Source organism: Photorhabdus sp. RW14-46 (assembly GCF_963887965.1).
Classification (GTDB): Bacteria; Pseudomonadota; Gammaproteobacteria; order Enterobacterales; family Enterobacteriaceae; genus Photorhabdus; species Photorhabdus laumondii.
Window position 1 is genome coordinate 1 of the sequence record NZ_CAWPHH010000037.1, and the last position, 45,962, is coordinate 45,962.

Annotated in this window: 10 protein-coding genes; 6 read left to right on the plus strand and 4 right to left on the minus strand. The window is 50.6% G+C overall.

Annotated features, from left to right (window positions below):
- Nucleotides 1–1,697: 1,697 nt before the first annotated feature.
- Nucleotides 1,698–18,071 (minus strand): non-ribosomal peptide synthetase, encoded by a 16,374-nt coding sequence (locus tag AACQ38_RS20475; RefSeq protein WP_165578962.1) that lies wholly within the window; start codon nucleotides 18,069–18,071, stop codon nucleotides 1,698–1,700.
- Between the two features lie 1,219 nt (nucleotides 18,072–19,290).
- Complete coding sequence (locus AACQ38_RS20480) at nucleotides 19,291–19,428, minus strand: hypothetical protein (protein WP_207631941.1); 138 nt, start codon at nucleotides 19,426–19,428, stop codon at nucleotides 19,291–19,293.
- A 378-nt stretch (nucleotides 19,429–19,806) separates the two neighbouring features.
- Here AACQ38_RS20480 and AACQ38_RS20485 point away from each other — a divergent pair, with 378 nt between their 5' ends.
- The 5 genes from AACQ38_RS20485 (at nucleotide 19,807) to AACQ38_RS20505 (ending at nucleotide 33,412) form a co-directional block, all read left to right on the plus strand.
- Nucleotides 19,807–21,927, plus strand: a complete 2,121-nt coding sequence (locus AACQ38_RS20485) for a type I secretion system permease/ATPase (protein ID WP_165578964.1) — start codon at nucleotides 19,807–19,809, stop codon at nucleotides 21,925–21,927.
- Nucleotides 21,927–23,315 carry an HlyD family type I secretion periplasmic adaptor subunit gene (locus tag AACQ38_RS20490; RefSeq protein WP_011147339.1) on the plus strand — a complete coding sequence of 463 codons (1,389 nt, stop codon included), beginning with the start codon at nucleotides 21,927–21,929 and terminating at the stop codon, nucleotides 23,313–23,315. The genes AACQ38_RS20485 and AACQ38_RS20490 overlap by 1 nt, the downstream gene beginning before the upstream one ends.
- A complete protein-coding gene (locus AACQ38_RS20495; protein ID WP_165578965.1) occupies nucleotides 23,315–25,474 on the plus strand; it encodes a type I secretion system permease/ATPase in 2,160 nt (719 codons plus the stop codon). The genes AACQ38_RS20490 and AACQ38_RS20495 overlap by 1 nt, the downstream gene beginning before the upstream one ends.
- A gap of 236 nt (nucleotides 25,475–25,710) precedes the next feature.
- Nucleotides 25,711–32,748 (plus strand): TcdA/TcdB pore-forming domain-containing protein, encoded by a 7,038-nt coding sequence (locus tag AACQ38_RS20500; RefSeq protein WP_242685635.1) that lies wholly within the window; start codon nucleotides 25,711–25,713, stop codon nucleotides 32,746–32,748.
- 388 nt (nucleotides 32,749–33,136) lie between these two features.
- Nucleotides 33,137–33,412, plus strand: coding sequence for a hypothetical protein (locus tag AACQ38_RS20505; RefSeq protein ID WP_165578966.1), 276 nt, complete (start codon nucleotides 33,137–33,139; stop codon nucleotides 33,410–33,412).
- 402 nt (nucleotides 33,413–33,814) lie between these two features.
- Here AACQ38_RS20505 and AACQ38_RS20510 read toward each other — a convergent pair whose 3' ends face one another.
- Together AACQ38_RS20510 and AACQ38_RS20515 are read right to left on the minus strand one after the other, a co-directional pair.
- Entirely contained in the window at nucleotides 33,815–33,970 is a 156-nt protein-coding gene (locus AACQ38_RS20510; RefSeq protein ID WP_158536420.1) for a hypothetical protein, read from the minus strand.
- A gap of 2 nt (nucleotides 33,971–33,972) precedes the next feature.
- A complete protein-coding gene (locus AACQ38_RS20515) occupies nucleotides 33,973–43,923 on the minus strand; it encodes a non-ribosomal peptide synthetase (protein ID WP_165578967.1) in 9,951 nt (3,316 codons plus the stop codon).
- A 1,285-nt stretch (nucleotides 43,924–45,208) separates the two neighbouring features.
- On the opposite strand from AACQ38_RS20515, the gene AACQ38_RS20520 reads away from it, so the two are divergent.
- A complete protein-coding gene (locus AACQ38_RS20520) occupies nucleotides 45,209–45,358 on the plus strand; it encodes a hypothetical protein (protein ID WP_165578968.1) in 150 nt (49 codons plus the stop codon).
- Nucleotides 45,359–45,962 lie beyond the last annotated feature (604 nt).

The following is a 45,962-nucleotide window of genomic DNA, read 5'->3' on the forward strand; positions in this document are numbered from 1 at the left end:
AATCAGTCATTTTATTTGTTTAATATCCACTCAGGAACATATAATAAAAAATTCCTGTTGTCCCGTCTGTTTGTGTGATGAGTATTTGATTAACTTAATAAATGTGACATAAATCCCAAATTTTTTTACTCCGCTACGTTCACCCAACATCCGAATTTTATTAGATGGAAGCAACAAACACCGCATTATGCTGTATCTGCTTTTAGCGCTTCGATTATCACTGTTGCGTTTTCATTAATCATAAAACGAAAAAATGTGGACTGACCGTTTTTATGGGCATTAAACTTTTTTTATCGCATTTTGCTACCACCGGCAGGGTTTTAACGCTGTTTTTACTGTCTTTAACATTTCGTTTTAATGCTTTTTATTGACTTCGTAACGTTAAGATTCGTTCAGATTAAATCATTGTGGGCTGTCATTTTTCATCTTGTTTGAAAACAAGGCGTGACAGAAATTTTCACTCATTCAGGTAAGGTGAGAGACGTTTTATCTGCATATGATAAAACCGTCGTTAAAAAACCGTTTATGGTCTATCAGTGTAGTTTTAAAATCTGGAAAAAATAGTCAGCGTATTATGAAAAAACAGGTGAAAACTTTAATCATTAAAGGTGAAAATAAGTGATTAAGGCTTTTTTAAAATGGGTAAAAAATTCGACGTTATACTGGCATTGTAAGAGAAAGCATCAGGCAAAACCGGTCCTGAGTTGATTAACCAAGTGACCGCGTTAATCCAATAATAAGAATAAAAATATTTAATAGGATTAACCAAATTAAGCTAATGTGCTTAAATAAGCGGTTTTGTATGGATTGTAAAGCGTTTATGAAAAACAGAGTCAATCATTAAAGAAAATCGATAAACCTTTAGGTTGACTAGATTAGCAGTCTTAAATATTGAGCTTAAATACTATTAGCATATCTGTTATCTTATCTGCTGGTTTTAAAGTTGAAGAGTTAAATACCGGAAAAAGAGAAAACCTATACCCTATGGATTTCGAGGTGCATCGCGACGGCAAGGGAGCGAATCCCCGGGAGCATAGATAACGATGTGACCGGGGTGAGTGCAGCCAACAAAGAGGCAACTTGAAAGATAACGGGTATAAACATCAGGTTAATGAAAATGGGAAAGTTAAATACGTATCAGGAAACGAAAAATCATTAGGTTTATAAAAACTGCTTAATCAAAACCATCCATTGGATGCATTTTTGCTTTAAAAAATAGGAAAACCCCAGGAATGATAATTGGTTTACAGATTCTATCTCTTTTAACATGGTTAACTTTCTCTTTTTACTTATATTTCCCGCTCTTAGCGATCGCAAGCGCTTTTTTATCGGTAATTAATTCACCTGAGGATTTAAAAAGTACAGAGTGAATAAAAAGGTTTATTCCCCGCTATGATTATTTAAAAGTGAGTATACAGAGAGATTAAAGATTTATATATACCCTATGGATTTCAAGTTGCATCGCGACGGCAAGGGAACGAATCCCCGGGAGCATAGATAACGATGTGACCGGGGTGAGTGAGTGCAGCCAACAAAGAGGCAGCTTGAAAGATGACGGGTATAAAATGAAAATCGTCTTTGTTAATGCTTATGCATCTTGGGAAAAAGGATAAACAAGAAAGATAATCCGGTATAAGAAACACACCGGATTATCATATCAAGGTTAAATTATTCAATAATCCTTAACTATATCAGTATTACATCTCCTCATTACCACTGATCGCCAGCGCTCTATTCAAAGCCTGTGCTAAAGCGATTTTATTCTCATTATCCTCCAATAAACTAAAATGGTTACCCGGAGTAGCAATCAACTTAAGTGAAGTATTGGGCATGACCCGTTCCCAACCTAACGACGGCTCTATATTTACGGATTCCGGCTTTTCATCCATCACAAAAGAATCAGCAGGAGAAGGTTCTACCGCATAGAACTGATGCAACGTTATTGCTAATGCTGACGGTTCATAATCCGCAACTATTTGCGTGTAACGTTCGATCTGCCGCCAATGCTTTGCGATCACATCAGCACGCAGATTTGCGGGATATAACGCCAATTCTTGTGCTGCTTCAATAAACTGCACCAAATTCAACTCATCAATTCGCCGGTACAACGCCGCAATCTCTTCTTTGCACGTCTTCCCCGACTGCCGAGCCAACTCAGTAAAGAAATGATGTTTAGACTGCATGGCCTCTTTGCCAAAATAATGCGGTGCAGGCGTATCAATTAACCCCAAGAAATTAACCATTTCACCGGCACTCAAAAGCCGCTGGACAATGGCATAAGCCAATATCCCGCCGGAAGAGTAGCCACTTATCCGATACGGACCAACCGGTTGTACCACTTTCATCAAGGTGATCATTCTGGCTGCCTGCTCTTCCATCGTTAACATCAGTTCTTCACTGATGGATGGCCAAGGCAGCGCATAAATCGGGTAGCCCGACGGGATATGTTGAGCCAGCCCGAAGACATAAGAATAGTCACCCATGCCACTGGGAACAAAGAACAATGGCAGCCCTGTTCCGCCAGGTCGCACCGATATAGCGCTGCTTCGCGGCTGAGACAATAAATCCGAGGTGATTTTAGAGGCCAATTCGGACAACACCGGGAATTGGAACAAAGCATTCAATGTAAAAATCAAACCCCGACCGGCGGCAAGATTCATCATTCGCATGGCAAGCAGTGAGTGGCCGCCCAACGCGAAGAAATTGTCATGCCGGCTAACCTGCTCAATCCCTAGCAATTCACACCAAATCGCGGCTAATACGATTTCCGTTTCGCCTTGTGGCGCTTCATAAGCCTGACGAGCAAACGCTTCATTGTCCGGCTCCGGTAACGCACGACGATCCAACTTACCGTTCGGTGTCAATGGAAAGGCATCCAGACGCACAAAGGCTGACGGCACCATATAGTCAGGTAAAATGGCACTCAGGTGGGTACGCAGGCTATTCGCCAACCTCTCATCCGCTTGCGCCACCACATAAGCCACCAAGCGTTTGTCCTGCCCTTCACCCAACGCCAGCACCACAGATTGACTTACCGCAGGATGTTCCACCAACTGGGCCTCAATTTCACCCGGTTCAACCCGGAAACCCCGAATTTTCACCTGATGATCATTACGTCCCAAGAATTCCAGATTGCCATCCGGCAAGTAGCGAACCAAATCCCCGGTTCGATACATCCGTGCATTTGGATTATCGCTAAACGGATCAGTCAGGAAGTATTCCGCAGTCAGTTCAGCACGATTGAAATAACCCCGTGCGACACCAACGCCCCCAATATACAATTCCCCCTCGACTCCTAACGGTACTGGCTGCCCCTGAACGTCGAGCAGGTAAACGCGTGTATTCGGTAGCGGACGGCCTATGATATTGGCCTGCCCCATCCCCTCGTTTAGGCAGGATGTCGTCGTGGTAATCGTGGCTTCTGTAGGACCGTAGCAATTCGCCAGAACAGGGTATTCACCGTGAGTCGCTAGCCAACGTTGTAATTCATGATCAGGTATCGCTTCCCCACCAATGCAAATAATCCTTAGGCCCTGATAGATATCGCCTTTATCAACATTTGATATTATCCGCCAGAATTGGGCCGGTATCGCAATGTAGGTAATTTTATAAGACTCGCACAGACGCCAAAACGCCTGCGCACTCAAGAGCCACTGATTTGTCCTTAAGACTAATTGTGCCCCCTGTGTTATTGCGCAAAATATTTCTGATGCACAAACGTCAAAAGAAGGGTTGCAAAATTGTAATAGACGGTCAGATGCGTTAAGCGACCACTTCGTGTTCAGCGAAGTAATTTGACTGACCAATTGTCTATGTTCAACCATTACGCCCTTTGGTGTGCCAGTCGAACCGGAGGTGTAAATCACATACGCCAGATGCCGTGAGGTCAGTTCAGGTATCTGAGGATTGCTGTCTGGCTGGTCAAGCAATGTATTCGGATCAAACACTGTCAGCCCGGTAAGTACATTCTCGCCCAACACTGTACGCCCGACAGCATCAGCCAATAAAATAACCGGTGAAACATCAGCCAAAATATGCGTTAGACGTTCGCCCGGATAATCCGGATCTAACGGCACATAAGCCGCGCCAGCTTTCAGCACCGCCAACAATCCCACCACCATCGCCGGTGAACGTGCCACGCAAATCGCCACCCGCTGGTCCGGTTCTACACCTAGCGCAATGAGCTGATGGGCCAGCCGGTTAGCGTGGGCATTTAATTCGGCATAACTAAAAGTTTGCTCCTCATACACTAACGCTGTTGCGTCCGGGGTTTGCTCCACCTGTTGTTCAAACAATTGATGAATACATAACGACGGTTCAAGATACGAGGTTTCCGTCGCATTCCACGTTTTCAGCATCAACGTACTTTCAATTTCAGGTAGGATGTTCAATGTCCGTACCGGCGTTTCCGGGGTCTGTTCCAATGCCTCCACCAAGCTCTCCAATGCCTGTTGCATATAGCCGCATACCCGTTCCGGCTCAAACGGTTGGATAACTTGAGCAGTTAGCCCCAGTGCGTCACTAAAATCCTCCACCGACAAGGCAAACGGATAGTTGGTAAACTCCTGCGCACCAAGGAATTCAATGCCGTCCATCGTTTCATCCAAAGGATCTGGCTGATCATTATGTCGGTAGTTCAACAGGGCACTAAACAGTGGAATGCCATCCTGCACACCACTACAACGTTGGGCCAGCGCCAGTGAGGCATGCTCATGTTCCAACAATCCCGCTAACTGACGATGTACTGCCTGTACACTATCTCGCACCGGCGTATCATCCATATCCAGCCGCAACGGCAAGGTATTGATAAACAGCCCCATGCCGCTGTCAACCCCTTTCCCTACCGCCATGCGCCCAAATATTACGGTACCGAACACCACCTGTTCCTGTCCGCTGGTACGCGACAACACCTGCGCCCAAGCCAAATGACATAAAGCCGCCAAACTGACCCCCAAACGCCGGGCTTGACTGCGTAGACGGTCATTCAACTCAGGTGCCAACATTCGCTGCGATTCCGTCACTTGGGAGCCATCACGATGCACCTCCGTCAATCCGAACGGCAATGTAGGTTCATCCACCTCCGCCAACATTTCGGTAAAGAAGCGGATATGTGCATCCTGACTCACCCCCAGCCGGGCCTGCGCGACCAAATTGCGGAAAGGTGTCGGTGTTGGCAGGCTCTCCTCCTGTCCGTCTAGATAAGCCTGTACTTCACGGTTCATCACGTCCAACGTGGTATGGTCGCCAATCAGATGATGCAACAATTGCAATACAATCCAACGGCCATCAGTCTCCTGTGCCACTATAAAGCGCAATAACGGTGCTTCGCCCAAGTCTAGACGATGGTGACGGGGATCAAAACGCTCAGCCAATTGTCCGCTAACCGGTCCATCGGCTGGGTTCAGTGTCAATTCAGTCACCGACAAGGATGCCTGACGCCAAACTACTTGGGCGGGCACTGACAGCCCTTGCCAGATAAAGGCAGTACGCAGGATATCGTGTCTATTTACCACCTGTTGCACCGCCGCCAGATAACGGTCCAGCAAAGTCCGCTCAGTGAAGATCATCTGACCGGTTAATAGATAGGGGTCCCCTTTGTTTGCCAATAGGTGATGGAACAAAATACCGTCCTGCAATGGCGACAAGGCATAGATATCCTGAATATTGGCAACACCGCCCAGCATTTGCCCAACGATGCGGTCAATCTCTGGCTGAGTTAGATCAATCAGCGGCAACATTTCCGGTGTCAATGCCGTGGTTGCCGGGGTGATGACGTTAGCCGGCACGATGACGGCCTGATGCTGCCCCAACGTTTGGGCCAAATCTGACAACACCGGCGACTGGAACAGATCACGCGCCGCCAATGTCAACCCCAAATGACGCAAGCGTTCAATCATGCGTACAGCGAGCAGTGAATGGCCGCCTAACGCAAAGAAGCTGTCATATCGACTAACCTGTTCAATCCCCAGTAATTCACGCCAAATCGCCGCTAGCGTCATTTCCGTTTCGCCTTGTGGCGCCACGTAAACCTGACGGGCAAACGCTTCACTGTCCGGAGCCGGTAGCGCCCGACGATCTAGCTTACCGTTCGGTGTCAACGGAAACGCATCCAGACGTACAAAGGCTGACGGCACCATATAATCAGGCAGAATTTTACTCAGGTAAGCACGCAAACTATTCACCAGCCCGTCATCCGCGAGTGCCACCACATAAGCCACCAGCCGTTTGTCTGGCCCATCACCTAACGCCAACACCGCCGCTTCACGCACCGCCGGGTGCTCTACCAGACGCGCCTCAATTTCCCCCGGTTCAATCCGGAAGCCCCGGATTTTAACCTGCTGGTCATTACGCCCCATGAACTCCAGATTACCGTCCGGCAAATAGCGAGCCAAATCCCCGGTTCGGTACATGCGGGCATCCGGGTCATCACTGAATGGATCGACGAGGAAACGTTCGGCGGTTAACTCAGGGCGATTAAGATAACCTTGGGCAACCCCATCACCACCGACATAAATCTCCCCGATCACCCCTGGCGGTACCGGCTGACCATAAACATCCAGCAGATAAACACGCGTATTCGCTATTGGCCGGCCAATAGGTATCCGGCTCACTCCTTGCGGTAACGCCTCGATAGGATACATGGTGGTAAAGGTGGTTCCTTCACTCGGACCATAGGCTTGCAAGAGTTGTTGTGGCGGACGATTATCCAGAACCTGAGCAATCACCTTTAAATCGGGTATATCTCCCCCGAAAATCAGAATCTTAATTTGCGGAAGAATGGGAGATAACTCTGCTGCCAGCCGGTTAAACAACCCGATCGTCAGCCACAGCACTGTGATGCGGTGCTCCTGTAAAGTCAGCACTAACTCCTGCGGTGTCAATAAGGTGGCGCGGTCGATAACGACTAAAGCACCACCATTAAGCAATGGTGCCCAAACTTCAAACGTGCTGGCATCGAAAGCCGGATTAGCGGTAAAGGCAACCCGATCCTCCGGTCCGATGTTGGCATAGCCATTATTGATGACCAGCCGGACCATCGCACGATGTTGTACCAAAACCCCTTTGGGTGTGCCGGTAGAGCCGGAGGTGTACATGATATACGCTAATTCGGCGCTGGAACGCGGCAAATTAGGGTTGACATGATCTTGCTCTCTGTTCGCACTTTTCTTATCCGAGAGACGCAACAGCGGAATAGTCAAGTTAGCCGGAATATCAGCCCGTGTATCAGTGAGCAGCAACCGAGCGGAACAATCACTTATCAGCCAATGTTTCCGCTCATCCGGCATACTGGGATCAACCGGCACGTAAACAGCGCCAGCTTTGAGAATAGCCAATTGGGCCACCACCAGTTCTATCGATCGTTCTAACAGGAGCGCAACATGGTCATCCGGACGAATCCCCTGTTCGATTAGCTGATAAGCCAACCGGTTAGCACACGTATTCAGTTCCATATAACTTAGGGTTTTATCGCCCGCTATCAACGCCGTCGCCTCTGGGGTTCTCTCCACTTGCTGCTCAAACAATTGATGAATACATAGCGCATCAGGATAGACGGTTTCCGTGGCGTTCCAGGTTTCCAGTAACAGCGTGCGTTCCGTTTCGGGTAGGATATTCAAGGCCCGTATCGGTGTCTCCGGCGTTTGCTCCAAAGCTTCTACCAGACTCTCCAGCGCCTGTTGCATATAAGCGCATAGGCTTTCCGGATCAAACGGTTGCACGACCTGAGCCGTCAGCCCCAGAGATTCGCCAAAATCCTCCACCGACAGCACGAATGGGTAGTTGGTTCGCTCCTGTCCACCAAGAAATTCAATACCGCTGATCAGTTCATCTGACGTTGCCGACAAAGTATTATGCCGATAATTCAACAGCGCACTAAAGAGTGGCGTACCGCTGGCAACCCTACTGCAACGCTGAGCCAGTGCCAATGACGCATGCTCATGCGCCAATAATCCGGCGAGTCGGGTATGGGCGGCCTGTACGCTGTCCCGTACCGGAGTCTCATCGATATCCAGCCGCAACGGCAAGGTATTGATAAACAACCCCATGCCATTGTCAACACCCTCCCCCGCCTGCATACGCCCAAACAGCACCGTCCCAAACACGACACTCTGCTGACCACTGGTACAAGACAATACCTGTGCCCAAGCCAGATGACACAGCGCCGCCAGACTGACACCCAAACGTCGGGCCTGACTTCGCAAACGGTCATTTAGCGAGCTCGTCAGCATCCGGTGGAACTCCGTCACCTGCGAACCGTCACGATGTACCTCCGTCAATCCAAACGGCAACGTGGGTTCATCCACCTCCGCCAACATCTCGGTAAAGAAGCGGGTATGCTCTTCCTGACTGATACCCAGCCGGGCCTGCGCCACCAAATTGCGGAAAGGAACCGGCACCGGCAAGCTCTCTTCCTCACCCATCAGATACGCCTGAACTTCGCGGTGCATCACTTCCATCGTTTCATGGTCACCGATCAAGTGATGATGCAGTTCCAGTAACAACCAACGACCATCCGTTTCCTGCGCGATAACAAAACGCAGTAACGGGGCTTGACTCAGGTCAAGACGATAATAACGCGGATCAAAACGCCGGGTTAACTGGTCACTGACTGAGCCATCAGCCGGGTTCAGTGTCAGTTCCGTCACTGACAATGGGGCCTGACGCCAGACCACCTGCGTCGGCACTGACAATCCTTGCCAAATAAAGGCGGTACGCAGAATATCGTGTCGATCAATTATCCGTTGAATCGCCGCCAAATAACGATCCAACAGCGCCCGGTCAGCAAAAACCATCTGGCTAATTAACAGATAGGTATCACCTTCATTCTCCAGCAGATGGTGGAACAAAATGCCATCCTGCAACGGCGACAGCGCGTAGATATCCTGAATATTCGCCATCCCGCCCGGGACTTGTCCGACGATACGATCAATGTCAGGCTGAATTAAATCGATCAGCGGCAACATCGCCGGTGTCAGTACCGTCGTATCCGGTGTAATACGGTTGTCAGGCACCCGGATTTCATCATGCTGAACCAGAGACTGCGCCAGAACACAGAGTGTTGGATGTTGGAACAGTGTTTGTACCGCTATCCCCAGACCGATACGCCGCAATCGTTCAATCATGCGCACGGCAAGCAGTGAATGGCCGCCCAACGCAAAGAAGCTGTCATATCGACTAATCTGCTCAACGCCCAGTAATTCACACCAGACAGCCGCTAACATCGTTTCTATCTTCCCTTGCGGGGCTTCATAAACCTGACGGGCAAACGCCGCTTCCCCCGGTGCCGGCAACGCTCGGCGATCTAGCTTGCCATTCGGCGTCTGCGGAAAGCTATCCAGACGTACAAAGGCCACCGGTATCATATAGTCAGGTAAAACTGCACTCAGGTATTCACGCAAACGGGCAGCCAAACCCTCATTCGCTTCCGCCACCACATAGGCGACCAGCCGTTTGTCCTGCCCGTCATCCAGCGCCAGTACCGCCGCCTCTTGTACTGCTGGATATTCCACCAGCCGGGTTTCAATTTCCCCTAGCTCAACCCGGAAGCCGCGAATTTTAACCTGTTGGTCGTTACGACCCAGGAATTCCAATTCACCGTCCAGCAGATAGCGAGCTAAATCTCCGGTGCGATACATCCGAGCGTCGGGCACCGGATTAAAGACGTCCGGTATAAAACGTTCCTCACTCAATGCCAGCCGGTTCAGATAACCCCGTGCCACCCCCACGCCACCAATATACATTTCACCAACGCAGCCCAATGGCACAGGTTGCCTGTTTCTATCCAGTAAGTAGACGCGAGTATTCCTAATCGGCCGACCGATAGAACGATCATCTGCCGGGGATAATATTTCTTTACAGGTCGCCGTCACGGTATTTTCCGTCGGGCCATACGCGTTCAATAGCCGGAGTTGGTAGGTTTCCTGCCTAAACCAATCCTGAATGGCGTTCTTTTTGACCGCCTCACTGCCAATGATGATCAACCTGAGACCATCCGGCAGCGGCAACCCGTTATCTCTGGCCGCCAGTTCAGACCAGAACAGAGTCGGCAAAAACATCACCGTGATACAATTTTGCCGGGCTAAGGCAATAAATTCCGCCATTGAAGCCAGCCAGCTATCGTCGCGAATAACTAGCGCGGCTCCGTTACATAATGACGAGAAGCACTCTTCCACTGAAACATCAAACGCAAAAGCGGCAAATTGCAACACCCGGTCTTGCTCGGTGACGGCATAACGTTCATTAACACCCAGATAACGTTGATAGACCGCCTGATGTTCTACCATCACCCCTTTCGGCTGCCCGGTTGAACCGGAGGTATAAATGACGTAAGCCAAGTGCTGTGGCGTCAACGCCGGGACCTGCGGGTTACTATCCGGCAGGTCAGTCTGGATATTCGGGTCGAGTACCGTCAACCCGACCAGCGCCTCGTCGCCCAGTGCAGCCTGTCCGGTCGCATCAGCCAATACCACTGATGGGGCAGTATCATTCAGGATATACGTCAGACGCTCCTCCGGGTAAGTTGGGTCCAGCGGCACATAGGCCCCACCGGCTTTCAGCACCGCCAACAATGCCACCACCATAGTCGGGGAGCGAGCCACGCAAATGGCTACCGGCTGATCCGGTGTTACGCCAAACGCAATCAGTTGATGAGCAAGGCGATTGGCGCAGGTATTTAATTCGGCATAACTCAGCGTCTGCTCTTGATACACTAGCGCCGTCGCATCAGGGGTTTTCTCCACCTGTTGCTCAAACAATTGATGAATACATAACGCCTCAGGATACGGGCTCTCCGTGGCATTCCATGTTTCCAGTAACAAGGTGCGTTCCGTTTCAGGCAAGATATTCAGTGTTCGTACCGGTGTCTCTGGAGCCTGCTCAAGGGCCTCTACCAAACTCTCCAGCGCCTGCTGCATATAACTGCACAAGCTTTCCGGATCAAACGGTTGCACCACATGAGCGATCAGCCCCAACGTGGCACCATCGTCCTCCACCGACATGCCAAAGGGATAGTTAGTGCTCTCCTGTTCGCCCAGGAATTCAATCCCGTCTATCGTTTCATCCAAAGGATCACGCTGATCATTATGTCGATAGTTCATTAAAGCACTAAAAAGTGGCGTACCGCTGGCAACTCCACTGCATCGCTGAGCCAACGCCAGTGAAGCATGCTCATGTTCCAACAATCCCGCCAGCCGGGTATGTACGGCCTGTACACTATCGCGTACCGGCGTATCATCCATATCCAACCGTAACGGCAAGGTATTGATAAACAGCCCCATACCATTGTCAGCCCCTTCTCCCGCCGCCATGCGCCCAAATAGTACTGTGCCAAACACCACTTTCTCCTGACCACTGGTACACGACAATACCTGTGCCCAAGCCAGATGACACAACGCCGCCAGACTGACTCCCAAACGCCGGGCCTGACTACGCAGACGGTGATTCAAGCTGGCCGTCAGCAGCCGATGGGATGCTATCTCCTGAGAACCATCACGATGCACATCCGTCAGCCCAAACGGCAGCGTTGGCTCATCCACTTCCGCCAACATCTCGGTAAAGAAACGGGTATGCGCTTCCTGATCCCCTCCTAACCGGGCCTGCGCCACCAGATTGCGGAACGGTACCGGATCAGGCAGGCTATTCCCTTGTCCGGCAAGGTATGCCTGTACTTCACGGTTCATCACTTTCATTGTGGTATGGTCACCAATCAGGTGATGTTGCAATTCCAGTAAGAACCAGCGGCCATCGGTCTCCTGCGCCACCACAAAACGTAACAGCGGTGCTTGACCCAAATCGAGACGATAATGGCGGGGATTAAAACGTTGAACGAGTTGATCACAAACCGGGCCATCAGCCGGGTTCAGCGCCAGCTCAGTCACCGACAAGGATGCCTGACGCCAGACTACCTGTGCCGGTACTGACAACCCTTGCCAGATAAAGGCAGTGCGCAGAATATCGTGGCGATCAATCACCTGTTGCACTGCCGCCAAATAACGATCTAGCAGAGACCGGTCAGCAAAAGCCATTTGACTGACCACCAGATACGGATCACCTTCGTTTGCCAATAAATGGTGGAACAAAATGCCGTCCTGCAACGGTGACAGGGCATAGATATCCTGAATATTAGTTATCCCACCCGGCACCTGCCCGACGATACGGTCAATCTCAGCCTGAGTCAGATCAATCAGCGGCAACATTTCTGGGGTGATTTTCGTCGTCGCTGACGTAATCACATTGGGTGGCACCACCATAACCGGGTGCTGCCCCAATGTTTGCGCCAATTCAAGTAACACTGGCGACTGGAACAAATCACGCACAGCCAGCGTCAACCCCAAGTGACGCAGATGTTCAACCATCCGCACAGCCAGCAACGAGTGGCCGCCCAACGCAAAAAAGCTGTCATACCGACTGACCTGTTCAATCCCCAGTAATTCACGCCAAATCGTCGCCAGCGCAATTTCCATCTCGCCTTGTGGCGCAACATAAACCTGACGGGCAAACGCCTCTTCGTCCGGTGCCGGTAACGCCCGGCGATCCAGCTTACCGTTCGGGGTTAACGGGAAAGCCTCCAGACGCACAAAAGCTGACGGCACCATATAATCAGGTAAAATGGCACTCAGGTGATCACGCAGAGTCATCGCCAACCCCTCATGGGCTTCCGCCGCCACATAGGCCACCAGCCGTTTGTCCGACCCATCACCCAGCGCCAACACAGCCGCCTCACGCACCGCCGGATGTTCCACCAGACGCGCCTCAATTTCCCCCGGTTCAATGCGGAAACCGCGAATTTTAACCTGTTGGTCATTACGGCCCAGAAATTCCAGATTGCCATCCGGCAGATAACGGGCCAAATCCCCGGTCCGGTACATACGCGCATCCGGTTGATCACTAAATGGATCTGTCAGGAAACGTTCAGCAGTCTGGTCAGGGCGATTAAGATAACCACAAGCCACCCCGTCTCCGCCCACATAAATCTCTCCGGTCACCCCCAACGGTACTGGCTGGCCGTAAGCATTCAACAGATAAATACGTGTATTGGCTATCGGTCGGCCAATGGGGATCCGCGTCACTCCCTGCGTTAATGCCACGATAGGATACATGGTGGTAAACGTGGTTCCCTCACTGGGGCCATAAGCCTGCAAGAGTTGTTGGGGCGGGCGATTATTTAGAACCTGAGCAATCACCTGTAAATCGGGTATATCTCCCCCGAAAATCAGGATCTTTATCTGCGGCAGAACCGGAGATAACTCTGGTGCCAGTCGGTTAAATAACCCGATAGTTAGCCACAGCACTGTGATGTGGTGAGCCTGTAAAACCGGTACTAACTCCTGTGGTGTTAATAACGTGGCGCGGTCAATAACCACTAACGCCCCACCGCTGAGCAACGGTGCCCACACTTCAAATGTACTGGCATCGAAAGCCGGATTAGCCGTAAAGGCCACCCGGTCATCCGGTCCGACTTCAGCATAATCATTATTGATGACCAGCCGGACCACCGCACGATGCGGTACCAAGACCCCTTTAGGTGTACCGGTAGAACCGGAGGTGTACATGATATATGCTAACTCGGCGCTGGAACGCGGCAAATCAGGGTTGAAGCACTCTTCCTCTCTTCCGTCTGTGTCTGATTGATCCGAGAGACGCAACAGCGGAACCGTCAGGTTAGCCGGAATATCAGCCTGTGTATCGGTGAGCAGCAACCGGGCGGAACAATCACTTATCAGCCAGTTTTTCCGCTCATCCGGCATACTGGGATCAACCGGCACGTAAACGGCACCGACTTTAAGAATGGCCAACTGAGCCACCACCAGTGCTATCGAGCGCTCTAACAGGAGCGCAATATGATCACCGGAACAAACTCCTTGTTCGATTAACTGATGAGCCAGCCGGTTAGCACGGGTATTCAGTTCCGTATAGCTTAACGTTTTATCGCCTGCTATCAGCGCCGTCGCCGCTGGAGTTTTCTCCACCTGTTGTTCAAACAACTGATGGAGACATAACTGATCAGGATAGACGGTTTCCGTCGCGTTCCAAGTTTCCAGCAACAAGGTACGCTCCGCTTCCGGCAGGATGTCCAATACCCGAACGGGCATTTCTGGGGCTTGCTCCAGCGCTTCCACCAGACTCTCCAGTGCCTGTTGCATATAACCGCAGAGGCTGTCCGGATCAAACGGCTGCACGACTTGAGCAGTCAGACCCAGCGTAGAACCACCGTCCTCCACCGACAGCACAAACGGATAGTTAGTTCGCTCCTGTTCGCCCAAGAATTCAATCCCGGCCATCGTTTCATCCAAAGAATCTGGCTGCTCATTATGGCGATAGTTCAACAGGGCACTAAAGAGTGGCGTACCGCTGTCAACCCCACTGCATCGTTGAGCCAGCGCCAACGGAGCATGCTCATGCTCCAGCAACTCAGCCAGTCGCAGATGCACCTCCCGCACACTGTCTCGTACTGGGGTCTCATCGATATCCAGCCGCAGCGGCAGGGTATTGATAAACAACCCCATCCCTTCCCCTACGGCCATGCGCCCAAACAGGACGGTACCAAACACCACTTTCTCCTGCCCGCTGGTGCGCGATAATACCTGCGCCCAAGCCAGATGACACAACGCCGCCAGACTGACGCCCAAACGCCGGGCCTGACTACGCAGACGGTTATTTAGCTCAGGAACCAACATCCGGTGAGATTCGGTCTTCTGAGATCCATCACGATGCACGCCCGTCAGCCCGAACGGCAACGTTGGCTCATCCACTGCCGCCAACATATCGGTGAAGAAACGGGTATGCGCTTCCTGGCTCACCCCAAGCCGAGCTTCAGCCACCAGATGACGGAACGGCACTGGCGCAGGCAGGCGATCCCCTTGCCCGGAAAAATAGGCCTGCACTTCACGGTGCATCACTTCCATCGTTTCATGGTCGCCAATCAAGTGATGCTGCAATTCCAGTAAAAACCAGCGGCCATCGGTTTCCTGAGCAATAACAAAATGCAATAGCGGCGCCTGACTCAAGTCAAGACGATACTGAGCGGGATCAAAACGCCGGGTTAATTGGTCAATGACTGGACCGTCCGCCGGGTCTAGCGTCAGTTCTGTCACAGGCAACCGTGCCTGACGCCAGACCACCTGCGCCGGAACGGATAATCCTTGCCAAATAAACGCCGTCCGCAAAATGTCATGGCGATCAACCGCCTGTTGTACCGCCGCCAGATAACGATCCAGTAAAGAGCGGTTGGCAAAAGCCACCGGATAGAGCACCAGATAGGGGTCGCCTTCCTGTTCCAACAGGTGGTGGAACAGGATACCGTCCTGCAACGGCGACAACGCATAAATATCCTGAATATTGGTTATCCCACCCGGTACTTGCTCGACGATGCCGTCAATATCAGTTTGACTCAAATCAATCAGCGGCAACATCTCCGGCGTCAGTGCCGTGGTTGTCGGCGTGATGGCGTTAGGCGGGACTATCACAGCCTGATGCTGTCCCAACGTTTGCGCCAATGCTGACAGCACCGGCGACTGGAACAGATCACGCGCCGTCAGTGTTAAACCTAGGTGGCGCAAACGCTCAATCATCTGCACGCCGAGTAGGGAATGACCACCCAACGCAAAGAAACTGTCATGTCGGCTGATTTGTTCAATGCCCAATAACTCACGCCAGATGTCCGCCAGAGTGATCTCAGCCTTCCCTTGTGGGGCTTCATAAATCTGACGGGCAAAATCGTTTTCCCCGGGCGCAGGCAACGCCCGACGATCTAACTTACCACTTGGGGTCTGCGGGAAGGTATCCAGACGCACAAAGGCCGCCGGTACCATATAGTCAGGCAAAATGGCACTCAGGTATTCACGCAAATCAACAGCCAATCCCTCATTCGCCTTCGCCTCCACATAAGCCACCAGCCGTTTGCCCTGATCGCCATCCAGTGCCAACACCGCCGCCTCTTGTACCGCCGGGTGTTCCGTCAGTCGGGTTTCAATTTCCCCCAGTTCAATCCGAAAACCACGGATTTTCACCTGCTCATCGTTACGGCCCAAGAATTCGAGATCACCGTCCGGCAAATAACGGGCCAAATCCCCAGAGCGATACATCCGTTCGCCGGATACCGGACTAAAAGTATCCAGCATAAAACGTTCCACGCTCAACGCCGGCCGATTCAGATAACCTCGTGCCACCCCCACGCCACCAATATACATCTCTCCCACGCAGCCTGCGGGGACCAATTCGCCATATTTGTCCAACAGGTAGATACGGGCATTTTTAGCCGGTCTGCCGATAGAACGGGCATCCTCCGGGGATAACACATCCTTATAGGTCACCGTCACGGTGTTTTCCGTCGGGCCATAACCATTCAACAGCCGGGGCCGGTGACCTGCCTGTCTAAACCAGTCCTGAATGGCGCTCTTTTTCACCGCCTCACCCCCAATGATGATGAGCCGGAGACAATCCGGCAGCGGTAATCCATTATCTCTAGCCGCCAGTTCAGACCAGAATAAGGTCGGCAGTGACATCACCGTAATACGATATTGCCGGGTTAAGGCAACAAATTCTGGTATCGAAGCCAGCCAGCTATCATCCCGGATAACCAGTGTGGCACCATTGCATAATGACGAAAAGAAATCCTCCACTGAAACATCAAACGCAAAAGCGGCAAATTGCAATAGCCGGTCTTGTGCGGTGACAGCATAGGTGTCATTAAAACCCAGATAACGTTGATAAATCGCCTGATGTTCCACCATCACCCCTTTCGGCTGCCCGGTTGAGCCGGAGGTGTAAATTACATAGGCCAGATGCTGTGGCGTTAACGCCGGAATTTGCGGATTGCTGTCGGGCTGGTCAAGTTGGATATTCGGATCAAGTACCGTCACGCCTACCAGCGCCTGTTCGCCCAGCGCCGCCCGGCCAGCTTCATCAACCAGCACCACTGACGGCGCACTATCGCTCAGGATATATGTCAGACGTTCCCGCGGATAAGTTGAATCCAACGGCACATAAGCTCCACCGGCTTTCAGCACCGCCAGCAATGACACCACCATCATCGGGGAGCGTTCTACACAAATCGCTACCCGCCGGTCTGGTATGACGCCCAACGCAATCAATTGATGAGCCAACCGGTTAGCACGAGTATTCAATTCCGCATAACTGAGGGTCTGTTCTTGATATTCCAACGCCGTGGCGTGCGGGGCTTGTTCTGCCTGTTGTTCAAACAATTGATGAATACATAACGGGTCAGGATAAGGGGTTTCCGTGGCGTTCCACGTTTCCAGTAGTAAGGTTCGTTCAGCCTCAGATAACACATTAAGCTGCCAGATAGGAATTTCCTCTCCCTGCTTTTTTGACGCTGCCAGCATCTGTAAATGTTCACTCATGCGCAGAATCACTTCCGTGCTCAAGCGATTTTCATCGTAAATCCAGCGAAAACCGCCCTGCGCATTGATTTGGAGCGTCAGCAATTCGCCCGGTGCCGTCTGATCACACAGTCTATCCTCCGCTATGACAGCAACGGCAATTCGCCACGGCTGGTGGGTTGTCAACGCCGGAATAGCCCACAATGCAGGAGCGTGCGCGAGGAGATTTCGACTAAATGTGCAGTGCCGGGTCAACCGAGACAGCTCGCCATCCAGCCAGTTCGCTACCACATGCCAGGGCTTATCAAACTCCAGCTCAACGACCATTGGCACCACCGGTGCCAAATCTGCCGACTTATCGTTTACTCCATCCACACACCAACCAATTTGAAATGTAGTCTGCTGAGTCAAACGCGCAAGGTAGATAACGAACGCCTGCAACAATGTTTGTAATGGTTCCTCTTCACCGTTTTTTGGCAATGGGAGCTGCCAGTCGCTTATTACCCAACTAGGTTCCGCTTGCTCTCCAGCGGTTTCAAAAGGTAATTGGAGGGGTTGCAAAGCAACAAGACGTTCGTACCAAAATGATTCACTGGATGTCAACGTCTGGGGAATATTCTTTACATTCTGAGTCGATGGTAAAATGTCATTTACGTTGGTTATATTTTCTGACGTCTGAGAGAGGAGTTCAGCTTTAAAATCACTTCCTGCTTGAGCGATGCTATCTTTCATTTACTACCTCAACGAATCTGTTAGAAATTTGAAAACTGTCATTTCTGACAACCATCACCAATATTTCTTTCTCACTTCTTGCCCCCAAGAAATAAAAACGGACAGATCTGATATCAATGCAAGATATTCAGGCACGGGATGCTATAGCCCCGTCAATAACAGTCAATTAACAATTTCCTGACATTAATTCTCCTGACAACGGAATAAATAATTTATTTTATGCTGCGGAATAAGACATTCCATTTTTTAGATAAGTTCGATTAATTGACTGCAATTTTAATTGGCTAATATTGAATTCCATCATTTAAAATGGAACCGTTAACTGCATTTAATTATGCATAAATACCAAATCACCACTGTATTTTATCTATTTCCTATTAATATCTAATTGAAATTATTTCAAAAAAATTAGACATTTACAAAGATAAAACGAATAAATCACCCCTCAATTATAAAAAAGTTTACTTTGATAATTATTTATAAAATAAATTCTTTATCTTAATAATCAACTAATATCTCAATTACAAATGTAACTTATTCAACATTTACAAGCCACTCTATATATTCAATTATTTGAAAATATAAGCCTGGGTTAAAAGTAATTCATAACACACTATTTTTCAACAAATAAATAATATCGTTAATGTAAATACCGTAAACGAATCAATACAAATTCAAATTAAATCCATTATATTTTTTTATAATAATAAGATTATCAAGCCGATATAAATGTGATTATATTTAATACCATAAAGAAACAATTTAAAACTAGAAATGGCTTTATTACACACTATCTCATAATAAACATTATTGTTATAAAACAATAATATATGAAATAAATCATTAATTACAAGTCAATATCACCCAAGTAAATCGTTCTACAAAGTAATTTACGTAATGCCCTGAGAAATTTATTAATTTATAGTTTTATTTTGATATTGTTTTATTTCCAGACAGCAGAGAAATATATAGACATTATATTGGTCAATATTAACAATGGAAAGTATATGGCCATCTTCAAAATTTACATTAATTATTTTTAATAATTCATGAGAATAACAATGAAACATATTTTTATATATAGCAAAGAAAATTCATAAAAAAATAAAGCCAGATTAAATTAAATTCCAATAACAATAGCAAAAACTTGACTAAATAACCTACATGTAAATCATCAATTCTGTTATTTAAACTATCCAATATTCCTTACTTATTAGTATCACGCCACCGCCCTTTCAAAACTAATTGCCAGCACTCTATTCAACGCCTGAGCCAAAGCGGTTTTATTCTCATTATCCTCCAATAAACTAAAATGGTTACCCGGTATCGCAATCAACTCAAGAGAAGTATCAGGCATGGCCCGTTCCCAGCCCAACGACGGTGCTATGCTTATGAACTCTGGCTTTTCATCCGCCACAAAAAAAATAAAAATGGATATACCTGACTTCAATCCAATATATTCAGATACTGAATACCATGCCCCGATTAATAACGAAAAATTAGCAATAACCAATTAGCAATGACCAATTAACATTTTTAGGATAATATTGATTAATTGACTGCCATTTTATTATCTTTAGCTTGCACCCACCTATGAAAATGACATATATTCGAATTAAAGCCTATGCTCTTAATACAGATTATTATTAATTGACTCTGCAATACATCATTTTGTTGCGGAAAGGCTTTTTTATGTTAACAACGTGAGAACGGAATCACGTAAGGGAAAATTACAATGAATAGGGAAAATATATCCGCCGATGCAGATACATTGTCATCTGCGCTTAACTGTTGTCGATTATTGTTGCAATTAGCTAAAGGTGAAGCTCAGGAACCACAGCCTCTGCTCTCCCATAACAAACTGAAACCTGCGATAAAAGAGTACGGCAAGGCACATGATGTTGATCTGGCATTATGCCGTTTAAAATTCCCCAAACTGACTCCCAAGCTACTGCCTCTGGCCTTTCGCGACAAACAGGGAGGATTTATTGTATTAGCGCGCCTTTCCACTGATCAGGCCCTGATCCAGTCTCCTTATGCCGTTTCACCCGAAGTACTTTCCATCAACGAGCTAGAAGCCAGATGGAGCGGGGAGGTGATCCGGTTAGGGGAAGCTTCCCTCAGGTTCGATGTTTCTTGGTTTATACCCGCGTTTATCCGCCATCGCCACCTCCTCGGCGAGGTGCTGCTTTTTTCCCTGATGCTTCAACTACTTGCCCTAGTCACCCCTCTGTTTTTCCAAGTGGTAATGGACAAAGTGTTGGTGCACAAGGCGTTGTCGACCCTAGAGGTATTGGTGATAGTACTGGTGGTGGTTGGGCTGTTCGAGGTGGTGCTCCGGGGGCTACGCGAATACCTTTTTGCCCACACCGCCAACCGCATCGATATCACCCTAGGGATCAAGCTGTTCCGGCACCTACTCGGCCTGCCCCTGCTTTACTTCAAGCACCGTCAGGTGGGCGCTATCATCACCCGAGTGCAGGAGCTCGATAGCATTCGTGACTTCCTGACCGGCTCCATGCTAACCCTGAGCGTGGACCTCGCCTCCACCTTTGTCTTCTTCGGCGTCATGGCCTGGCTGTCGCCGTCCCTAACCTGTGTAGTACTGGCGGTATTGCCCCTCTATTTTCTGTTAGCTTGGCTGAGCTCCAAACCACTGCAACAGCGCATCGAACAACAGTTCCAAACGGCGGCCCTCAATACCTCATTCCTGAACGAGTCCGTCAGCGGCGCTGAAACCATTAAGAGCCTGGCGGTAGAACCCAAGATGCAACGGCGCTGGGAATCCCAAACCGCAAACATGGTCGAAGCTGGTTTCCGCACTCAAACCCTCAACAGCTTCATCAGCCACGGGGTTATGCTGCTACAGAAGACGACCGGCGTCGGGATCATCTGGCTGGGTGCCAACATGGTGATCGCTCTGGAGCTCACCATAGGCCAACTGATCGCTTTCAATATGATGGTGTCCCACGTCAACCAACCCATCGCCAAGCTAATCGACCTGTGGCAACAGTTTATTCAAACCCGAGTCGCCGTCGATAAGCTCGGTGACATACTCAACCTGCCTGTCGAGCAGGAACAGGGGAACATCCGGCCTCAGCAACCACTCTCCGGTGATCTGCAAATACGCAACTTGGTGTTCCGCTACCAGCCCCATCAAGCCCCAGTATTACAGGGGATTACCTTGCATATCAGGTCCGGCGAGAAGCTGGGCATAGTCGGTCCCTCCGGTTCAGGTAAGAGTACGCTGACCCGCTTATTACAGAAACTCTACGCTCCGGATGAGGGGGAGATCTTGATCGATGGTACTCCCCTACACCGGCTGGACCCCGGCTACCTGCGTAGCCAGATTGGGGTGGTACTACAGGAGAACTACCTGTTCAACCGTAGCGTGCGCCACAACATAGCATTTAAGGACCCCTCCGCCTCGCTGGAGAAAGTGATGGCCGTCGCCAAGCTGGCAGGCGCGCATGACTTTATCCTGCAATTACCTCTGGGCTATGACACGGTACTGGCCGAAGCCGGCAGTTCCCTATCGGGAGGGCAGCGCCAGCGCATTGCCATCGCCCGTGCGCTGATGGCTAACCCCAAGATCTTGATCTTCGACGAAGCGACCAGTGCCCTCGATGACGAATCCCAAGCGCTGATCCAAACCAACATGGCCGAGATCGCACTAGGGCGCACCGTCATCATTATTGCCCACCGCCTGTCCACGGTGCGTCACTGCGATCGCATCATCACTTTGGAGCAGGGCCTTATCACCGAATCAGGCAACCACCACCAACTACTGGTCAAGGGCGGCTGCTACGCCAAGCTGTGGCAGATGCAACAGGAATTACGAAAGGAAGCGGAATAATGTCATTCAAGAAACACCTAAAAACCGTCCTCCGGGCTTGGCGGCAGGAGCGTAACGCGCCCAAAGCGACGAAGCGCACCCGCGACGAGTACGAGTTTCAGCCCGGCTATCTGGAGATCGTTGAACGACCTCCCGCGCCTTGGGCAAGGTGCACGGCAATGGCACTGACCCTGTTTCTGTTGGTGGTTCTACTCTGGTCCATCATCGGTCACCTAGACATCCATGCCAACGCGACAGGCAGGCTGCTGGTATCCAGTCACTCTAAAGTGATTCAGTCCCTTGAAGCCGGCGAGATTGTGGCGATTCACGTACGTGACGGACAAAGAGTGAAGACTGGGGATGTGCTGATCAAACTCAACCCCATAGGCGTCGAAGCCGAGTTGAAGGAGCTACAGGAGCAACTTAACTTCAAACGGCTGGAGATGGCTAGACTACAGGCTCTGCTAACCGATACCCCCATTGAGCATTTCTCCGTACAGGAAGGTATGCCACAGGCACAGGTCGAGCTGGCCAGAGAGCATCTGGTCAGCATCTGGAAAGAGGTAGTCGCCAATTTAGAAAGCCTGGACAGCGAGATGAGCGTCAACCAAGCGAGCCAGAGTGCACGTAACGCCGATATCACCGCGCTGGAAAAGCTGATGACCAATATCAAAGTGCGCCTTGAAGCCCGTCGTACCTTGGCCGCCAGCAAGCTGTTACCCAAAGTCGAGCTACTGGAGCAAGAGAAGGAGAAGCTGGAGATCGAACGCACCCTTTCTCAACAGCATGCCGAGCTGGCCGTCCTCAAGGAGCAATATCAGGTACTGAAAGAGAGTCGGGAGCGCTACCTAGCCAAGACCCGCCGGGAATATTACGACCAGCTAAACGAAACTCAGACCGCTATCGCGGTCATGACACAACAGTTGATAAAGGCCGGTGAGAGGCGGCGGCTGCAAAGCCTGCGGACACCGGTCGACGGCGTAGTGCAGCAGCTAGCGATCCACACCTTGGGAGGCGTAGTGCAATCGGCCCAGCAACTCATGGTGATCGTGCCCGATGATACCCCTCTGGAAGCCGAAGTGATGGTGTTGAACAAAGATGTGGGGTTCGTGCACGCCGGTCAGCCGGTGGAAATTAAGGTCGACGCCTTTCCCTATACCCGCTATGGCACTATACGGGGTAAGGTCGCCCACATCTCCAAGGATGCGGTCAAGGATGAACAGCTCGGTTTGGTATTTCCGGCACAGATACAGATGGAGCGCTCCTCTATTGCAGTGGACCAGCATGAGGTACCGCTACAGGCGGGCATGAGTATCACCGCGGAAATCCGCACCGGCGATCGGCGGGTGATCGACTACCTACTCAGCCCACTACAACAGTACCAGTCCGAAGCATTGAGGGAACGATAATGTCAACCATCGAATCTATTCTGTCGGAACCGATCACCGTCGACACGTCCAAGGCGGTAGCGGATGGCGGCCTGCTGGCCCTGACCCATGCCGCCCGCCATTTCAACTTGGCGGTGGAACCAGAACAACTGATCCATCGTCTCGGACGCACCCAAGGGGTCTCGAACAGCCAAGATCTATGCCGCTGCGCCCAGTGGATCGGCCTGAGGGCACGCCACATCTCCACAGATATGAGCCGTCTCGATACCGTGCCCCTTCCTATCCTGCTGGATACGGAACAGGGCTGGCAGGTGCTAGAGAGAGTCGAAGGCGAGCTCATTATCTTGTATCAGCCAAGTACGGGTAAGATATGTCGCTATCCCCGAACCCTCTTCGCGAGCCATTGGCAAGGCAGCGCCGTACTGCTAGCGGAGGCGACCGAGCAGCCGAAACGGCAGCGGTTTGGCTTCGGCTGGTTCGTGCCTTCCATCCGCAAACATGTCAGCCAGTTTAGGAACGTAATCCTAGTGTCTCTGATGCTACAGGTGATCGCCCTAGTAACCCCCATACTGTTCGAGAACGTGATCGATCGGGTACTGGTTAGCCGCAGCCTATCGAGCCTGCAAGTGCTAGGAATCGCCATGTTGACTCTGGCTTTGTTCGAGCCCATCTATGGTTTCCTTCGTTCCTGGCTATTCACCAACCTCGCCAGTAAGGTCAACTCGGAGCTCTCCGGCCGCCTTTACCAGCACCTAATGACCTTGCCCATGGGCTATTTCCAACAGCGTCAGACCGGTGAGATCATCGCCCGAGTGCGCGAGATGAACCAGATCCGCCAATTTCTCACCGGTTCAGCGCTGACTATGGTGCTGGATTTGGCCTTCATCGGCCTGTTTGTCGCTGTGATGTTCTCCTACGCCACCGAGCTAACCTGGTTGGTGCTCGGTTCTCTCGTGCTCTATTTCCTGTTCTGGCTAGGTGTCGGGCCTATACTGCGTGCCCGAGTATTGCGAGAGTACGAGCTAGGGGCCGACAACACCGCCTTCCTTACCGAGTCAGTCACTGGCATTGAAACCATCAAAACCAACGCCACCGAAGCCGGCTTCCTACACCGCTGGGAGCGGCAGCTATCTGCCTTCGTCCGCGCCTCATTCCGCGCCAAAGTGGTGGGGATCTTGGCTGGTCAGGGAATCGACCTAATCCAGAAGCTAACCTCCGCCCTGCTACTGCTGTGGGGTGTTACTCTAGTAATGGAGGGCAAACTCAGCCCAGGGGAGCTGGTCGCTTTCAACATGCTCTCGGAACACGTGACCCAGCCAATTCTGCGTCTGGCCCAAGTCTGTCAGGATTTCCAGCATACCCTGATCTCAATGCGCAGGATCGGCGACATTCTTGATGAGGAGGGGGAAAGCGGCAATGGCGGTCTGGCCTCCGTACCCAAGCTACAGGGAAGAGTAAGTTTCAGAGGTGTGCGTTTTCGTTACAACGAGGATGGTCAGGAGGTGTTACGCAACCTCAACATCGAGATTCATCCCGGCGAATTCATCGGTATCACAGGGCCATCCGGTTCGGGCAAATCCACCCTGGCTCGGTTGTTGCAGCGCCTCTATGTACCTCAGCACGGCCAGGTGTTGGTGGATGGGATAGATTTGGCAATCGCAGATCCGGTGGCGCTGCGCCGCAACATGAGCGTCGTACTGCAAGAAAGCGTGCTGTTTGCCGGCAGCATCGCCGAAAACATTCGTTTGTGTCGGCCTCAGGCCAGCGATGCGGAAGTGTATGAAGCGGCGATTTTGGCCGGTGCCGATGGTTTCATCAAGGCGCTAGACCGAGGCTATGAGACCCAAGTCGGCGAGCGTGGCGGCCAACTCTCCGGGGGGCAACGCCAACGCATCGCCCTAGCCCGAGCACTACTGACCAATCCGGGAATATTGCTACTGGATGAAGCCACTAGTGCCTTGGACTACGAGTCGGAAGCGGCAGTCATGACCAACCTACAACGCATTGCACAGGGCCGCACAGTGATAAGCGTCGCCCATCGCCTTAATACCCTGCGCCATGCCCATCGAATTCTGGTGATCGACCAAGGTCAGGTAGTCGAACAGGGCAGCCACGAGCAACTACTCGCCTTGAACGGGCTTTATGCCCGACTGTGGACCTTGCAGATGAAAGATTCTTAGATCACAGACGGCTAGCCGTGTCCGCCATAGCCAGCCATTCTTGAAGCGTTGTAATCCGTAAATATCAAAGTAGGATTTTCCTAAGGAGAACCATTATTCCCAGTAACAACTATCAATCACTGCTCGCGTCTGCACAAGCGACCTTTAGAGAGATGAGGAGCAAACCGAAAATCCAAACGCTGGTCCAAGAGATCAAGAAGGGGTTCCGTGAAAATGGTCGCGAGTGGAGTCCCGAATTGTTCCAGCAACAGAAAATGCTGGAACGTGCGCTGGAGAGCAACGCTTATTGGCGCTACAGTAATGACAGACCGGTCGGCATCAGTCGCCTCGACAAAAGCGAGCAACAGGCATTTGTCAGTTATATCAAGACACTGGCAACACGCATCACAACAATCGACATTTTGGTGCAAGGTAATGAGAAAACAGCGCTATCTTTGCAAACGGATGACGCCCTAAACAATGCCGAAGCTTTCCGGATGCTGCCAAAGGATTTTGCGCAACGTTATGGCACCCGCGGCAAGCTTGGTGCACGACTGACCATCAACGTTAACAAGGCGCATTTCAACTTGCTTGCCCGGGCATTGCCCCAATTGTTCAATGATAACAATCGCGGCTGGCTGGAACAGGCCAAGATCATGGGGCCGAAAAATCTGGGCAGCCGTACCGACCAAGCTGTGATCTACCTTTCCAAAGCCGGGATCGAGCATGCTCAAACCATCAGCGAAAAGCTTAGCGAACTGTTACCGGCGACAGCCTTTGTCGAACACACCCCGACAGGTATGTATCGAGTGGGCAAGGGCATTTCCTACTCTGAAACGGCCGCGGGCGGATCGAGCAGTCACGGTCAGTCCCGGGCACAACTGATTGCGGCAGCAGGTACACAGTCCTTGCTGACCGATATTCCAATCGAGAAGGCCCTGACGCATACCTTGCAGACACGCGGGTACGATGTACACAACCCGGCGTTGCTCTCACAAGCACTACGGGATAGCGAGCTCAAGGGGACGCTGGCACCAATGAGTGGCGATTCTGAGCCTCGTCAGGTCAGTGCCGATATCCATCAGTTCGCCGCCGATCCTGTGTTGTTCGCCAAATCCAACACTATCAATACCGAGACATTAATCAGGTCGGGGAGTTTCCCAGCAGAAGGGAACGCCCAGCTAGTGAAAATCGAATCAGGCTTGTACGAGCTCGAATACACCGATCGAAGCGCTAATGATGATGTAGCAGCAGGCGCTAACAGCATACCCGCGTATTTTCTCGACTACGACAGCGCCGATCAGGCCAATGCGTCACCAGCCTACGTAGATATTCCTAAGCATGCGATCGCGGAGAGTTTTCTATTTACCGGGACGCTATCGGGTGGCTCGGTGGTAGTGACCAGCCTCGATGCCAATACCTACCGGGTCTACCACGATGGCCGAGTCAACAGTTCATTGCTATACGATAACGTGGTGATGGCAGTAGACGACAAAGATTACCGGGTAGCTGCCACCACCGACAGCCTCGCCGTGGCGTACATGCAGTACGTCAATGACGAATGGCAATTGGTGTTCCAGCGCCAAGAGTATCAGCAAGACGGCCAGAGGCTTCGGCTAAAGTTACATGGCGACGAGGAACCACTCTCTATCCAGATCGCAGACAGTCAAGTGACTGAACGCAACCAAGCTCAATTCGCCACTTACCGTGAGCAAATTCACCAACAACTAAAGAAAATCGCTACCCAATTCGGGGTATCAGTCGAAGGGATCGCCGACGGTGTATACACAGAGGGTGAATTTTCTCCTGATCATCCAGCAATTGCCGCGTGGACTAAGTTACATGCCGAAGTTGACGACAAGATCAACGCAGATATCAAGCAGCTAGTAGACAAACGAAGCAAACTCTATGAGGAGCAACGCAATACCTCTCAGCACAATCTGATCGACCAACAGATAAAACAGATCAATATCACTCTGGAGTATTACAAGGCGCAATACAATACGGTTCTGCGTGAAGCAGGCTTCGTCGAACAAAGCTGGTTATGGCAGCAGATCAAGTCCAAGGACGGCATGGCTGCCGTGGTGCGGATCGACAATACGCCCATCCAGAACAGTGGACTGGAGCACACCAGTAGCATCGGCGAGCGTTATGTGATCGCCGATGCTTACCAACATCGTGTGCATGGCACCGCGTTTACCGATGGTCAGCGTAACTTCCGCGATATTAGCATCCCTGGAATGTACGACAGGATGTCAGCCTTGGAAATGAAGATCCTGTTTCTCAAAGGCCAGCTCACTCCCAAGCAACAAAGTGCCTTGAGTGCTCACATCACTGAAACCAGTCAAGCAGAATACATCGATAAGGTATTGAAGTGGACGGCGGTGTACAGCGAGGATTTTCACCGCGCTGGTAGTAGCTTCGACCGTCTGGTGCCACAGGACTTTTACCTGTCGCTGGTCGGCGACAAGTCCGGCGGCCGTTGCTATCCCTTGGTCAGGGCGATGGCGGTGGCGCTGGCTAACAGCGGCGAAGCGGGTATCAACAATCTGGTGGAAAAACTGTTTCTGGCAGCCGCCGATCCCCACGCAGGCAGTTCCACGCTGCTGAAAAACAGTCTGATCAAATTGCACTCCGATAACCTTAAGGCCGTACAGGCGTCAACAACAAGAGGACAGGTTACATTGTCCGAAGTGGTTTCCCTGCTGAAAAAGGCGACCAAGACCTCGACGTTCGCGCTCAATACCCCAAATCACTCGATGATGGTAGGAAGTATGGTCGGACTCGAAGGACGTCGTTACTATTTCTATGATCCGAATGTCGGAATTTTTGCCTTCAACAATACAAGCCGCTTCCTCGAAGCCATGAAGCACCACTTGGTGGGACGCAAGCTAGCAGCTCACTACGGTTCGCTTGGCGACAAGTTGACCCCTATCTTCAACTTGGTGGAGATCGATGCCAGTAAGATGGCAAAAGTGCCGGTGGGTAACGATCTGAACGTGGCCGACCTGACTCGCCCCGATGAACTCACTACGGTCATAGAGCAACGGCGGCAGGTTGAGCAAGCGGTTAACACCCAAGTACGGATTGCCAAGGACACCCGGTTGCACACGGCATTGGCGACCCTCGATGCCGAACAGTGGGGATCAAGGTTCGCCGAGGCCAGTACACGGATCGCCCAAGAAAACAACCTTGATCAGCGCTGGATGCCAGTGATTGGCAATACCGAGGACCAAGGCAAAGGCCACTATCGAATCCAGTTCATCAATCGCGACCAACCCGAGGAGACCCGTTGGGTGAGCAGCGGCGATGCCACTTTTATCGAATTCCGCCGCTTTGTCGATGAACATGTGCTCACCCTAAGCCAACATTTCACCTTCGAACACGGCCAGATACAGCCCAAAGGCGGTATCGGCGAAGCAGCTCCAGTTGATGGGCTAAACGCCGGGTTTGCGATACAGTCATTGATCCAATGGTTTACCGACAAGAACCGCAATGATGCGGCACGTGGGATCGCTTCGCCTGATCTGGCCACCGCGCTCAAGGTCCACAGCTATCTCAATCTTGTCCAGATGGCTCACGGTGGCGTGCAGGAGGTGACTAAGGTCACCGAACTGGTGCGTACGGCGTTGCGCGGCGAAGTGGTGGCCGCCGAAACCTCACTCAAGGACTTTACCTCCATTCTGGGGCACACCGTCAACGAAGGCGCAGGCATGCTGTTTGGCGGCGTAATGGTCGGTCTGGATGCTTATGAGCTGGCTCACGCTGAGAACGATGTACAGAAGGCGGTGTTCGGTACCCAGCTTGCGTTTGACTCGGCTAGCTTCGTCACAGGTACAGCCGGAGTGGGGGCTGGTTTAGTCGGTGCCTCAACAGCAGGCGCTGTGCTCGGTTCTGGAGGAGTGATCCTTGGCGGGCTCGCTGTAGGCTTTACGGCACTGGCGCAAGCCTTTGGTGTGGTCGCCGAGGATGCCAAGGCGGTAGGCCGTTACTTTGATACAATCGACAAGGCGTACAAAGGTAATGGCTATCGGTATGATAATGAGAAGAAAGTGCTGGTGCCTCTGGCCGGGGCTGTGATCAAAACGCTGGATTTGCGAAAGCATCAGATCGACTTCGACAGTCAGTACATTTACCGCACCCATTCAGGCTCTACCGGTTCAGGAAGAATCAATTATTTCTTCTGGATCGGCGATTTTCCAAAGATGGTCCGTGACCGCAGCCAAGCAATCGAGGTACGCAGCGGGATCGGTTACAAGGACGTTTCCCACAAACTCGACCACAGTGACAGCAATGTGCTGATCCTGCCCGGTACCCCAAAGTCCTTCATCAGTTACGAATACATACAGCTCCCTAGCGCAACTACGCGTCACGATGCCGGTTTTGATGTGATCCGCAGGCTTGAAGAGGATAAACGATTCGGCTACGACTTCTACATCTTTCCGGGGGAGGTGACGATTCGTAGGATTCATCAGGAATATATGGCGACACCAATCGAAGTGGTGCTCGACCAGCGCAACTGGCAACTGATAGTGCCCGAGCTACCCAAGGAATTGCATGGCTACCTGCATTACGAGATCAAGGGTGCCGGTGGCGAGTACCTGATCGGGCTGAACGAAAGCGCCAGCGTGAAGCTCACGAGCGATGTCCCACATAATCTGGTCGGCAGTGCGCCGTCACGCTGGATCATCGACAGCAGCCAGCTCGCCAGTGACAGTATCAGTGTGTCGAAGAACCGGCTGGTCGTTGGTGGAGTGGTGGTCGAACTCGATTCAGATCGGAAAGAGCAAGTGCTGGTAGTCAACTGCAAGGGCGAGGTGCGCGAAGTTGACTTCTCCAACTTGACAACTCAGGTGGTAAGCGAAGATGCGAGCAAGTGGCAGGTGCCGGGCTATAGCATCGAGCAGCATCTGAGCGATCTAGCCAAGGCGCATCAGTTGCACGGGCAGTACGTGGTGGTGGAGAACTACAGATACAACGAGCGAAATGTCGGCCGGGCGTTCTACGACGTAGCCAAAGACCGCATGCTGTTCACCGACACCCCCCACAAACAAGCCAGGCATGCACAACTGGGTGCAGTGATGGGCGACCATGCCTATTTCTACGACGCCGATAATGCGGCGGCATGGCGGGTAGACATCGCCACGGGACAGGTCGACGCTCAGTTTGAGCCTTGGTTCAACCAGAGTGCAGGCCAGATCTGTCGGCTATGGCAAGAGGGGAATGCGGTCTATCTGGCGCGCCGTTATCAGCTAAAAGGGAAGGAAGCTGAACTGAGCTATCGGCTCCTCGGTGACCGAATGGAGTTGGTCAGTGCGGTGGGTGATGATGCGCTCCTCCAGCTTTCGGCCCGTACCGGCCTGCATAGTGATGAGCTCAAAACTATACTCCAAGGCTACGAGAACAATAGCATTCAACGTGAAACTCCGATGTATACGCTGGGCGCACGGTTGATCCAGCCGACCAGTGCGGCGCTGGTCACGGTGTTCGGCGTGGATGCGGCTGGCGTGGCACATCGCTACTGGATACGCACCGGCGATGGTACGCTGATCAAACCGAATCTGGCACCACCGGCGGATCGGACCTTGCACTTCGAAGCACACGAACAGGCCCACAGTGCCTGGCCGATCCCGGCCGACTTAGTGCTAGCGGGAAGTATGCCTCAGCCCGGCGGCAAGGAAGTGGAAGTGTTCTTCTTTTACAGCAAGGAACAAAAAGTTCTGTTCCGTCAGGAAGGCCCCGGACAGATGGTTCTCGACGCCAACCATCCCAGCGCATTACGCATCAACACGCCAGCGTTGGCTAATCTGGTCAATCTGAACGGAAGCCTGCTCGCCATCACCGAAGATGGGCGTGTGGCCCGGCTCGACGCGCAGGGGCAGCTTAACTATGAAGCGGTTAACGAGCATTGGCTCAAGGGGCGTACCCACTGGTGGCAGGATCTGGCTAACATCACCGACGGCAGCACCACTCTGGCGGTGTTTGGAGTCAAGGGCACCGACGGCAATAGCCTGCTGCCGGTGTGGTACCACAACGGCCAAGTAGTGGTGGCTTCAGCGGCACTACAGGGCAAATCGTTGCAATTTCTGGGATTCGAAACAGATGGCGCCTCCGCGCGGCTCTTCGAACCCGAAAGCGGCAAGCTATATCGCCAACCAGCCATGACCGCGAATGCGTTAGCCGCGGCTTTTGGTGGCACCGGCCAGATACTTAGCGCCTCGGCACAACTTCCCTCTGCCAGTGAGTTGACACCCGAGTTACATCTTAAGGCAGCGCAACAAGTCGATACCGGCATGCGCCTGATTACGGTCAAGGGCGAGATCTTGCTGCGAACCAACAACGGCGAATTGCAGCTAGTTGGCGTTGACAAAGGCTGGCGGCAGAACAACCTGACCCACCTGCCACAGGCACTCGCCAAACTCGCCAACCAGTGGCAGGTCAAAGGGGTATTGACCTTGCAGGACAACAATGCGCTAGGCTGGTTCGATATTGGCAGCGGTCAGGTATTTTGGAGTAATGGCATCCCTGTCTCGAACAATCTGCGCTTTATGGGGATCGCCGCCAGTGAAAAGACGGCATATATGTACAGCCCGATGACTCAGGCGCTGTACCAGATCAAGGACGACAGTGCACAGATGCTCAATAAGTTCACAAGCGTGGAGCGCATCGGTTCTTCCCTTCTGCTTCAAGGCGGGATTGTAGAGGACAGCAAAGACGATCTGACGCCACCGCTCATTGATGGTGTCGACAGCGTGGTACTGCATGGCGGAGCCGATAACGATATCTACCGCCTCAGCAAGGCGATGTGGTCCCATTACCATACGATAGTCATCGACAACGACGACCGGAGCCAAGCCTTGGACCGCCTGATCCTACCATTGGCTGATCCGGAAAGCATCTTGGTGAATCGCCGCGATGACGACTTGATGTTAACCGATTCCAGCAACGGAACAGCCCTGATGGTACGTCAGGTATTTGGCAGTCAGGCTATGGCCCATCGGCATTTACAAATCGAGCTGGAAGGTTCCTCGTCGGTGATCAACGTGGATCACCTGGTCGAAGGCTTTACCCAGCGAGGTTACACCAAGAAAGGTCTGGTGGAACTGTCTTGGGCCAGCAAGCAACCTGTCATCACAACCCATGCCGTTGACGCAGTACCGGGGGCGGAAAGACCGAACCTAGCCAAACTGAGCGGGGCTATGGCTTCGTTTCCTGATACCGGCGCTGCCCGCGAACACCTGCCGCGAATCCGTCAGGCTTCGCAGACTATGTTGGCACCATCACTGCCCTCCTAATGTAACAAGAGAAATAACAGAAGGGGCGAAATGCTCCTTCTGTCCATTTAATTGTGCCTTTTGGAGACAGTCTAATCGGCAGGGAGCCTTAATATTATGGGAGAAGTTTTTGTAAATAAGAAGTTAGATTTCTAATCTAAAATGAAAAATATAAGCAGATTTTAAAACTGAAATATAATCCATGTGATGATTTAGCATGCATTATTACATGTAATTTTATATTCCCCAGCAAATACTTTCCTGTTTTATAAAATAAAACCCCAATATTAACAAGATTAAAATAAATATTTTCTAACTTTAAAATTTTGACAAATTTTATAAAAGCGATACACTTAATGTGAAATTAATAAAATGACTACAGTTATTAAAATATTAAAGGAAAATTTTTATGTTCAAGAAATCATTGGTAGTTGGAGCATTAGCAACAGCATTAATCGGAGGAATTGGGACTGCAAACGCACATCTTTCTCTCTGTCCGAATCAGAATATAGGCTATAATGGCTTGGCGTATACTAGATATGTTGTTAATCCTGATAACAATTTTGCTAGCGTATTTACACAAATGCATAACGGTATAAATATTACATGGCATCTTAAAGGGGTTGTTAAACCTTGTTTATATAATGGACGTAAAGCTTACTCCGCTTACTACGAAGGAACGTAGAGCAAGATAAACTCTACTGAAAATCCTCATTAGAGGTTTTTTCATAACGCTGACAAACCCCATTGAAAATAAAGGGGTTTTTGCTTTTATCATGAATAATGATATTTCCTAATTTTCCTTATTAACCTATTTCAACTGCCTTTCAGAAAGCTATTTACTGAATTCATATAATATTTAATGTACTCAATATATTGAGTACATTACGTTGCAATTATTATACCCGTTATCTTTCAAGTTGCCTCTTTGTTGGCTGCACTCGCTCACCCCGGTCACATAGTTATCTATGCTCCCGGGGATTCGCTCCCTTGCCGTCGCGATCCATCTTGAAATCCATTGGGTATATACGGAACCACGTCAGATGTGAATAAAAATAATCCGATATAAACAATATATACCGGATTATCATATCAAGGTTAAATCATTAATATACCCGTCATCTTTCAAGTTGCTTCTTTGTTGGCTGCACTCACTCACCCCGGTCACATAGTTATCTATGCTCCCGGGGATTCGCTCCTTTGCCGCCGCGATGCATCTTGAAATCCATAGGGTATATATCAATATTACACCACCTCCCCTTCATCACTGATTGCCAGCGCCATATTTAAAGCCTGAGATAAAGCAATTTTATTCTCATTATCTTCCAATAAACTAAAGTGGTCTCCCGGAATAGCAATGAGTTTAAGCGAAGTATCAGCTATTATTTGCTCCCAACCTAAGGATGGATCGATATTTAAAGGCTCCGACTCTTCATCCGCCACAAAAGAAATAGGCGGGTAAGGTTCCACCGCATAAAACTGATGCAACGTTACCGCTAAGGCTGGTGGCTCATAATCTCTGACGATTTGATCATAATGCTCTATCTGTTCCCAACGCTTTGCCATTAAGTCAGCACTCAGATTGACGGGATATAACGCCAGCTCCTGCGCCGCGGCAATAAATTGCACTAAATTCAATTCATCGATTCGTTGATACAATGCCGCAATCTCTTCAGAATGTTCTTCCCCTAATTGCCTGACCAGTTCAGCAAAAAATTGATGTTTGGGTTGCGCTATCTGCTGACCAAAGCTCTGTCCACCAAAACTCTGTCCATCAAAACAATGAGGAGCGAGCGTGTCAATCAGCCCCAGGAAATTAACCCGTTCGCCAGCACTCAAAAGCTGTTGAGCAATAGCGTAAGCCAATATGCCACCGGAAGAGTAGCCCCCTATCCGATATGGACCTGCCGGTTGAACTGCTTTCATCAACGCGATCATTCTGGCAGCCTGCTCTTCCACCGTTAACATCGGTTCTTCGCTGATGGACGGCCAAGGCAGCGCATAAATCGGGTAGCCCGACGAAATATGCTGAGCCAGCCCGAAAGCATAGGAGTAGTCACCCATACCACTGGGAACAAAGAACAGCGGCAACCTTGTTCCATCAGGTCGTACCAATATGGCGCTGTTTTGCGGTTGAGACAGTAAATCCGAGGTGATTTTTGCGGCCAGCTCAGCCAGCACCGGGAATTGGAACAAGGTATTCAACGTGCAAACCATCCCTCGACCCACGGCAATATTCGTCATTCGCATAGCGAGCAGTGAATGGCCGCCTAATACGAAGAAGTTGTCATGTCGACTAACCTGCTCAACACCCAATAGCTCACACCAAATCGCCGCCAATGTGGTTTCTGTCTCGCCTTGCGGCGCTTCATAGACCTGACGAGAAAAATCTTCCTCCCTCGGCGCGGCTAATGCCCGGCGATCTAGCTTGCCGTTCGGGGTTTGCGGGAAGGTATCCAGACGCACAAAAGCTGACGGCACCATATAATCCGGCAAAATAGCACTCAGATGCGCACGCAAACTGGCGGTCAGACCTTCATTCGCTTCCGCTACCACATAGGCGACCAAATGCTTGTCCCGGCCATCCTCCCACACCAACACCGCCGTCTCTTGCACCGCTGGGTATTCCAACAACCGGATTTCAATCTCCCCCAGTTCAATCCGGAAGCCTCGAATTTTAACCTGCTCGTCGTTACGACCCAGGAATTCCAGATTGCCATCTGGCAAGTAACGGGCCAAATCCCCGGTGCGATACATCCGCGCACCGGATACCGGACTAAAGGGATCAGCTATAAAACGTTCTGCGCTCAATTCCGGCTGGTTAAGATAGCCCCGTGCAACCCCGACGCCACCAATATACATTTCGCCAACGCAGCCTAATGGGACAGGTTGACCGTCTCTGTCCAGTAGGTAGACGCAGGTATTTTTAAGCGGCTGACCGATAGAACTATCATCAGCCGGGGATAATATCTCCTGACAGGTCGCCGTCACGGTATTTTCCGTCGGACCATAGGCGTTCAACAGTCTAGGTCGGTGGGTTTCCCGCGCAAACCAATCCTGAATAGCGCTCTTTTTAACCGCTTCACCCCCAATAATGATGAACCTGAGACAATCCGGCAGCGGTAGTGTATTGTCTCTGGCAATCAGTTCAGACCAAAATAACGCCGGCAGAGACATCACTGTGATACGGTTCTGCCAAGCTAAGGCAATAAATTCCTGCATAGAAGTCAGCCAGCGATCATCACGCATGACCAATGTGGCACCATTACACAATGACAAGCAGCACTCTTCTACTGAAACATCAAACGCAAAAGAGGCAAATTGTAACAGCCGGTCTTGCGCAGTCACCGCATAGGTCTCATTAAAACCCAGATGACGTTGATACAGCGCCTGATGTTCTATCATCACCCCTTTCGGCTGCCCGGTTGAACCGGAAGTGTAAATCACATAGGCCAGATGCTGTGGTGTCAATGCAGCCACCAAAGGATTGCTGTCCGGTTGATCTGGCAGGGTATTCAGCGTAAGTACGGTCAATCCGGTGAGCGCTTCTTCGCCAAGCGCCGCCCGGCCAGCTTCATCAACCAATACCACTGACGGAGCCGTATCATCCAGAATATACGCCAAACGTTCTCCCGGATAAGTCGGATCCAGCGGCACATAAGCGCCACCGGCTTTTAGCACCGCCAACAAAGCCACCACTATCGCCGGTGAGCGTGCCATGCAAATCGCCACCCGCTGATCCGGTATGACGCCCAATGCGATCAATTGATGGGCAAGGCGGTTGGCGCGAGCATTTAATTCGGCATAACTGAGAGTCTGCTCTTCATAGACTAATGCGGTCGCTTCCGGGGTTTTCTTTACCTGCTGCTCAAACAGTTGGTGAATACATAATGGATCAGGATACGGGGTCTCAGTAGCATTAAAGGTTTCCAGTAGCAATGTCCGTTCCGTTTCAGGCAGGACGTTCAGCATACGTACCGGCGTCTCCGGGGCCTGTTCAAGCGCTTCCACCAGACTTTCCAGCGCCTGCTGCATATAATCGCATAGTCTCTCTGGCTCAAACGGCTGCACCACCAGAGCGGTCAGCCCCAACGTGGAACCCCCATCCTCTATCGACAGCCCAAATGGGTAGTTCGTTCGTTCCTGTCCATCCAGAAATTCAATACCACTGATGACGTCATCCGACGTGGCCGATAAAGCATTGTGTCGATAGTTGAACAGAGCGCTAAAGAGTGGCGTACCGCTGGCAATACCACTGCACCGCTGGGCCAGCGCCAGTGAGGCATGCTCATGCTCCAGCAACCCGGCCAGTCGCAGATGTACCGCACGCACGCTATCCTCTACCGGGGTCTCATCGATATCCAGTCGCAACGGCAAGGTATTCATAAACAACCCCATACCATTGTCCGCCCCTTCTCCCGCTTCCATGCGCCCAAATAGGACGGTGCCAAACACCACTTTCTCCTGACCACTGGTATGCGACAACACTTGTGCCCAAGCCAGATGACACAACGCCGCCAAACTGACACCCAAATGCCGAGCCTGACTACGCAGCCGATCATTCAGCTCAGGTGCCAACATCCGGTGAAACTCCCTCATTTGAGAGCCGTCACGATGCACCTCCGTCAGTCCGAATGGGAATGTTGGCTCATCCACCGCCGCCAACATGTCGGTAAAGAAACGGGTATGTGCCGCCTGATCCCCCTTCAACCGGGTCTGGGCCACCAGATTGCGGAAAGGCACCGGTGCCGGCAGGCTATCCCCCTGCCCGGTAAAATAGGCCTGCACTTCACGGTGCATCACTTCCAGCGTTTCATGGTCACCAATCAAGTGATGCTGCAATTCCAGTAAGAACCAGCGTCCATCGGTTTCCTGAGTGATGACAAAATGCAGTAGCGGTGCCTGACTTAAATTAAGACGATAATGCCCCGGATCAAAACGCCGGGTTAACTGGTCAATGACTGGACCGTCCGCCGGGTCTAGCGTCAATTCCGTCACAGGCAACCGCGCCTGACGCCAGACCACCTGCGCCGGAACGGATAATCCTTCCCAGATAAAAGCCGTACGTAAGATGTCATGGCGATCAATCGCCTGTTGCACCGCCGCCAGATAACGGTCCAATAAAGAGCGATTCTCAAAGATCACCGGATAGAGCAACAGATACGGATCGCCTTCTTGTTCCAACAGGTGATGGAACAGGATACCGTCCTGCAACGGAGACAAGGCATAGATATCCTGAATATTAGCGACTCCACCCGGCACCTGCCCGACAATGCGATCAATATCAGTCTGAGTCAGATCAATCAGCGGCAACATTTCCGGCGTCAGCGCCGTAGTGGCTGACGTGATGACGTTAGGCGGCACCACTACAACCTGATGCTGTCCCACTGTTTGAGCCAAGTCTGACAGCACCGGAAATTGGAACAGATCTCGCGCCGCCAGTGTTAACCCCAAGCGACGCAAGCGTTCAATCATGCGTACCGCGAGCAGTGAATGGCCGCCCAACACAAAGAAGCTGTCATGCCGGCTAATCTGCTCAATACCCAATAACTCACTCCAGATGGCCGCTAAAGCTATCTCAGCTTCCCCTTGCGGCGCTTCATAGACTTGACGGGCAAAATCTTCCTCCCGCGGTGCTGGTAATGCCCGGCGATCTAGCTTGCCGTTCGGGGTCTGCGGGAAGGTATCCAGACGTACAAAGGCAACCGGTACCATATAGTCAGGTAAAATCGTACTCAAGTATTCACGTAAATCAGCAGCCAATCTCTCATGCGCTTGCGCTGCCACATAGGCGACCAGCCGTTTGTGCTGCCCGTCATCCAATGCCAGCACCGCCGCCTCTTGTACCGCAGGGTGTTCCATCAACCGAGTTTCAATCTCCCCCAGTTCGATCCGGAAGCCTCGAATTTTTACCTGTTCGTCGTTACGGCCCAAGAATTCCAGCTCACCATCCGGCAAGTAGCGGGCCAAATCTCCCGTGCGATACATGCGCGCACCGGCTATCGGACTAAAGGGATCGGCTATAAAACGTTCAGCACTCAATTCCGGCTGGTTAAGATAATTCCGTGCCACACCCACGCCGCCAATATACATTTCGCCAACGCAGCCTAATGGAACGGGTTGACCGTATTTGTCCAGCAGGTAAATACAGGTATTTTTAACCGGCCGCCCGATAGAACGATCATCTGTCAGGAATAATATCTCCTTACAAGTCGCCGTCACGGTATTTTCCGTCGGGCCATAAGCGTTCAGCAGTCGAGGTCGGTGGAGCTCCCGCGTAAACCAATCCTGAACAGCGCTCTTTTTCACTGCCTCACCCCCAATGATGATGAGTCTGAGGCAATCTGGTAACGGTAATCCATTGTCTCTGGCAACCAGTTCGGACCAAAATAACGCCGGCAGAGACATCACTGTGATACGGTTTTGCCCGGCTAAGGCAATAAATTCCTGCATAGAGGTTAACCAACGCTCATCACGCATCACTAACGTGGCACCATTACACAATGACAAACAACATTCCTCGACTGAAACATCAAACGCAAAAGAGGCAAATTGTAACAGCCGGTCTTGCGCGGTGACTGCATAGGTCTCATTAAAACCCAGATGACGTTGATACAGCGCCTGATGTTCTATCATCACCCCTTTCGGCTGCCCGGTTGAACCGGAGGTATAGATAACATAAGCCAGATGTTGTGGTGTCAGTTCGGCTACCTGCGGGTTACTGTCCGGCTGGTCTGGTAGGATATTCGAGTCAAGTACCGTCAGCCCAGCCAGTGCCTGTTCACCCAGCGCCGCCCGACCAGCTTCATCAACCAATACCACTGACGGAGCGGTATCATTCAGGATATACGCCAGACGTTCTCCCGGATAAGTCGGATCCAGCGGCACATAAGCCCCGCCAGCTTTCAGCACCGCCAACAAAGCCACCACTACCGCCGGTGAACGTGCCATGCAAATCGCCACCTGCTGATCCGGTGTGACGCCCAATGCCATCAGTTGGTGGGCAAAGCGGTTGGCACGCGCATTTAATTCGGCATAACTGAGCGTTTGCCCTTCATAGACTAACGCAGTCGCTTCCGGGGTTTTCTCTACCTGTTGTTCAAACAGTTGGTGAATACATAATGGGTCAGGATAGGGGGTTTCCGTGGCATTTAAGGTTTCCAGTAACAGTGTGCGCTCCGTTTCAGGCAGGACGTTCAGCACACGTACTGGCGTCTCCGGGGTCTGTTCAAGCGCTTCCACCAGACTTTCCAGCGCCTGTTGCATATAACCGCATAGCCGATCGGGTTCAAACGGTTGTACCACCTGAGCGGTCAGCCCCAACGAAGCCCCCCCATCCTCCACTGACAACCCAAATGGATAGTTAGTCCGTTCCTGTTCACCCAAGAATTCAATCCCGGCCATCGTCTCATCCAACGCCGCCGGTTGCTCATTGTGGCGATAGTTGAACAGGGCGCTAAAGAGTGGGGTTTCACCCTGTATCCCACTGCACCGCTGGGCCAACGCCAGTGAAGCATGCTCATGCTCCAGCAATTCAGCCAATCGCAGATGTACCGCCCGTACGCTATCCTCTACCGGGGTCTCGTCAATATCCAGTCGCAACGGCAAGGTATTCATAAACAACCCCATGCCATTGTCTGCCCCTTCCCCCGCCGCCATACGCCCAAACAGGACGGTGCCAAACACCACTTTCTCTTGCCCGCTGGTATGCGACAGCACCTGCGCCCAAGCCAGATGACACAACGCTGCCAAACTGACACCCAAACGCCGGGCCTGACTGCGCAGGCGATCATTTAACGTGGTGGTCAACATCCGGTGGGATTCCGTCATGCGAGATCCGTCACGATGCACCTCCGCCAGCCCGAATGGCAACGTTGGCTCATCCACCTCCGCCAACATGTCGGTAAAGAAGCGGGTATGTGCTTCCTGACTCACCCCCAGCCGGGACTGAGCCACTAGATTGCGGAAAGGGGCTGGCGTAGGCAGGTGCTCTTCCTGCCCGGCAAAATAGGCCCGCACTTCACGATGCATCACTTCCATTGTTTCATGGTCGCCAATCAGGTGATGCTGCACTTCCAGTAAAAACCAACGACCGTCCGTTTCCTGAGCGACAACAAAATGCAATAACGGAACCTGCCCCAGATCAAGACGATACTGACTCGGATCAAAACGCCGGGTTAACTGGTCAATGACTGGGCCGTCAGCCGGGTCTAGCGTCAGTTCCGTCACGGGCAACTGTGCCCGGCGCAAGACCACTTGTGCCGGAGCTGATAATCCTTGCCAAATAAAAGCCGTCCGTAAGGTGTCATGGCGATCAATCGCCTGTTGCACCGCCGCCAGATAACGGTCCAGCAAAGATCGGTTAGCAAAGACCACCGGATAGTGTAACAGATACGGGTCGCCTTCCTGTTCCAACAGGTGGTGGAACAGAATACCGTCCTGCAACGGCGACAACGCATAGATATCCTGAATATTGCTCATCCCACCCGGCACCCGCTCCACGATGCGATCAATATCAGTCTGAGTCAGATCAATCAGCGGCAACATCTCCGGCGTTAACGCCGTGGTGGTGGGAGTGATCATGTTAGGCGGTATTATCACAGCTTGGTGCTGTCCCAATGCTTGAGCCAGCGCTGACAGCACCGGCGACTGGAATAGATCACGCGCTGTTAATGTCAACCCCAAGTGACGCAGGCGTTCAATCATACGTACCGCAAGCAACGAATGGCCGCCCAATGCAAAGAAACTGTCATGCCGGCTTATCTGCTCAATGCCCAATAATTCACGCCAGATAGCCGCCAGAGCGATCTCAGCCTCCCCTTGCGGTGCTTCATAAATCTGATGGGCAAAATCTTCTTCCCGCAGTGCCGGTAATGCCCGGCGATCTAGCTTACCGCTCGGCGTCTGCGGGAAGGTATCCAGACACACAAAAGCGACCGGGATCATATAGTCAGGTAAAATCGCACTCAAATATTCACGCAAATCAGCGGCCAATCTCTCGTGCGCTTGTGCCGCCACATAGGCGACCAGCCGTTTGTGCTGCCCGTCATCCAGTACCAGCACCGCCGCCTCGTGTACCGCCGGGTGTTCCACCAAACGGGTTTCAATTTCCCCCAACTCAACCCGGAAGCCACGGATCTTAACTTGCTCATCGTTACGGCCCAAGAATTCCAGCTCACCGTCCGGCAGAAAACGGGCCAAATCCCCGGAGCGATACATCCGCGCATCGGGTTCCAGACTAAAGGGGTCCGGTAAAAAACGTTCCGCGCTCAATGCAGGTCGGTTCAGATAACCCCGCGCCACACCCACGCCACCAATGTACATTTCGCCAATGCCACCCAATGGAACCGGTTGCCCCTCTCTGTCCAACAGATAGATGCGGGAATTTTTAACCGGCCGGCCGATAGAACGGGCATCTTCCGGGGATAATATCTCCTTATAAGTCACTGTCACGGTATTTTCCGTCGGGCCATAACCATTCAACAACCGGGGCCGGTAGCCTTCCTGCATAAACCAGTCCTGAACGGCGTTCTTTTTTACCGCCTCACCACCAATCATGACGAGTCGGAGGCAATCCGGCAGCGGTAGCTCGGGATCTCTGGCCGCCAGTTCAGACCAGAATAAGGTCGGCAGAGAAACGATCGTGATACGATGTTGCCGGATTAAAGCAATAAATTCCCGTACCGAAGCTAGCCAGCTATCATCCCGGATAACCAGTGTGGCCCCGTTACACAATACCGAGAAAAATTCCTCGACTGAAACATCAAACGCAAAAGCGGCAAATTGCAACACCCGATCTTGCTCAGTGACGGCATAAGTGTCGTTAAAGCCCAGATGACGTTGATAAATCGCCTGATGTTCTATCATCACCCCTTTCGGCTGCCCGGTTGAACCGGAGGTGTAAATCACATAGGCCAGATGCTGTGGTGTCAATGCCGTCACTAAGGGATTGCTGTCCGGTTGGTCAGGTAGGATATTCGGGTCAAGCACGGTCAACCCGGCTAGCGCGACATCACCCAACGCGGCCCGCCCGGTCGCATCAGCCAATACCACTGACGGGACAGTATCATTTAGGATATACGCCTGACGTTCCGCCGGGTAGGTTGAATCCAGCGGCACATAAGCCCCACCCGCTTTCAGCACCGCCAGCAGCGCCACCACCATCGCCGGGGAGCGTGCCACACAAATCGCTACCCGCTGGTCCGGTACGACACCCAGTGCAATCAACTGGTGCGCCAGCCGGTTAGCGTCAGCATTTAACTCGGCATAACTGAGGCGCTGCCCTTGATACTCTAACGCCGTGGCCTCCGGAGTTTGCTCTACCTGTTGCTCAAATAGCTGATGAATACATAACGGATCAGGATAGGGGGTTTCAGTCGCGTTCCAAGTTTCCAGTAACAATGTTCGCTCGGCCTCTGGCAACAAATTAAGCTGCCCAATGGGAATTTCATCCCCCATCCTTTTCGAGGCTGCCAGCACCTGTAAGTGCTCGCTCATCCGTAAAACGACTTCCGTGCACAGGCGGTTTTCATCGTAGATCCAACGAAACCCCCCCTGTGCATTTATCTGGAAGGTCAACAATTCGCCGGATACCTTTTGATCGCGTGGCCTATCACCCTTGCTCAACGAGACAGCGATTCGCCACGGCCGGCTTGTCGCCAACGCCGGGATAGCATGCAATGAAGGAGAGCAAGAGAAGAGATCACAACTAAATGTGCCGTACTGCACCAACCGGGACAACTCGTCATCAACCCAGCCAGCTACCTCACGCCAAGGCTTATCAAACGCTACCTCAACGGCCATAGGCACCACCGGTGCCAGATTTGCCGATTCATCTTTTACCTTATCCACGCTCCAACCGATTTGGAATACGGTCTGCTGAGTCAAACGCGCAAGGTAAATGACAAAAGTCTGCAACAACGTTCGCAATGGCTCCTCTTCACCATTTTTTGGCAGAGGAGGCTGCCAAGCGCTCATTGCCCATATAGGTTCTGTTTGGTCTCCGGCGGTTTCGAAAGGTAACTGGAGGGGTTGAAAAGCAGCAAGACGCTCATACCAGAATAATTCACTGGATGTGAGTCTTTGAAGGGTATTCTTTGTATTTCGAGTTTGTTGTGAAACATCATTTGCATCGGTTATATTTTCTGACGTCTGAGTTTTAAATGCACTTCCCACTTTAGCAATATTATTTTTCATCTACTACTACCTCAACGAATCTGTTAGAAATTTGAGAACCGTCACTCCCGACAGTCATCACTAATGTTTCTCTCCTACTTCTTGCCCAAAAATAAAAATAGACACATCTGCTATCCATCCAAGAGACTTAGATACCGGATGCCACTGCCCGATTAATAGCGGCTACTTACTGCCTATCTCAATAGGGCTATTTTATTTGCCCTTCTTTGCCATAAAGAGCGAACCTGGGCAGTGCTCAAAATCCTCACGTACTACGTGTACGCTCCGGTTTTTCCGCGCTGTCCGTGTTCACTGTTCATTGATAAGAATGGCCTGCAACAATTACGCCTATTGAGATAGGCTCTTAGCCAATCTTCAATGCCAATTATCCTGATAACAGAATGAAATATTCCATTTTTATTCCTATTTTTCAGATAAGCTCAATTAATTTACTGCAACTTTTGTTGACTGATCCTAAATTTCATAATTAAAAACTTAACCATTTACTGCATTTATTATTCATAATGACCAAATAACCTTTAACTTTATCTGTTTTCAATTAATACCTAATTAAAATGATTTCAAAAACAAATTAAGTATTTTAAAAATAAAATAGACCAATTTACATTTAATTATCAAAATACTACTTTGACAATCACCTATAAAATAGTCTTCATTACAATAATAAAAGGACATACTAATTTCAAAGACAGTTATTCAATAGGCATAAAATAATCCTGCACATTCAATCATATCAAAATATAACGTCAAGCTAAAAATAATTCATAAAAAATTATTTTTCAACAATAAGACAATACCGCTAATGAATATGCCACAAATGAACAAATACAAATTATATTTAACTTAATTACATATATCCTGTAATAATTAGAACATAAAAAAATACAAACGTTATTATATCAATAACCACAAAGAAACAATTTAAAATTAAAATAACTTAATTTTTCATTGCCTTATAATAATACACAACGTAATCTATATATTACTCAATAATATTGACTATCGCCCAAATTAAATAAGTTTCCATAATTATGTTCCACTTCCAACCAGCCCTTGTGTACCAAGACATACAACCTTTCCATCCAAGCGGTCCGTAGAATCAATGAGATAGGCTACAGAACCAATATTGTTCAAAAAGAAAACAAAAGGCATATACCCAATGGATTTCAAGATAGATCGCGACGGCAAGGGAACGAATCCCCGGGAGCATAGAAAACTATGTGACCGGGGTGAAAGAGTGCAGCCAACAAAGAGGCAACTTGAAAGATAACGGGTATATACCCTATTGATTTCAAGATGCATCGCGGCGGCAAGGGAACGAATCCCCGGGAGCATAGATAACTATGTGACCGGGGTGAGTGAGTGCAGCCAACAAAGAAGCAACTTGAAAGATGACGGGTATAGGTGTATCGGTATTATGGAAAGCCATTTATAATCTTAATCACTCTTTAACTTAGGATCAGAATGCCAAGCACCATCCCATAACATTTAAAAAACTTGTTGATAAATCGTCACTGCTTTTGGGGGCAGCGATGTCAGAAAATAAAGTATTGGACGGTATCTTTGGTACTGTTATCCAAGTATCCTCTGGCTGAAGGATTTCTTTCGTAAAATTCATCTAAAGCATCCATAGTGAGTAACCTGTTTCTTTGAAATTTAGTTTAACATAGTGTTATGTACTAAAAGTATACAATTGAAATTATAAGTCAAGGTTTATTTTTACTTGTAAGGATACTTTTTTCGGGTGTTTTAAGACGTAGGGTTTTAGCAAAATCCATTGTAAATTTTTCTCTTAATGAGAATGACAATTATTATGTGAATCCAAGATTAATGGAAATATAAGTAATCGATATTTTGATAAGATGGTTATTATTATGCGAATGCAAGTTAAAAACTGATTGAAATGAATAGTTTTCATAAAGTAATTGTTGTAAATATAATATTTTCTCGTTTTTCCTTTTCTGATATTTGATTCTTTAGGCTCTTCTATTAATGCATTCGGTAAAGATTTGCCTGAGGAAATCTGAGACAATGTTTTT

Excerpts from the sequence above, each read along its gene's own strand:
- AACQ38_RS20475 (WP_165578962.1), bottom strand. The coding sequence starts at position 18,071 with ATGAAAGATAGCATCGCTCAAGCAGGAAGTGATTTTAAAGCTGAACTC.
- AACQ38_RS20480 (WP_207631941.1), bottom strand. The coding sequence starts at position 19,428 with ATGCCTGATACTTCTCTTGAGTTGATTGCGATACCGGGTAACCATTTT.
- AACQ38_RS20485 (WP_165578964.1), top strand. The coding sequence starts at position 19,807 with ATGAATAGGGAAAATATATCCGCCGATGCAGATACATTGTCATCTGCG.
- AACQ38_RS20490 (WP_011147339.1), top strand. The coding sequence starts at position 21,927 with ATGTCATTCAAGAAACACCTAAAAACCGTCCTCCGGGCTTGGCGGCAG.
- AACQ38_RS20495 (WP_165578965.1), top strand. The coding sequence starts at position 23,315 with ATGTCAACCATCGAATCTATTCTGTCGGAACCGATCACCGTCGACACG.
- AACQ38_RS20505 (WP_165578966.1), top strand. The coding sequence starts at position 33,137 with ATGTTCAAGAAATCATTGGTAGTTGGAGCATTAGCAACAGCATTAATC.
- AACQ38_RS20515 (WP_165578967.1), bottom strand. The coding sequence starts at position 43,923 with ATGAAAAATAATATTGCTAAAGTGGGAAGTGCATTTAAAACTCAGACG.